Here is a 56,725-nt window from a genome sequence, read left to right as displayed (position 1 = left end):
ACGGATGTGGCGCAGCGGCTCAAAGTCGCCCGCGCGGTCGGAGTCGTACTCGAGGAAGAACCCGTCGTAGTTGGCGTGCGAGAAGAGCGTCTCAGCGATCGGCTCGTAGCCACCCGAGGAGAACCAGGTCGATCGGAAGTTGCCACGGCAGATGTGCGTCGTGATGGTCATGTCCGCCGGCTTTGCCTCGAGCGCGCGGTTGATGGTCTCCACATAGCGCCTGGCCACGGCGTCGATGTCGATGCCCTGCGCCTCATAGGCGGCGCGCTTGTCCGCGTCGCAGAACTCTCCCCAGCTTGTGTCGTCAAACTGCAGGTAGCGGCAGCCTTCGTCGTAGAAGGCCTTGATGGCGTGCTGGTACGCCACGGCGATGTCCTCAAAGAGGCGCTCGTCGCCGTCCGACCCCGCGTAGCGGTCGATGGGCCGGTACGTGGCCTTGCCGCGCACGCAGGGAATGAGGTGCAGCATGGAGGGCGCGGGGATGGTCAGCTTTGTGGGGTAGCCGTCCGCTATTTTCTGGAGGCGACGGAAATGCTCAATGAACGGGTGATCCGGCCCAAAGTCGACCTTGCCCGTGAAGCGCAGCTGCGCGCCCTTGGGCTTGGAGCCCTTGAACTCCACGGACCAGGTGTCGGCAGAGATCTCCTCCACGCCGTCGAGCGCGGCGAGAAAGTCCAGGTGCCACATGGCGCGACGGAACTCGCCGTCGGTAACGGCGCGCAGGCCGGCGGCCTTCTCCTTTTGCACGAGCTCGGCGATGCACTCGTCCTCGACAGCCGTGAGCTGGGCCTGGTCGATCTTTCCGGCCGCATACTCGGCGCGGGCCTTCTTCAGGCGCTCCGGCCTGAGGAAGCTTCCAACAATGTCGTAGGCGTAGGGCGGCTGCTTAAGCGTGGAGGCGGACATGGTTGCTCCTTGTCACGAGGGATGGTTGCAAATTTGTTCTCCATCCATGATGGCAGAGGGGCGGGGCATGAGAGCGTATCTATCTTCTATCGCGTTCCATAGCCTGTGGCTATAGTGTTGGGCGATATAGCAGGCCAGCCAATCGAAACCTGCGGCTTAATAGAAGCCTGGCGACAAGGGTCAAGCCATCTACCTGCGGTTCTTCTCGACACACCTTGTCCGAGACTGCTATTAAGCCGCAGGTTTTCCTGAGCCACCCCAACCGCCAGCCACCCGCAGCCGTCCACCAGCCAGAAGCTGCGCAGCCGCCGCCTCGCGACCGACTAGGATTGCCTCAACCCACGCGAGGAGGCAGACATGGCAGCGTTCGATCGTGTACCCAGCGGCATCGACGGCCTGGACGAGGTGCTCGACTCCATCCGCCTGGGCGACAACGTGGTCTGGCAGGTCAGCTCGCTCGACGAGTTCCGCCCCATTGCAGACGCCTTTGTCGGCCGCTCGGTGGCAGACGGCAGAAACGTTATCTACCTGCGCTTTGCTTCTCACAGACGAATCATCGCCCGCGGCACGCCGGGCGTAGTCGAGGTCGACCTCGACCCCAGGAAGGGCTTCGAGACCTTCACCATGCAGGTGCACGACGTGATCACGCGCGAGGGGCCCGAGGCGTTCTACGTGTTTGACAGCCTGTCCGACCTGCAGGTTGCGTGGTCCGCCGACCTCACCATGGGGAACTTCTTCCGCCTCACCTGCCCGTACCTGTTCTCGCTCGACACGGTGGCGTACTTCCCCATCATCAAGGGCGACCACTCCTTTGCCGCCATCGCAAAGATCCACGACACGACGCAGGTCCTCATCGACGTCTCGCCGGACGAGGGCGGCCTCTTCATCCACCCCCTCAAGGTCTGGCGCCGCTACTCCCCCACCATGTTTCTCGCGCATCGCCTCGACCTTGCCACGGGAGAGGTGCGCGCCCTCACCTCGGGCGTCGACACCAGCCGCTTCTACGCGCGCATGAGCGATGAGATGAGCGGCGCCGCCGATCGCGACATAGACTCCTGGGACCGGTTCTTCTTGCAGGCGCGCGCCAGCTACCAGCACGGCGAGGACATGCGGCGCGCCTGTCGCAAGATGTGCAACATGATGATGACGAGAGACCCGCGCATGCGCGCGCTTGTGCAAAAGTACTTCTCGCCCACCGACTACTTTGACGTGCGGCGGCGCATGGTGGGGACCGGCATGGTTGGCGGCAAGTCCTGCGGCATGCTTTTGTCGCGCAAGATTGTCGAGAAGAACCTGCCCGAGGTCGTTGGCCTGCTGGAGCCGCACGACTCGTTCTACGTGGGCACGGACGTCTTCTATACGTTCATTGTAGAAAACGACCTGTGGCCGCTGCGCATCGCGCAACGCGGCGACGGCTACCTGCGCGTGGCGGATTCTTTGGCGCAGGGCATCGAGAATGGAACCTTCCCGCCCGAGATTGAGCAGGGCTTCCGTCGCGTCCTGGACTACTTTGGCCAGGTTCCCATCATTGTGCGATCGTCCAGCTGCCTTGAGGATGCGTTTGGGAACGCCTTCGCCGGCAAGTACGACTCGGTGTTCTTGCCCAACGTGGGTGACCCCGAGCAGCGGCTTCGCGAGTTCGAGCGCGCCGTCAAGCGCGTGTACGCGTCGACCATGAACCCCTCGGCGTTGGAATACCGCCGACGCAACGGGCTGGACACGGCCGAGGAGGAGATGGCACTTCTCGTGCAGCGCGTGAGCGGCTCTCGCTATGGCGACGCGTACTTCATGCCCACGGCCGCGGGCATTGGCTATTCTCGCAGCGCATACCGATGGCTTCCGGACATGGACCCCTCCGCCGGCATGCTTAGGCTGGTGATGGGCCTTGGCACAAAGGCGGTGGACCGCACCGAGCGTGACTACCCGCGGCTTGTGAGCCTGGACAGGCCAACCGCCACCACGATGGTCGCGGACGCGGACCGGCACCGCTTCTGCCAGCGCGGATGCGACCTTATCGACCTCGCGGGCAGCGCATTTGCCGAGAAGCCCTGCACAGACATTGCGCCCCTCATGCCGGCGTCGGTGCGACCCATGGTGATGGAGCACGACCGCGAGGCCGAGCGCATGCTGCGCGAGCGCGGTCAGCGGCGAGAGGTGACGTTTGCCTCGTGCGCGGGGCTTGCGGGCGACCGGCGCTTCACCACGGCCATGCGCAAGATCCTTCGCGCGCTGCAGGAGGCGTACGACTACGCCGTCGACATCGAGTTCACCGTGAACGTAGACAGGGCAAGCGGCGAGGGGGCCGAGCCGCGCTTTGTGATCAACCTGCTGCAATGCCGGCCGCTGCAGTCCTTCAAGGGCACGGGTTCGGTCGAGGTGCCAGCCGCGTCTGGGCCGGTGCTGCTCCGCGCTGCCGAGGACACCATGGGCGCCTCGATGCAGGCAAGCGTCGACTTTGTCTGTGTGGTCGATGCCGCAGGTTATCGGGCATGTCCGCACGGCAAGCGGCCGGGCGTTGCACGCGCTGTTGGCGAGGCCGCGCGCAAGGTGCGTGAGGTGACGGGCGCAACCGCAGTGCTTCTTGTGCCCGGCCGGATTGGTACCTCGTCCCCTGACCTGGGCGTACCCGTCACCTTTGCCGAGATAGCCGCCTTCCGGGCGATTGTCGAATACGCCGATGCCGCCCACGGGTTCTCCCCCGAGCTGTCGTATGGCAGCCACATGTTCCAGGACCTCGTCGAGCAGGACATCCTCTATTGCGCGGCGCTCGAGCGCGGAGCGACCGTCTTCGACCGCAGCGTGCTTTGCGACCTGCCACAGGTGGGGCTCGATGCCGCTGCGGCAGACCCCGACATCGCGGCATGCATTCGCCTGTACGACGCGCGCGGGCGTGGCCTGGGGCTGTGGCACGACCTCATGAGCGGAAAGACGCTCATGGCGTTTGCGTGAGAGGGGCGGGCAGTGCAACGCACACTTCTTGGCTATTGAGAAGCGCCCGAACTACGCACGGTCGCAGGTGCGACTAACAAAAGCCCAGCACTACACAAACCCTAGCCACGAGTTTCGAGCCGTTCGATACTTGGGGTACCCCCGAAAAAACATAGCCCAACCGTCGATCTGCGCCATCCGGCACCCGGCGGATGCCCGGGCAGCCCCCAGGCCTGCCCACCATGCAGCCCCCTGCGCGCTGTCGGGCAGTTTTCGGACATAATCCGTGCTAGCACGGCCCCAAAACGTCCGAAGACAGCCCGACGGCGCCGGGGGGGGCGAAGCGGGCTGCCGCGCGCGGCAGACCCAGGCAGCCGGCAGAACTCAACCTACCTACCCCCACACACCGGTCCAAGCTCCCCAATAATCCGCAACAGCTCGTCGATGGACTCCACCCGTCCGTGCTCAGCCCACGTCGTGAGCACGCTCAGCGTGAGTCCGGTCCTCACGGCCAGAAAGTAATCGCTATGCTCCATCCAATACGAGAATGACTGCACAGGAGCTCTCGGTGGAAGGGGCATGAGGATGCGAATGCCGTCCACGTCATGTTTGTACGTGCCTTGCCGCACGTGGCTAGCAACGCTGCCGCTAACGCACTGCCCGCTGGTTCACAATGCCAAGAACGTCGACGACCTCTTCGCCATCGTTACCCTTCTCGCCACGCTCATAGAGCACGTCATAACCTTCAGCTACCACTTTGAGGCAGGCAGAGCCATATGCATGTCTAAGCGAGGGTTCCACCAGGGACGAACCCACTCCCGGAAAGCCCTGTACGAGCGCGAGCTTCTTCCATACGGACTCCTCGACCCGTTTATCAAGCCCGGCGAGAGACTCGAGGAACTCCTCGGAGAACCTAAGCCGCGCCACGGGAGGCCCGCTTATCCGCAACGGCAGCCTTCGCCGCCTCGATACCTTCCACATACAGGCCGGTGGCAATATCCGCGCGACCACGGTCTATTGCATCGGAGACACGCTGCGCATAGAGCGCTCGTTCAACGGCATCGTCCACTTCCCGTTGGAAAACCTCCTCAGAGCAAAACACGTAGGCACCGTTGCCATTCTCCGTAATCCTCACGAGTCGTTCGCGGGCAGCCTGCTTCACTTCGCGCGGATGATCACGCAACGCAGTCGCAGAATAGATGGCATCCATGTGATTCCTCCCATGATGTGTCCAGTTATGTACATGATAATGCACATGATTAGAAGGTACAGGCGAAGTACGATACGTTACTCCGCAGAATCTGTCATAGGCATGCCACAGCGCCTAAGCTGTGCGATGAGGTTCGTAAGAATGATTTCCCATGCGGTAAGCGCATGCCGGAAGCAGGCTAGCCTTGTAATGTTGGCAATAATGCCCACGCTTGCCGCCTTTACTCAACCGCAACTGACTCAGTTATGACTGAGTAAACCGAACCTACTGATATGAGTCCCAGCACGAAAACGGCGTGACCCACACCACGGTGTGAGTTGGGAGACTAGAGGCAGCGCACCCTCGCGCACTACTCCTGCGAGCTGCGCAGCCGGCGCACTTTACGCGAGAGCTCGGCCAGCTCCCCCTGCGTCAGCTGGTCCAGGTGCTCCAGCTTGTCCAGGTACAGGGCCAAGCTCTCGTTGCGCCGTGCCAGCATGAGCTCGTTGCAGTAGCTGACCACCGCCGCCGTGAGCACCGCCACGAACAGAATCCCCACCACGCTAAGCGCCACCACAATCGCGCGGCCAACGGCGCTTGTGACGGTGATGTCCCCGTAACCGATGGTCGTGACTGCCTGGAAGCAGCACCACAGCGCGTCGCCAATCCAGACCTGCTCCTTGCCCTTTGTGTAACGGTTCGAGTTCACCTGGTCAGAGGTGAGGCTGATGCTGCCGAGAGTGTCGAGGCTCACCCCAGCGGAGAGACTGAACGAGTAGATGTCCCCACCCATGAGGACGTCGTCGTTCTCGGCGGTACCCTGGTTGAGGCCGTCCAGGCGTGCGGCACCCAGGGCGAAGGGTGCCAGGGTCGGACGGTATCGGCCATCCTGGTCCGAGTCCTTGAAGGCGGTCTCGGTGATGTGGGAGGCATCCTTGCCAAGAGCCTTGCGGTAGTAGTCGGAGACGACGAAATCGTCCTGGGACGTGTCATAGTACACGTAGCAGTAGCCAAAGTTGGCGTACTCCGCGTTGGAGCTGCCACCGCAGTCCCAGCCGGCAATGATGAGGGCCGTAGCCGCGGCGGTCGAGGTCGCCGCCGGCCAGGGTGACCACCGGGGCCATCATGAGCTGCATTCGGTCGGTGGGGTCATCTTTGCTGTTGCGGATCTCGGCAAGTTCATGTTCTGTGACATAGTAGGACGCCTGGCCGCAGTCCACCCACTCCTGGGTGTGGCTCCGAGAGCTGTCGGGCTGCAGGTCCCACATGTCGATGCAGGCGAGGCGCTCGCCGTTCTCGTCCTTGTAGCAGCCCGTGTAGCAGAAGACCTCACCCACGCCGTCGCCATCCACATCCGCAGCGGCCACTTCGAAGTAGGCATCGTACTCCTGCAGGTAGCTGGCCCGGAGGTATGCCAGCTCATCAGAGTAATTGCTCGCCTGGATCTGGCTTTCGTTGACCGTGGGGCGAGGCTCGCGACCTCCGTACGGTTCCCCTCGGGGTCAAGCGAGAATACCTTTACCGCAAAAGCGCCGCTCGGCTGCTGGTTGCCGACCATGGTGTAGTACTGGCTTCCATAGGCGCGCAGCTCGACGACGTGGTCCTTGTAGCCGCTGCCGAGGTCTGCCGAGACGCTGGTGGCATACTTGCCACTGAATCCGTTGTTGGTAGACCCCTTGATGACGTCATTCTCGTTGTCGCTGAGCGGCGAGTAGTAGCTAACGCCCTTCTCAATCATATCCACGGCCGTCCCAGGATTGCTGCTCGTACCGTAGAGCTCGTTGATAGGCCAGAATAAATAAGCTCCGCCCATCCCTCAATAGTCGTCAGAGATCGTGGTGTAGCCAACCAGACCTTCCGCGCTCGTATTGGCATCGCAGAGCTGATTGAGCTTCCTCCTGAGCGTATATACATTTTTTCTGGCGCCGTTGGCGGCCATGTAGACCTCATCGTCGCTCAGCAGGGTGGTGCTCACGTTCTTGTCGCTGCCATAGGGTGCATAGGTGCCGGCATCACCAGTGTCGTCCGAGACGGTGAGGCCAAGGGCCGAGTATGCATCGGTGCTCAGCTGATTACTCTCCGAGTAGGGACCGGGGTTCAGCTCGTCGTTTGCCAACGCCGTCATGGGCAGGGCGGCAAATGCGAGCACCGCCGCGACCGCACCGGATACGACGGGCAGCCACCGCGTGCGTGTGAGACGCGTTGTCATGGTCGCTCCAATCCTAGGAGGTCTACCTGCTTGGTTGATTCTTTCTGCAGACTAGAGACGTCAAGCTTTTAGGTGATTTTCAACGGCATACAGGCAACGCGCGTCGTCCCAAAGTATGAGGCGTCCGGGACTTGAGGCGATTGCGGCGAGCAGGTGGACGGACCGGGCACGACGTCTAGAGCGGTGCGGCTTTATCACACGATCAGTGTTCAATTTGGCTTGTATAAAAAATCGGAGGTCCTAAAAAGGGCCTCCGATCTGCGTGTATGGTGGGCGTTAGAAGATTTGAACTTCTGACCTCTTCCCCATCAAGCTCGAGGCGACTCGCCGCGCCCATGCTCACACCCGAAAGTTTTTCGTGCTCAGACCCGAAATCTTTAGGCGCCCAACCCGCAAATCCGAGGCTATCAAACACACTTCTGGACATGCTCTGCCAGTCGTGGGTCGAAACCCCGAGTGGTGGTGGGATGCGCTCATTGGTGAGGCGACCCACTGTATAGGGAGCTTGAGGTCATCTAGCTACAGTGACGAGTGCTAAGGAAAGCCCTTTTGACCGAAACGGCCGGGAGGGCTTCCATTCGATGGGACATGATGGGACAATGTCCTATCATTATTAGGACATGTCCTAACAATGGTCTATAATGCGTCCAAGATGACCATCGCATCGAAAGGCGAAGAATGCCGAAGCGGCGAGAGATTCCGTCCAGGGAGACCATAGAGGTCGAGTTCAAAAGCGAGTTCAAGAGAAGCCCGAATGGAGCTCTAAAGCCCAGTAGGTTGCCTGACGGAGAGCTCGTGGACACGGTGGTCGCGCTCAGCAACACCAACGGCGGGGAGATATACCTCGGCGTTGAGGATGACGGCGAGCCCACGGGGGTTTACAAAGACCATCGCGACGTCACGCAGCTCGCAGCGCTCATCGCCAACAAGACGGTGCCGCCCGTTCCGGCGCGCGTCTCGACCCTCTTCCTCGCATCCGATGGATCCGTCGATGACGCCGGCAAGCAGGTGACGCTCGTGGAAGTCCCGAGGTCGATGGCAATCGTCTCGTCCTCCGAGGGCAAGATCATGCGCCGAAGGCTCAAAGCCGACGGCACGCCTGAGAGCGTCCCCCTCTATCCCTACGAGATCATCACCAGGCTCTCCACGCTGGGCCAACTCGACTACTCTGCATTCCCGGTGCCCGACACCACCATCGACGACTTCAGCCCGGAGGAGCTGAAGCGCCTGCGCGATATTCTGGCTCGAAACCGTAACAGTGACCAGGCGCTTTTGGAGTTACCCGACGAGGAGATCCTGAGCGCCCTCCGCATGACGACGCTCACCGACGGCAAGGTCACACCGACGGTTACGGGCATCCTGCTCGCGGGCAGGGCAGAGGTCATAGCCCGCACCATACCGACCTCGGCCGCCACCTTCCAGGTGCTTGCGGGCACGGAGGTGCGCGTCAACCAGGATTTCGAGCAGCCGCTCCTCTACACCATCGAGAAGATGCGCGAGATGCTCGACCCCTGGAACCCAGAGCGGGAGTTTGAGGACGGCCTCTTCAGGCAGTCGGTGCCCGAGTTCGACAGGAGAGCTTTCCGCGAGGCGCTCGTCAACGCCTTTGGACACCGCGACTATGCCGCCTTGGGGCGCGTGCGTGTGCTCATAGACGACGAGGGGCTCACCATCGCAAACCCCGGCGGGTTCATCGAAGGGGTCACCATCGAGAACCTGCTCACCGTCGAGCCCCACGGGCGAAACGAGTGCCTGATGAACGCTCTCAAGCGCATTGGCCTCGCCGAGAAGACCGGACGCGGTGTCGACCGCATCTTCGAGGGATCCCTGTACTACGGAAGACCCCTGCCCGATTACACCGGAAGCACGTCGGCTAACGTAAGCGTCTTCATTGCGCGGAGCGCGCCAGACGAGCTGTTCATGCGGATGATCAACGAAGAGCAGCAGAAGACCGGCGAGCAGCTGTCGCTCAGGTCACTGCTCGTGCTCGACGCGCTCAAGCAGCAGAGGCGGCTTACGGTCGCAGACCTGTCCGCGCAACTCCACGTCACTGATGCGGCGGCGCGTGCGACGGTGGAAGCGCTGCTCGAGGCCGGGCTCGTCGAGGCTCGCGGGAGCTCGACCGCACGCTCGTACATGCTCAGCGGAAAGGTTTACTCGCAATCGGGCAAGGAGGCCGGATACGTTCGGCAGTCCGACATAGACAAAATCCGCTATCCGGAGCTCATCATGAAGCTGGCCGAGAGGCAAGGCGGGTCTGTCGCGACGCGCGACGTGGAGAATCTACTGCACCTGCACCGGAAGCAAGCGTACAGGACCCTGGTCAAGCTCGTCGAGGATGGCAGTCTCGTGCTTGTTGGTCGAGGCGGAGGTGCCCACTACGAGATTACGGAAAAGGGCTGGGAGAGAATAGGACACTGATAGACATGATGGGACAATAGTCCATCAGGTTAGGACATGTCCTATTCGCGTCCAATCGTCGTCCTATGCTATCGTGATGTACCCTGGCGTGCTGGCCGTGTCGATGCGGAAGTACGTGTACGCCGTCTTGTTGGTGGCCCACACGGTGCCGTTTCCGCTCACAAGTGACGTGGAGCACGAGTAGAAGCACTGAGATCCCGTGAGGCCGCTCGAAGGAAGCGTCCAGGTCGAGTCGGCATAAATCGTCTCCAGAGAAAAGCAGATGGAGAACATCTGGTCGGCACTCGCCATGCCGGACAGGTTCTCGAAACCCCGCACCTCGGTGCAGTTTGCGAACGCGTTGAACCAGTAGCTGCAGTTCTAGATTACCAATCCGGCGATGGTCGAGTCGATGTAGACCTTCTTCACCAGCAGCTTGATGGAGTCGTAGGATCTCGCGCTCGCGGAGGAGTAGCCCGCCGGGTCGATCTCGAAGACCTGCACGATACGCCCGTCGGTTACGGAGGTCCGCCACTCGTAGTAGTTGATCTCCAGCGTGCCGTCGTCTAGCAGCAGCGCCCGAATCTTGTAGCCCACGTCCCACTCGGGCGCCAGTATCGCGGCTGCCGTGTCGCCGGGCTGGTAGAGGCCCGTTCTGCCCGCGTATGGCATCGGCTATATCCGAGTAAAGTGGCAGAGATTTTGAGACAGGCGGACCCTCGCTCTTCCGAATCTCTGTCCTTTGTTACCCTTGCATCCTAGCCTACGCGACCTCCGCTATGCCGCCGGAGTACCACGTTGACGGGGTCGCGTAGCCCAGCGACTGGTGGGGCCTCGTCGTGTTGTATTCGCCTACGAACCCCCGGATCATGCCCTCGAGCTGCGCCGGCGTCTCGTACTCCGCGTTCCTGAGGCGCTCGCTCTTGAGCGTCCCGGACCACCTCTCCATCAGCACGTTGTCGGCCCAGCGCGCCACGCATCGCAAGATTCGGAGGGGAGGTCAACGCGGTATCTCAAAGACGCCAACCACATCATTCGTTGCTTCCCAGGCATCTTTTTTCTTCAAGCCGATCCTTTCAAAACAGACATCGAAATGTCTTCACGATGATTGCGCAGTACTCTTACGCTGCACGCGAGTAGAAATACTCGTAAATCTCCGACCTGTACGTCTGTATTGAATCATCCGGATAGCTGGCAGGTAGCTGCTTGTACAGCTCGTTGCGGATCAGTGTGTCCACCTCGGCGCGCGTCTCGGGCTTCTCGGTCCAGTGGGTCATGCTGGCGAGGCTTTCCTGAATCTTGTCCACGAGATCCCGCGCAAGCTCCTTCACCTGGACTATCTCGGCCTTGGTGAGCGAGTCCTTGTAGAGCATGTCGAACACGGCAAGCTGCCGCTCGTCGGAGAAGCCCTCCCGCACGTACCGCCTCTGCTCATCGTCCAGGTCCTCCGAGAGCTTCATAAGCTTCTCGAAAGTCGCCTCGATAGATGCGCGGTCTTGCTCTCTGTTGTATTCCTCGATAATCGTCTGGTAGCGATTGTAGAAATCAGACCTCATAGGGTTCACCTTGAGCGCCTTGATAAGCCTCTCCTCGATAACGCCTCTAAGATCACCCACGAGCAGGTTTTTCTGCTTGACCTTGGAGAACTCATTGTGCAGCAGGTCGAAGTCAATCTTGGAGATGTCGAAGCGCCTGTCCCTGTCGTCGTCGGACTTTTTCACTGAGATATGCTCGTCGATGATCTGCTGCAGGCTGACCATGATATCCGTCGTGTCGGCAGTGTCGCGACGCTTGGTAAGCTGCCTGTAGATGGCATCGATTGCATCCCGGCGCGCCCAGTCATCCCGACCCACGTCGCCGCGCTCGACGAACTTGAACATCCTGAATAGCTCGCGGGCCATGATGCCAAAACGCTTGCGCGCCTCATCATTCCCAGCCACGGCGTCGGCACCGTCCTTCACCTTGGCGAGCCTGTCGAAGTCGTCTGCGGAGAGCAGGCCAGACAGGTTGAAGCCCCTCTCGGCAAGGAACGCCTCGATCTCCGAAAGGAGGGCCATTATCCTCTCCACGAGCTCGTCCTTGTCCATCACGGGGTCGCTGCCCGCGCCCTGCGCCGGGTCGCGCGTGTAGTCTGCGAGTGCCTTCCTCAGGGCCTTCACGACGCCTATGTAGTCGACGATGAGGCCATTGCTCTTGCCCTCGGACACGCGGTTGGCGCGGGCGATGGCCTGCATGAGCGTGTGGGCCTTCATGGGTTTGTCGAAGTACATGACCCCCAGCGGCTTCACATCGAAGCCCGTGAGCCACATTGCGCACACGAAGACGACCCTGAACGGGTTGTCGGGGTCGCGGAACTCCTTGTCGAGCTCGCGGTCCTTCATCTTCTTGCGGTGTGGTCTAATGTCAATCCCCCACTTCGCGAAGGTGGAAACCTCGTTCTGTTCCTCGCTTATCACGAGACACATCTCGGTATCGCGCATCCACTCAATCTTGCGTCGTCGTTCCTGAGCCTCTTGCTGGCTGTCCCTCCTCAGGGCACGCTCCTGCTCCTCTATTTCCTCAGCCCAGTACTTCTGCACCAGGACGTGCATGCGTGCAGCGGTGACCTTGTCCACACTAATGAACATGGCCTTGCCGCACTCCCAGATTCCCGAGTAATGCTTCACGAAGTCGCGGGCGATTCTGTCGAGGCGCTTCTCGGAGGTGATCACGTGATACTCGCGCGAGAGGTCGTGCTCCAGCTTCTCCCGCTGGTCTTCGTCGACGTCCGCGGCCTCCACAGCCTCGGCGAGCTCGTCGTTCATCTCAGGGTTCTCGATGTCGAGCAGGTCGCTGCGGTTCTCGTAGAAAAGCGGCACAGTCGCACCGTCCTCGACCGCCGTTGCGAAGTCGTACACGGAAACGTACCCGCCGAACGTGCGCTCTGTGATGTTGTCGTAGGAGAAGAGCGGGGTTCCCGTGAAGCCTAGGCGCGACGCAGTCGGCAGCATGCGGACCATGTTTGCAGCAAACTTGCCGTTGTTGGTCCGGTGCGCCTCGTCCGAGAGGATGACGATGTCGTAGTCGGGCTCGATGGGCTCCGCGGCCGGGTCGTTGAACTTCTGGATGAGCGTGAACACGAAGCTCGGGTTGCCCTTGAGCCGGCGGCGTAGGTCCTCGCCGCTCGTGGCGATGTAAGCCGAGGCGTCCGTGCCCGAAAGGAGCCCACATCCGGCGAAGGTACCCGCTATCTGCTTGTCGAGTTCGTCTCTGTCGGTAACAACGACAAAGGTTGGCGAGCCCTCGAACTTGCGCCTCACCTTCTGCGCGAAGAACACCATCGAGTAGCTCTTGCCAGAGCCCTGCGTGTGCCAGAACACGCCGAGTTTCCCGTCGCGCAGCTCGCGCTGGCGGTACGACTCTATGGCCTGGTTGACCCCCAGGTACTGGTGGTTGCGCGCCAGAATCTTGGCGGTCTTGGGCCCCGAGTGGTCGAAGAGGATGAAGTTCTCGAAGAGGTCCATGAACGCGGCCTTGTTGCACATGCCCAGGAGCATCGTGTCGAGGTCGACGGCGCCGGGCTCGCCCTCCGCCAGGCGCTTCCACTCGCCGAAGAACTCGTACTTGGACCCCAGCGTGCCCACCCTCGCCTCGAGCCCGTTGGAGAGCATGGCGAAGGCGTTAAAGTAGAAGAGCTGCGGGATGGTGTCCTGGTAGTCGGAGTAGTTGTCCTCGTAGGCGCGCCGCACATCCCTGTCGTGCCGCTTGAACTCCACGAACAGGAGGGGGATGCCATTGACGAAGCCCATGAGGTCGGGGCGCCTGTGGTACACGCCGTCGGCGCTGTAGACCCACATCTCCTCGACGGCCATGAAGCGGTTTGCCTCGGGATGGTCGAAGTCGAAGACCTGCGCGTACTCGATGTAAGTGGTGCCGTCCTCGCGTGGCATCTCCACGGGGATGCCGTCGCGCAGCATCCGGTACTTCTTCTCGTTGGTCTGAAGGAGCGAGTCGGTGCTGAGGGTACCCATGAGCGTGTCTATGGCCTCCGCGCACCGGTTCTCGTCCAGCCACTCGTTGAGCTCTATCAGCGCGTACTCGAGCTGCGGGCGCAGCACCACCTCGCTGTAGGAGCTGCGACCCATCGTGCTCTGCTCGCCGACGCGCTCGTCGTCGTAGGCGTAGATAAGCTCCCAGCCGAGCCTCTTAAGCCTCTCACCCGCGGGCTTCTGTACCGCCTCTTCTTCTGAGTACCTGCCGGCCATGCGTCACCACACCCCTAAGAAACTTCCCGGTATTCCGGGCTGTATGGAATAGCCCTGTTCACTTCGCAATCATGTCGGAGCGCGATCTCATACAGCGCTATGCGGGAAAGCATGTACAACTCCTCGTCGCTGTCATTGTCCAGGTCCATCGAGACGTACCTGCGGAACACGGGCTCGAGCTCGCGAAGCTTCAGACGACCCCACGCTGCATCGCTCGGTCCGCTGTGCCCCGCGAGATAGCCAAGCTTCTCGAGTTGATAGTCATATCCGTCGAGCTCGTCGCATGTGCAGTCGGCGTATATGAGGTGCTCGAACAGAATCCAGTCCGTATCGTTGTCCGCAACTCCCGCATGCCCCACGCCGTTCCGATCCATGTCGCGCAGAACGTTCAGCTGAAGCCCCAGGGCAAATCTCCACGCGTTCTTGTATCGCTCAGACGCAGCCCTGTTGCCGGCATTCGTCGGCTCGAATGCCATGACCCTCTCGGCAAAGTCGTAAACAAAGTCGTTGTTCGACCCAAAGCGCTCGATTTCAACGTTCTTGAGGCGTTCTATGTAGTCGATTTCCGACTCGTCCGCACCGCAACCCGGAACCGGCGTATTGCGATATTCTTCAATCCTTCTCTCCTGGTATCGCTCTAGAGCCGCCCCAATCTTTCTGAGCAGGCTGTAGCGGTACTTGATGTGGGCGAACACCTGGTCCATGTGCACGCAGACGTCCTCACCCCAGCTGTTCGACTCGTTTACGAAGGCATGCCCGTGCAAATCGCAATGCCAATGGTCTTCGAGGAACGTTCCGCCCACCCATGTGAGATAGGGGCATGTGACGATATCCGTCTCGTGATACATCCCCTTATAACGGTTTGTCTCCATGGGATGCACCGCGCAGAGTGAGCGCAGGAACTCAAAGTACTTCTTGTCGGTGCCTTTGCCGTTATCTCCCAGCTGGTGGAACGCTTCCGTCCTGGCATCCTCTACAGTTAAATCGACGCCGAAGATACGAGCCAGCATGTCGACGCTGTCGAGCACCACAGACGTGTTGTTGATGAAGTTGATGAAGTCGAAGGCGCTGCGATAATTTTGCTCACCAAGAGTCTGATCGTTCAAATACTCAACGGTGTCGCGGATGCGATGCACACATGCGCAGATGCAGTCCCATGCGGGCACGCCCCGGTATTTCTTCTTAGCAAATGCCTTCTCGACGAATGAGACCTGCTCGGTAATGTGCTCCTGGGCGTCGATGGCCTCGCTGAAGTCCTCGATGAGCTGAGGATCCAGATGAATCTTGTACCTCTTCCTCTCGCTCATCACAATGCCTCGATCTCGCCCGACATGAGTTTGGGGAGAAGGCGGTTTCGAGCCTCGTCGGCATAGAAAACCTTTTGTTTAAGTAGTCTCATATTGTGATAGATTTGCTGAGCAATACTCTCAAAGGTATTTAGACATTCATCAGTTGGAACTATCACTTCAAGCTCATTTATTTGTGATGGGTATACATGCGGCTGAGCAGAGCCACGTTGCAGATGCTTAAAACCTCGGCCAAGTACTTTCACAGACAGATAGATGAAATAGATTGATGACGTCATCGATGAGTCAACATAAGAACAATCAGATGCCCAGATATCACTCTCGTGTAATGCAGTATATCCCGCATTAGCACCTGAACCACTGACTGTGATTACTGGAGCCTTCGTGTTAGCGGTATCATGGCGGTAAGCAGCCGCCAGCCCTCCCGCTATCACAGGGATGTCACCATCTCGCGTTTGTTTGGCAGTAATGACCTTCCCACGCCTAAACTCAACAAGTTCAATCAGCTTTGTTCTCTGCCATCCCTTCGGTAACCCACTGATATATTCAGCGTTCTCATACCCAGGGAACCGCAGGTCGACGAACCACTCCTTGTAGAGCCGCTGCGCCGCTTCCTCGAGCAAGGCAATCTGCTTGCGGTTGTTCTCGATAAGATTGTCGTATGCCATCAGGATGGATGCGATGCGTCGTTGGGCTTCCATACTCGGCATGTCGACTGGCAAGTTCCTGATGGTGGGCATGTTCACGTGGGAGACAGTTGCCCCGTTCGCGTTGCTCAGAAGGCGATGGCGCTGCCTTGGCGCGTTCAGGTAGTAGTTGAGGAACCAGGGGTCTACCTTCTTCTGGTCGGGCCGAATGAGCACGGTTCTCTGACCAAGGCACACCCATTGTCCCTCCCGAATGATTCCGACGTTTCCAGCAGGCGCTTCACGGGCGAGTATCAGGTCCATGGGCTGCGGAACTGCACGTGCGTTTCGTATGTCGTATGTCTCCTTCGACACACGGTGTACATCGGTTAAATCGAGATAGCCTGGCCCGATGTTGGGCGTGCGGATGAGGGGGTAACCTTCGCCTTCATCCGGCGCCGTGGAATGCGGGCAGTCAACAATCAGCTCGCACAGCTTGTTTAACGGTGTGCTCATAGCCCAAGCTCCTCGAAGTTGCGAGTTATAGTAGCCATGAGCTCGTCGCTCTCGGCTTGGAGCCTCAACAGCTCGGAGTGGATCTCGCCCATGCGCTCGTGGAAGTCGACCCCGTCATCCTCTACTGGCGGCACACCCACGTGTGCCCCCGGCGTGAGGCTCCAGTTCTTCTCCTCGATTTCCGAGCGCGTCGCAACCTTGCACAGCCCAGCAACGTCCTCATACTCACCAGCGTCGAACTTCTCGGTGAGCCAGAGGGCTTCGTCGACAATTGTCAGCTGCTCTTCCAGCCCTGCAATGCGCTCGTCGAATGCGGCACGGACTTTCTTGCGCTCGTTACGTTTCGCAGCTTCAACAGCATCCTTCGCCTCGTCTTTCACTTCGGAGATAAACGTGGCTAGAGTCTCCTTTGCGCCTGCAAGGTCATCGATTCCAGAGACCTTCGCCAGCGCTGACCCCGCCTCACCGCCAATTAAATCCCCGGCTTCGCGTATCGCACTGCAATAATCGTCTATCAGCTCCTGGTACTTCGCGGTCTCTCCACGGTAGAGCCAGACGATCGCGGTAAGGTTCTTCAGCTGCCACGGACTCCACTCGTTGTGGGTCGTGTCTATGGCGGTATGGTAGTTCTGAGCATCGATGAAGAGCACCTTGTCCTTCAGCTCTTCCGGTTTTCCCTTGTCGAGGAACCACAGCGTGCAGGGAAGGCTCTTAGTGTAGAAGAAGTTGTTGCCCACGTAGAGCATCACGTCGACGTGGCCGCTCTTCACCAGCTTCTCGCGGAGCGCCCGGTCGGGTTGAGGTAGCTGTAGAAGTAGTTGATCCACAGGTAGTTTCCGTTGGAGAACTCGCCCTTCTTGTTGATGCTCGAGAGCCCCAGCGGCATGCGGCCTGCGCTCTGCGCGTCATCGGCTTTCACCTTATCCACGTTGAAGGGCGGGTTTGCGGCGACGTAGTCGCACTTGCCGTCGAGCGAGTGGGCGTCGTGGTAGAAGGTGTTCGCAGCGTCGCCCGAGACGATCTTGCCGTTCATGCCGTGCACCGCCATGTTCATGAGGCAGAGCTTGGCGTTGTACTCCACCTTCTCCTGACCGTAGTAGGTCATGGACTCGGCGGGATTCCCGCCGTGATCGCGCACGTAGTCGCTCGCGGAGACGAACATGCCACCCGAGCCGCAGGCGGGATCGAGCATCACGCCGCGTTCGGGCTCTATGACGTTCATGATCATGCGGACCAGCGACTTCGGCGTGAAGAATACCCCATCGTCCGAGGCCACCGCAGGGGCGAACTTCCCCAGGAAGTACTCGTAGATGCGACCGATAATGTCGTCGCCGTCCTCGTCGAGAGCAGGGTTGTTGAAGATTCGCAGGGTCTCGGCGAGGAGATCGTCTCCGAGTTCGGTGTAGTTGTTCGGGAGGACACCGGCAAGCTGCTTGTTTTCCGCCTCTATAGACGCCATAGCCTCGTCGACCCTCTTGCCAAGATTCTTCTCGCCCTTGGGCAGGTTCAGGAGGTAGTCGTAGCGCGCCTTCTCGGGGAGATACATCGCACCGCGTTTGGTGTAGTCGGCAGGCTCGATGGGAATCGGCCTGCCTGTTGCTTTCGCCCGCTCTTCATGAATGGCCTTGTCGGCTGCCTTGAAGCGGCCCCACGCGTATCGCAGAAAGATGAGACCGAGGACCGGCATGCAGTACTGCTGGCTCGTGAGCTTGGAGTTAGCGCGGAGGTTGTCCGCTGCCTCCCAGAGCTCCTTCTCTAGTTTCCGGATGTCGGCCATTACTTGTTTCCCTTCGTCAGCTCGTCGATCATGCACATGCGCGAGAAGGCGCTGAAGCTTATCCTGCGCAGCGCCGCCTCTTCAGCAGCCGCCTCTTTGAAGTTCACGGGGATACGTATTGCGATGGTCGTCATCCCACCGCCAGCGAGACACTCTAGCAGCTCCATCTCGGTGGCGCCCAAGCTAACGAATTCTGAGCACTTCACAAAATGCCCCCGCTCAGTCAGGCTGAATACATAATGAATACATTCTAGCAACAGCCGTATCGCAGCCTATCAGCTATCCGACCATCTGCGTTTCTAATCAGCCCTAAGCAAGCAGCCTGTCTCGTGCGTACACGCCCGAGACAGCGCTTGTCGGCGCCTGGCTAGCCCCGGATTCCGGCGAAGCGAATCCGGGGCCGCGCCGCACCTATCCGGAGCGAGGGTCACATATCCACGTGCGCACCGGCTACGCTCCTCCAAGCGGGGGATGCCCCGCGCCCCTGGGATTCGCGGGCTTTCTCGCTCGCAGGGAAGATCGGAGCAGCATGGAACGATGCACGCGAAGGATATACGTGCGGGGTCACCGACGCCGACCTCGCCCGCGCCAAGGCGCTGGCAGGGGGACGGGGCTCTCGGTGTCCGACCTCGTCCGGCTGCTCCTGCAGCTGCAGGCGGACGACGTCTCCGCACAGCGCGCCGACGTGCTCGACGCGCTGACGCAGGCAAGGGGCCCCTCGACTCGGTACGCCGGGCCGCCGGGCCGCTTGCCTCCAGCGTGCGCTCCGTCGCAGAGTCGCGGATCCTCTTCCTCTAGGGGCCGCGATGCAGACCTTGAAGCCCATATCCGGCCACACCTCCTGCGCCGGGATATACAGGTACCTCACCAAGAACGGCAGAGCGCTTGCGCGCGACTTCCTCAACATCGACGCGCCGCAGGAGGAAGGCTTCGACTGGGCAGCCGTCATGGACGAGACCCGCCATGCCTACCGCAACGACACGCCCTGGGGCGGCAGGCCCGCTCGGACCTACAAGCACTACGTGATCTCGCCCGATCCCGGCGACGCCGCCCCCCTCGAGAGACTGCACTGCCTTGCCGTCGCCTGGGTACGGGAGGACTTCCCCGACTACAAGGTGGCCATCGTCTACCACGACGACAACGCGGGCCGCATCCCGCACGCGGTCGAGTTCAGAAGCGTGCTCTCCGCCATCAGCGTCGAGGTCGCAGACAACTCCGTGAAGGCGACACGCCGAGACTGGGTCTACTCGATGGAAGGCCACCCGATGTGGCGCATTGCCAGTGGATTCCGATAATAACAAAGCCTCCCGAAGGAGGCTGTAACGTTTGGTCGCGGGGGCTGGATTTGAACCAACGACCTTTTGGGTTATGAACGAGTCAAGCTGGAGGCTCCACAAGTTCTCCCTCGTCTACCTCGTCTGGATACACTGCGTTGAGCAGGCGTTTTGTGTTTTTTCGCGTCTCCAACGGTCTGTAGGAGTCTGCTTCTTCTGCATCTCCAACCTCGTTTTGGTGGTCATTTGGTGGTCACTTTAGCGGTCACAATGCCGGTCAGAAACGGCTGTTGAAAACCGAGTGGAAGGAAGTGGAGATGCAGAACCTTACCTACGCCAGCCGTAGTCTGAGGAGACGGAGAAACAGTGACCGATGGGAGGCGGTCCTCTCGCACACAGACCCGTAACGGGCGAGGTCGTGAGGACGTTCCACACGGTCGAGGGCAAGACGCGCCGGCAGGCGGAGCGCAGGCGAGACGCGCTTACCAGGCGCACCCTCGACATGCTGCGCCTCGCGCGGGCGGGCGCCGTGCGCATCGCCAACGAGCTCGCATTCCCCTTCGGCGACCCCTGCATACCGGGAACGCAAGAGGAGAAGAGCGGGCCCTACAACCCCACGCAACTCGGTAAGGACTTCGCCGACCTCTGCTAGACGAACGGCTTCAAGGGCACCTCCCGCGACCTCGGGCACGCCTTCGCCACCATGGTGATCGCGGGCGGCTGCGACGCGAGGGCCGCGGCGAGCTGTATGGGGCACGCGAGCGTGAGCACGATGTTGGATATCCACGCCGGCGTAGACCCCGACGCGAAGTCGGCAGCGCCGGAGGTGGAGGGGAGCTTCGACGCCGACGTGACCTCGTCGGCACTCTAGGAGCCGCAGACGGCGACGACAGCTGCTGAGCCAAAGGATCTCACGTTCACCGGCCATGCTCGCCGAGGTCAAGCGAAGGGAGGCCGACCATGAGGGTGCTTAGGGTACTGCTGCGGTTGCTGAAGGCCATCGCATGCATCACGCTGCGCTGGATGTAGCCGCGCCGCCAGAGCCTACTCGAACCCGAGGTTCGACCTCCGTGGGCCTCTTTACCTGCGAGGACCTCGGACGGGCCAGCTTTACTCGAACCTACTTGGACCTACTTGGACCTACTTCCGTCCTCCCAGTCGATGCCGATGCGTCCGTCGACTACACCGCGCAGCCGAGACGGGACTTCGGACCAGACGTCTTGCGAAGCGAGTTTCTCACACGATTAGTATCCAATTCACCTTGAACAAAAAATCGGAGGTCCAAAAAAGGGCCTCCGATCTGCGTGTATGGTGGGCGTTAGAAGATTTGAACTTCTGACCTCTTCCGTGTCAGAACGCTTATATGGGGTATCCGCATCGTGCTCATTCATGCCAAATCGTGCCAAAAGGGCTGGTAGACAGGCCAGATGACCGTCCACCCAGTATCATTTCGTGTCGAGCTTAACCGGGTTGCGTGCACTCCGCGTGCACTCTTCGCGTGCACCCGCGTGCACTCGGGGCGGAGGGTAGCTTTTCGCATACATGGCCCCTCCACTTGCAGGTTCCGAACGCCGGGGAGCCGACGGGGGCGCCCGCAGCAGCGTGGCATGGAGGCAGGGGATGTACCAGGTAAAAGAAGACATCTGGTCCGAAGGGTCGCTGATAGACCTCGGCAACGGCCGCTGGAAGTGCCGATACTCCCGCACGGAAGACGGCAAGAGGCACCAGACCACCCGCAGCTTCCGAGCGTCGGGGAAGCGCGCCGCGAGGAGGAGGGCAGACGAGATACGAAAGGAGCTCGACGACGAGGTGCGCCGGCAGGAGCTCCCCCTAGGCATCACGAGGGAGGATATGTTCGTGCCCACCTTTCTCGAGCGTTACATTCGCTCGCTCGAGAGCGGGGCAGGAATCGCCCAGACCACCGCCGCGAACTACCGCCACTGCGCGAAGCACGTCTCGCGCTATCTGAGCGCCATGCGGATAGACGAGATCACCGGGGACACCATCCTCCAGATGCAGGCGGCGCTCCTCGAGGACGGGCTCTGCAACAACACGGTCGCCAAGGCACATCGCTTCCTCAAGCAGGCGCTCCAGTACGCGGCAGACAGCGGGATCATCGAGCGGAACCCCTTTACGAGGCGGATCAAGCCGCCGAAGCGCGAGGCGAGGGAGCCGAACGCCCTCGACGCCAATGGGCGTGAGAGGCTGCTGCTCGCACTCGACTCCATGCAGGACACCGAGGTGACGCTCGCGATAAGGCTGGGGCTCGCCTGCGGGCTGCGCAGGGAGGAGATGTGCGGCCTCAGGTGGAGGGACGTCGACCTCGACCACGGAGTCCTACGGGTGAGGGTCGCAGTCTGCCAGTGCGAGGGCAAGGCTGTGGTGAAGGAGCCCAAGACGCCAACGAGCCGGCGCGAGGTCCCGCTCGAGCCGGACCTGGCGTCGAGGCTCGCGAGGCGCAGGCGCCGCCTCGTCACGCTGAGTGGCGGAAGGCCAGAGGCAATAGAGGACCTCTACGTCCTGGGCGACTCCAGCGGCGCATTCTACTACCCAGACCGCCTCACGAAGGAGTTTGCCTCCATCGCGAAGATGCTCGACCTGGTGGGCACCACGGGGAGGAGGGTGACGCTGCACGACCTCAGGCACACCTATGCCACCTACCTCGTCGCCGCGGGCACCGACATCAAGACGGTGAGCTCGCTCATGGGTCACGCGAACGCGGCGATGACGCTCAACACCTACGCGAGCGCCGACCCGCACGCGAGGAGGTCCGCCGCCAGGACGATCGCCGAGCAGATGGCGGCAAGACCCGGCAGCGGACAGGACGAAGGGAGCGAGACGATGCTGCGCGTCGTGTAGCCGGGCGGTTGTGTCCCCTTTCTGGTGGGGAACGCACGGGAAGCCCGGGAAACGCAGCGCCCCGAGGCGACGGCCGCACACTTCGGCATGCGACGTAACGTCTCGGCATGGCACGGAATCTCGAAGGAGGAGGTACGCGAGATGGACAGGAAGCCGACGGGCCCCACGGAGAGGTCGCTTTCGGACACGTCGCCGCTCTGCGACAGGCCCGAATGGCTCGGGCCAAGGGACATCCAAGAGGTGTTCGGCGTCGGGAGGACGAAGAGCTACCAGCTGATCAATGCCCTCCCGCACATCCGTGTTGGCGGGCTCCTCAGGGTCAACAGGAGGACCGTGCAGAAGGAGCTCCTCGACAAGGGTAGGCTTCCGTAGATGTGAACGACAACTCGTACGTGTGACTAATCCATCGCGCAGAGTCATATTTCAATCGGAGAATCGCCGCGGGGACGCGTGACGCATCGGTCACGCGTCCCCGCTTCTCTTCAGAGAGCAGCGTTTCCGACACGCCGCTGCGCCGGGGACTGTGAGGGGTCCCCTGTCCTCGCGCCCCGTCGAAAACGCAAAGGGCAAGGGCATGACCTCCGGGCCCCCGTTGGGACCAAGGTAGCACAGGGGGCAAGCACCTCTTCCCGCCCCCTGGCGCCACGTCACCGCGGAGCCCGCAGCGCCACGCCCGCAAGGGCGCGGGCTCCGCGGTGACGTGGCTTGCTCCCTGGGCCCCAACGGGGGCAAAGGGAGCCCCCACGTCCTAGAGAGGGGTCAGCCATGACCACCACAAACGAGAGCCAGGCCGCAACGACCATGTCCGAGGAGGAGCTCAGCCAGACGGCGCTCGGGCTCTGCACGGACTACCTGCAGGGCAGGTGCTGGAGCGACGTCCACGCCGACGGCGGCCGCATCGTGGGCACGGACGGCGGTGAGGTCGTCCTCGTCACCGTCAGGGCGACGATGGAGCCGGGCTCCGAGGCCCTGCCGACGCTCGACCTCGCGGACGACGACGTGGCCGCCATGCGCCGCGCGTGCCTACTCTACCTCGCGGACCACGGCGACGTGGACGCAATCCGCCACGACGCCATATCCATCGCCATCACGGGAGAGCGCCGCGCGAAGCTGCGCCACCTCGTGGGGGTCTGGCAGTGGGCGGAGCGTATGTGACCTAGGACGTCAGGACGATAAAAACCGCTCACGGTCGGATAGGGGCCGCTCGGGGAATCCCGAGTGGCCCCAATCTCCTCCCGCCACGGCCGCAGCCAAGCCCTCCCGCGGCCGCCCTCCCCGCCGTCAGGAACACCTAACGACGGCGGGGAGGGAAATGCGAGCTCCCGCCAGCGAGTAGGGGTATTTGCTTCACTACCCACTATGGGTTTGCGCCATTCTCGCCATCAAACTGCCGTTACCTTGTGACCCGTATCGATTTGTCACCATCGGTTATGACTACCCGATACCCAAGCGGTCCGAGAAGCTCCGAGAGGGTCTCGACCCGCATGCTCGAGGAGCGGAGGCGGGTGTCGAGCGCCTGGGGCGAGATGCCGAGCTCGTCCGCGAGTGACTTGAGGGTGCGGCCCTGGCGGCTGCAGATCGCCCTCACTACCTCCGACGCGCTCGGCTCGCAGCTCACTTCTCCCCCCTGTACAGCATGCGGCCGACGGCCTCCATGATCGCCCGGTACTTCTCCTCGTCCGTGAAGATGGAGTCGTATGCGCCGTTCTGGGCGGTGTAGGCGTCCATCATGATCTGGCGGAAGAACTCGCGCCAGCGGTCCATGAACATCGGCTCGTCGTCGTGGCGCGCGAGCGCGTCGGCGACCTCCTTGTTGTCGCGCGAGCGCCTGTAGACGCTCCTGGCGACCTCCTGCTCCTCCTCGGAGAGGTTCCCCGCGTACTCCTCGTTGATCCGCTCTATCAGGACGTCCAGCGGGTCCTTCCTCCTGTCGGGCTTGCCCTTGCTGCCCGGGGCGGGCGGCTCGATGGTGGCGGGCCTGTCCGCGAGCTCGATCGCGTACTCCTTATATACCTTGAGCTTGTAGTACTCCATCCTCACCTTGTCGTCGATGTCGGTGACGTCGACCCTGTCCGCGATGAGGAACTTGGAGAGGTAGCGCAGGAACGTGTACTCGCGGTGCATGTCCAGGTCGAACATGCGGACGAGCTGCGTGACGAACCCGTACCACTTGACGAACGAGCGAACCTTGCGGCGGAACTCGTAGCGCTCGTCCGCCGAGCCGAGGGCGTCGTAGCGCCTGATCGCGGGCGTGAGGGCAGACTTCAGCCTGCCCTGCGCGTTCCTCCTGTCCTTGCCGAACTCTATTGCGCAGGCCTCCCTGACCTCGGCGTCCGTGTAGACGCCGTAGCCCCTGATCTCCTCCAGGAGGGCGTAGATACGGTCGACGTCAAGCGGCTCCGCGAGGTCCGTCTCGGCGTAGTAGGGCTGGAACGCCTTCTGGATGTCCTCGCGGCTGTTCACAAAGTCGAGGACGAGGGTGTCCTCCTTGCCGGGGCATATGCGGTCGATGCGGCATATGGTCTGGACGGCCTTCACGTCACGGAGGCGCTTGTCGATGACCATGGTGTGCAGCAGCGGCTCGTCGTAGCCGGTCTGGTACTTCTCGGCGACGATGAGGACGGAGCCCCAGTAGCGGAACTCCCTGGTGGTCTGCGACTCCTTCACGTGCTCGCCGTCGTGGCCGACGTTCATCTCGGGCTCCGTGTACGTGGGCGCCCCCGAGACGTTGGGCGGGTCCTGGACCTCGCCCGAGAACGCGACGAGGACCTCCATGTCGTCGTAGCCCCTCTCCCTGCAGTACCCGCGAACGGCCTTGCAGTAGCGCACGGCGGCGAGCCGCGAGGCCGTCACGACCATCATCCTGCCCTTGCCGCCTATGGCCTTGGAGGTAACGCTACGATACGTCTCGACGATGACCTTGGCCTTCTGCGCGATGGCGTAGGGGTGGAGCTCGGTGTACTGGCGGAGCAGCTTGAGCGTGGGCGACGTCGGCAGCTCGGGGTTGTCGGGCACGGTGCGGGCGAGCCTCACCGCCTCGTCGTAGGTCTGGTAGTGCGCGAGCGGGTTCAGGATGAAGTGCTCCTCTATCGCCTGGCGCATGGAGTAAACGTGGAACGGCCTGAATCCGCCGCCCGGCTGGGGCGTACCGAAGAGCTCGAGCGTCTTGTCCTTCGGGGTTGCCGTGAAGGCCACGAAGGTGAGGTTCGAGAACCTGCCGTGGCTGAACACCTCGTCGAGCAGGGCCGCCTCCGCCTCTTCCGCCTCCTCCTCGGCGTCGCCCTCGAGCTCCTCGTACTCCCTGAGCGCCTCGTCGGTGTCGGCGAGGGCTCGCTTGAGGTTGCGGGCGTGGCTCCCCGCCTGCGAGCTGTGCGCCTCGTCCACGATGATGCAGTAGCGCTTGCCGACGCCGCTGACCTGGTCGTAGATCTGCGAGTACTTCTGCAGGGTGGAGACGATGAGGCGGTCGCCGTCCCTGAGGGCCCGGAGCAGGTCTGCGGACGTCATCCTGCTGCTGATTACCGTGACGGCCCCCCTGGCGTGGTCCATGCCGGAGACGGTGTCCTGTAGCTGCCGGTCGAGCACCACGCGGTCGGTGACGATGACCACCGAGTCGAACACCGGCCTGTCGTCTACGTCGTGGAGGCTCATGGCCTGGTACGCCGTCCATGCGATGGAGTTCGACTTCCCCGATCCCGCCGAGTGCTGGATCAGGTAGCTCCTGCCCGTGCCGTTGGCGCTGATGTCGGCGACGATCCTCCGCACGCAGTCGAGCTGGTGGTAGCGCGGGAAGATCAGCACCCGCTTCTCCCTCGTCCTCTCCTCGCCGGTCTTGACGTCGATGTAGCTCTCGGTCTTCCTCTCCACGTGGACGTAGTGCTCGATCACGTCGAGGAGACGGTCCCTCTGGAGAACGTCCTCCCAGAGGTAGCTCGTCTCGTAGCCGTCCGGGTTCGCTGGGTTCCCCGCCCCGCCGTCCACGCCCGGCCCGTTGGATCCCTGGTTGAACGGCATGAAGTACGTCTTGCTCCCGTCGAGGTGGGTCGCGAGCCACGCCTGGCTCATGTCCACGGCGAAGAAGGCGACGATGCGGTGGTCGAACCTGAAGAGGAGCTCGCGCGGGTCTCGGTCGGTCCGCCACTGGTCGATAGCGTTCTCGTAGGTCTGTCCCGTGAGTTGGTCCTTGAGCTCCAGGGCGACGACGGGGATGCCGTTGAGGTCCAGGACCATGTCGACGGTGTTGCGGCTCTCCTTCCCCTCCGAGTAGTGGAACTGCCTGATGCAGCGCAGGCGGTTCGCCCCGTAGAGCTCGGTAGACTTGGCGTTGAGCGAGGAGCGGGGCCTGAAGTAGCAGACGCGGAACTGGACGCCCCGGGTCTTGAACCCGTGGTGGAGCACGCTGACGATGCCACCCTGGCTCTCGACGGCGTTGCCGAAGGCCTGGGCGAGCCGCAGACGGGGGTCCTGGACGCCGCATATCTTCACGAAGCGCTGCCACTGCTTGGGCTGGGTCTCCTCGAGGAAGCCCGCCAGCTGGTCGGCGTCGACGCCGTAGCGGAGCCAGCCGTGATCCGTGTACACCTTGTCGGTCGCCTTGTCGTAGCCGCCCTCGGGGGACGTGAGGTAGGCCTCGATGTCAGCCTCGAGGTTCCTCTCCTTGGCATCCGTCGCCATCAGCGAACCTCCCTCTTCCCGGTCACGACCTCATACACGAGTGACTGCTTGTACGTCTTGAGGTCGGCAATGATGGACTGCTTGGTGGATAGGAGCTGCTCCAATGCCCGTAGCCGATAATCCAAGTACTTTACAATTTGCATCTGCTCATCCATTGGGGGCAGAATTATTGGTGACTTTCGTACGTCACCAAGATTGTACTTGGCAGCAGAGTTTTTCCCATCTACCTTGACATGCTGGATGTACTCCATGTAGTAGCTCGACTGCATTACATAGGAAAGATATTCGGGGACAATAATTTCCTTTTTCGGCTTTACGATTCCTAGACTAACGAAGATGTCGAACGGTGGACAATTGCGCACTACAACGCTCTTTCCCAGAGTGCCAATCCGCGTGAAGAGAACGTCTCCATCACCCACTGGTGTTGACTTAGAGAGAGCCTCATGGGCATCCCAAGATATGTATTTGCAGTCATCGAATCGAATCTTTCCGCTCGAGACATCCTTAATCGATATGAATGGCACTCCCTCAAGAACGTACTCTGGTGTTTGATGCACTCCATCACTGACATACGTAGACAGGCTTTTCAACTGCCGGATTGACCATCCATCAGGAATCGATTTAATCCACCGAGAGCTTGTGCTTACCATTCGGTTGCCATCGTCAACTCCCCTTGTAACAGCACTGGAAATTATTGCTGTACGCAATTGCTGGTAATCAGTCAAATTGCTACTAGCCGCGTCGACGGCCACGTCGATGTCGGCGCACCTCTCGTCCAGGGAGTCGGCGATGCGGCGCTGTTCGTCGAGGGGCGGGTGCGGAATACAAGTGTTCAGAAAGTCTTCGACGTGAAGGTCCCATTGGCCAACTCGAAGACCCGTTGAAAGTCGACGCCACTCGTCAGCAAATGAACGACAGCGAAGAAGATAATGCGCATACTTTGGATAGAGCTCACTGCTACGGAACTTGAACACGTGATAGGCGGGGCTAACAATGCCCTCGTATGGCGATAGGGCCATCGAGCCCTGCCACCCCTTCATCTTGTTGATGACAAAGTCGCCCACATCAACATGCTTGTACTTCGAGGTATCAAGCGAAGTCACATTGTGGTTGTCGTCTCGGCTGTCTTTTGGGATAACACCGTAGTCTCGGTACAACGAGAGAACCGTGTCGTCAGGGTGGTTCGTAACGTTCGACTTTTCAAAGAATTGCTTGAGCTTGCCGATTGACCAAGCTTGCGGAATCTGGCCAATATAGCCAAACCCGCTGTCCCTCATCTCCCTCATCTACGACCTCACCCCACCAAAGAGCTTCCCGAGGCTCTCCTCGAGCGCCCTCTCGTGGCCGAGGATGCGCTTGGCAATCTCATCGGCAGGCTCGAGCTCCCTGTACTTGTAGAACGCCCTGGTGAACGGGATGGTGTAGCCGACGACGGTCTTCTTGGGGTCTATGAACGCGCCGGGGTTGTACGGCTCGACCTCGCGCGCCATGTACTCGTCCACGTCCTCCCTGAGGGGGATGTCCTCCGTATCGGAGACGACGGTCTCCCTCTTGCCGTTGGACTCGGTCTTCCTGACGGGGCGGCCCTTCCTGTCGCGGACGACGTTGCCGTCCTCGTCTCGCTCGGGCGTGTAGACGGTCACGCGCCGGAAGCCGAAGTCCTCCCCGTCGAACAGCTTGCTCTCCACGGTGATGGCACTGCCGTCCTCCGCCTTTCCCGTAAGCGTCTGCGTCCGGTACTCGCCGTACGCCTTGACGATGAGGTCCCGGCACGCGTCGGTGATGTCGTTCTTCTTGTTGTTGATGCCCTTGCGCCGCTTCATGAAGGCGTTCGAGGCGTCGACGAGGAGCACCTTGCCCCCGTGGCGCTCGGGCTTATCCTTGTCGAACAGCCACACGTAGGTCGCGATGCCGGTGTTGACGAAGGAGTCCGTAGGCATCTGGACGATGGCGTCCAGCCAGTCGTTCTCGATGACGTAGCGGCGGTAGTCATCCTCGCCCTTGCCGGGGTTGCCCTTGTAGAGAGGGCTCGCGTCCTGGACGATCGCCATGATACCCTCGTCCTTGAGCTTGGCGAGCCCGTTCAGGGCGAAGAGCGTCTGCCCGTCGCCCACGGCGGGCAGCTCGCATGGGAAGCGGCCGGCCGCGCCCTCTGCGTGCTCTGCCTGTATCGCCTTCTGCTGGGCCTTGTACGAGATGCCGAAGGGCGGGTTCTGGATGACGTAGTCGAAGTGGAAGCCCGCGAACTGGTCGTTGTCGTAGGTGTTGCCACGGCGCATGTTGTTCGCGTCCTCCCCGCGGATGAGCGCTGACGCCTTCGCGATTGCGAAGGTGAACGGGTTCAGCTCCTGCCCGTAGGTGGCGACGGTGGCGTCCGCGTCGAGCGCGTGCAGCCTCTCGGACATGCAGGAGAGCATCTGGGAGGTGCCCATCGAGCCGTCGTACACCGACCGATCTATGTGGTCGCCCTCGAAGATGCGCGGGTCCGCCGCGATGATGAGGTCTGTCATCAGGTAGACGATGTCGCGGCTTGTGAAGTGCTCTCCCGCGTCGTCGGTCTCGGAGAACCTGGCGACGAGCTGCTCGAACACGTAGCCCATATCCACCGCGGAGACGCGCTCCGGGGAGAAGTCGCCGCTCTCCTTACCGAAGTCGTCGATGACCTGGAAGAGGACGTTGTTGTCCGCGAGCCTTTCGATCTCCGCCTCGAAGTTCATGCCGTCCTTAAAGAGGATGTCGCGCACGTTCTCCGAGAAGCCGTTGAGGTAGTCGACGAAGTTCGCCCTCACGTTGTCGGGGTCGGCGCGCAGCGTCTTCCAGGTGAACTTTGACGTGTTGTAGAAGGGGTAGCCCGAGGCCCTCGTGAGGAATCCGTCGCGGACGTCCTCGGCCTTGATCCTGGCGTACCTCTCGCTCGCCTCGATGACCTCGTCGTGGGTCGGCAGCAGGCAGTCGTGGAAGCGCTTGATGACCGCCATGGGCAGGATGACCTTGCCGTACTCCACGGGCTTGTAGAGCCCGCGCAGGGCGTTGTCCGCGATGTTCCAGATTAGCGACGCCTTGCGGCCCGCCTCCGTCGAGGTCTGCTCGTTAAGCTCGTTGCCAGACATAGGCCAAGTTCTCCCCAGTCTTTGGATTTCCTTCAATCAACCTATTCGTTGATTCTCTCACACTCGTATGCAAGTTGGTAGGTATCTGATCGAAGCGTATCCGGCCATCGGGCACCACTTCGTGCGAAGCTCTTGGCCACATGACAGGTAGTTCAGCAAGTAGCCTAACTTGTACGTACCGTCCAAGTTAGTGGGGTCCACGGCGCCCTCGCGCGGCACCTCGCCCGCACGGGCCGGCGCACTGCCTCGCAACCGTCGCCCCATGACGTCCCGTCATGGGGTCTCCTCGCGGGGGATCCCCCGCGCCCCTATACTTGTACGTACCGCGCCAGGCACGTCACAGCCCCCACCCCTTCCCCCGGGAGGGCCATGGGCAGGTACACCTCCAGGTTCGAGCTCAGGCTCGGCGAAGGCGACGAGCGGGCACTGCGCGACGCCGCCGCGCGCTTCGGCATGGGCAGGGCGGAGCTCGTGCGCACCCTCGTGCGCGCTGCCGCCCAGTCGGACGCCGGCGACGCGGGCCAGGTGCTCGTGGACCCGCGGACCGCCGTGCGCATCGAGCGCGACGTGCGCTCGCTCGGCTACCTCCTGAACCAGTGCGCGCACGCCCTGAACGGCATCGCCAAGTCCTGCCGGGAGCAGGAGGTGGACCCCGCCGCGCTCGCGGAGGCCCTCGAGGGCGTGAGGTGGGACCTCGCCGCCGTCTCGGAGGGGGCGCGGGCCGTCCAGGAGGGCCTGGGGCGGCTCGCCGGCAGGCAGGCCCTGCGGATGCGGCCGTGACGTACCTCAAGGCCATATCCGGACACACCGGCGCCGGCGGGATCAGGCGCTACCTCGAGAGGGGCGGGCGCGCGCTCGCCGTGGACCTCCTGAACCTGGGAGACCCCGCGCTCTGCGAGGACTGGGCAGCGGAGATGGACCGCACGAGGAGGCTCGCCGGCAACGACCGCGCATGGGGCGACAGGCGCGCTCGGACGTTCAAGCACTACGTCGTGTCCCCCTCACCGGAGGACGGCATCGGCCTGGACGCCCTGAGGGAGCTCGCCACCGAGTGGGCGCGGCGGAGCTTCCCCGACCACGAGATCGCGATCGTCTACCACGACGACAACCAGAACCACGTCCCCCACGCCCACGTCGTCGTCAACAACACCAACCTCGAGACGGGCCGCAGGCTGCAGGACCCCGACCCCGGCGCCCTGAACGGGTCGCTCCAGGAGATCTCCTGCGGGCTCGGCCTCTCGCACTTCCGCGGTCGCGTGGACGGCGGGCCCAGGACGGATGACCACACGCAGAGGCGCGCCGAGGGCAGGCAGGAGCGGGCGATCTCGGGACGCGACGCCTACTCGTGGGTCGCGGACATCCGCTCGCGCGTCGCCGTCGCCAGGGACACCTCCACGAGCGAGCGGGAGTTCCTGCAGGCCCTCGAGGGGCTCGGCGTGGAGGCGAGGCCCGCCAGCGCTAGGACGGGCGGCGGCTGGGTCTACCAGCTCGCTGGCATGACGTCTCGTCAGGTGTCGGGCGCGAGGCTCGGCACCGCCTACACGAGGGAGGGCGTGAGGGCGCGCATGGCGTCTGCCGCCCTCCCGCGTCAGGTGGCGTTCGACGCCGTCGCGGCCGCCAGGGACGCCGTCGAGGTGCGCGACCTCTCGGAGCTCGCGAGGGTCGCCTCCGCCGTCGAGGCGGTTCGGTCTAGGGGGCTCAGGAGCCTGCATGGCATCGACGCGGCAATCGCGAAGGCGGAGGCGGAGGGGCGCGCCAAGGACGCCAGGCTCCTCTCTGACGTGCGGGAGTGCTGCGAGGAGCACGGACTCCTACCCGAGGCGGCACCACGCACCAGCGGAAGCGCGAGGGCCTCGAAGCGCCACGCAACCAAGAGGCGCTCCACCGTCGCAGGCGGCACGCCTCACACGGACGGCACGGGACGGAGGCAGCGGGAGGTCCGGAGGGACGGCCGCGGGGAGAGGGGCGACTCAAGGTGAGGATCACGGTCTGGTACGAGGACGGCGGACTCGAGGAGTTCGACACGACGGCTCTCACCACCGCCGGGGCGCTCGGTGCGCCGGACGCGATGACCGACGTTGCCGTCCGGCTCGTGGAGGGCGACGGCATGTGGGCCGAGCTCAGCTGGTACGACTCCGCGTGCAGCGGCGGCGGTGACGAGCAGCTCGCCCCCAGGCGCGCCGGCTGCAGGGCGCACCTGCTCTCGGAGGACGAGCTCGCGCGCGTGAGGTCGTGCGACGTCGACGGCACGCGCTGGCTCACGCGCGTGGGGCCGGACCTCGTCGACGAGCGCAGGCTCTCCGAGCTACTCTCGCTCCTCTACGAGCCCCCGGTCGAGGGGATGTCCCTCGCGAGGAGGGCCGTATGGCTGCTCGGACACCTCGCGGACGCGGACGACGGCCTCGGCATGGATGGTGCACTCTCGCTCATGGGCATGACGCGGGCGAGCTACCAATTCCTGTCCCGCCACGATGCTATCGTCCCAGACGAGGTGGGATAGCCGTCCGGCAGGAGGGGGCAACCATGGCAAGAAGACTGCTCAGGCTCGTGTTCTCGTTCTTCCGCTGGCTCTGCAGGGTCGTGCTCTTCTGGGTGTGAGGAGGGGCTCTAACGAGGAAGCGGCGTGAGCCCGCTCGATCACAGCCTCTCGAACGCCTCCTTGATCAGCCTCGCCATGAGCACGCGCCTCTTACCCAGGAACTCCTCGTAGTCCATGTTCTCGAAGCCGAGCGGGAGCGCGTGCTCGCGGCAGTTGCGCTCGTACTCGTCCTCCCCCAAGTCCTTGCGGTACCTGGCGACGTACTCCGAGGGGGCGTCGTCCGAGATGTAGATGTTGTTCTGGTAGTCGACGAGCGTGAAGTTCGCCCTGTTGCTCCTGTTGCCGAGGTATCCCCTCTCCTCCAGGTAGTGGTCCGGGAAGATGTGGTGCTTGTCGACGGCATTCTTCGACCCCGACGAGCCGATGGTGATCAGCTGGGAGATCGGCATCGTGCTGAAGAGTGCCTTGCACCCGAGGACGACCTGCGCGGCGACGAAGCCGTGCCACGACGGGCCGTTGGCCTCGCGCGCGTCGAGCTCGTTCACGAGGGTCTGCTCGAAGTAGTCGTCCGTGAGGAGGGCGGAGATGCTGCGGTCGAAGTAGCCGACGAACTCCTCGGCGGTCCCCATCCTCGAGATTTCGACCAGCTGGCGCTCGAAGACCGTCTCGAACGACCCGACGTAGTACCCCGTGAGGCTCGAGGCGAAGAACCACCTCCTCGCCAGCCTCTTGAGCGAGAGCGGGTCCATGCCGAACTCGTGCCTGCCGATGAGGTAGAGGGCGTAGTTGTACATGAGCGCGTTGTCGGAGGAGATCTGCGACGACGACACGTACCCCGCCTCGCCCACGGTGTTGATGAAGGCGTGCCAGTTGTTGAGGTCGAGGACCCTGTCGAGCGCCGCCCCGAAGGTCTCGAAGCTCTTCTCCCTCGTCTCGGGCGAGGTCTCCTTGGTCTCGAGGTCTCTCCCCCTCAGGATCTGGTAGGCGTAGCGCAGGCGGCCGCGCTTGAAGCCGACTCCCACGGTGGCCCTGATCACGTGCGTGGGCGTGACCGTGATGAGCGGGTTGTACGAGGTCCCCTTGGCGGGCCTGTGGCTGTCCTCGCAGAACCCCTCGATGCGGTTCCTCATCCCGGGCTCGTAGACGGAGAGCAGGGTCATGATGAAGTCGTCCTGCTTGAGCGTCTGGCCCTGCGAGTTCACCCTCACGAAGATGTCGGCGACCATCTCCTCGTCCGCGCTCTCGCTGATCTGCAGCGTTGGCAGGAGGTAGCGCTCGAGCCCGAGGAGGTCGTTGAGGCCCTGCTCGATGGCGTCCTCCTCGTCGTCGGTGAGCGGAGCGGCGCCCTTCTTCTCGTTCGAGGCGTTGATCGCCTTGACGAACTTGCGGCGGAACTTGCTCAGGCCGTTGAGCCGGTTGCTCTCGAACACGTCCGAGACGGAGGAGATCCAGCGCGGGTCCTTCTCCGTCGAGGCGTCGGCGTTCTTGAATGCCCTGCCGATGGGGTCGTAGGCGATGCGTATGGAGCGTCGCTCGAAGTTCTTGTCCATCACCTCGATGCCGTAGAGCGCCGCGAGGAGGGCCGTCAGGCGCTGCTGGCCGTCTATGACGAGGTCCTTGGGGGCGGAGAACGCCTTCTCGTTCGCCCCGATCTGAGACTTCTTGTCGTCCTCCGCCGGGGAGTCCCAGAGCATGATGTAGCCGATGGGGTACCCCCGGAGCATCGAGTCGAGGAGGTCCCTCACCTTGCTGTTGGTCCAGACGAACGGCCTCTGCAGGTCGGGCAGGCCGATCCTGCCCGACTTGACGTCCTTCAGGATGTTCCCCACCTCGAGGGTGACGGGGTTGTAGATCGAGTTTGCCATGCTCACGCTCCACGGCTCGCGACGGATACACGGGAACCATTCTATTGCGCCGCTGGCACGCGAAGGCGCGTCGAATGGATGGCATGGGCGCTGGCCCCGGCCTAATGCCGCCGCACTGGCCCGTCCGTCCCTCGAGCGTCAGGCTCCCGCCTGAACACGAGCGCGTGCGAGAGGAGCGTCCTGGGCTCGACGCCGAGCTCCTTCGCCAGGGCCCGGAGGCGGTCGTCTATCAGGCCGAGGCTGTTCTCCTCGATGAGGGCGAGGAGGCTCGGGTCGGAGAATATCGGGGCGTCGACTCCCACGGGGGCGAACCCCAGCCCGCTGAACAGGCGCTGGCTCGCGACGTTCCCCGAGTCGATCTTGGCGACGAAGGCCTGCGGTCCGGAAACGCGCTCGACCCCGCGCATGAGCGCCCGCACGGCGTCCGTCCCCACGCCCCTTCCCCGCCATTCGGGAAGGAGGCGGACCCCTATCTCCGGGTCCTCGTCGGCAAGGTCTTCGATGCAGCAGAACCCTGCGCGTTCGTGGCAGGCGTCATCCACGATGGTGCAGAAGAGGGAGCCCTCGGACATGACGTCAGACCAGTAGCCTTCACGTAGCTCCTGGCCCTTCTCGCCCTCCTCGAGGTACGCGTCCCTGAGGCCGGGAGCAAACGTGCCGATGTAAGAGGCCAGGTCCGAGCGAACGGGTGCGCGCAGGACGATTCGGTCCGTATCGGTCAACGTCCCGTCAGCACCGAAGAAGTCTCCTGCTGTTTGCTTCATGATGTGGCATCTCCCATTACATGTCCAAGCCCCTGCATGCCGTATCCCAAGACAAGCGGAAACGACCGCACAACACGCAGCTCGCTCAGGGCAATGCGGACAAGGCGGCATGGCGCATGCATGTCAACACGCTTCCGAAAGGCTGCCTCCGCTTTCTAGACGGAGATGATGTTGTCTCTGCTGCGCTCCGCCCCGTCGGCGTCAATCCACCTCGTGGTGATGTGAAACTTGCTGGGTGAGCCACCGACAAAGGTGACCACCTCGTCGAAGCTCTCGCCGGGTTCCAACCTCTCGTATGGCTCCTTGTCCTGCCGGAAATAGTAGGGACCACCTTCGCAGGAGCAGGTTATGTCAGTCACCGTCGTGCCGCCGGTATTCGACACCCTGATGCGATGAGACTTCGCTCCCATCAGTACGTGCCGGGCCTCCACCTTGGACGACGCCCGCATGCGAGCTTCCTCTTCTTCTCTCTCGAGCTGCAGTTCGCTAAGATGTGCTTGCAGCCTTCGCAGTTCGGCGCCCTGCTCCTCGTCGCGCTTGTGCAGACGATAGTTCAATATGAACTCGACAATTGAGAGCGCGAGACTGATTGCCGAGATTGCGATGGGAACCACTTCGGAAAAGGTCGTCAAGTCCTTCACCTCACATCCCAGCCCTGCTTCTTGAAGGCCCTCCCCAGCTCCTTGGAGAGCGCACTTACCAACTCGTCCCCCATTTCGTCGACGGCCACGCTGATCGACTCTTGGTTCGACTCTATGAGCTCGGCGTACGTGAAGGTCCTTCCGCAGTGGGCACACGTGAATGGCCAATCGTCGGGATAGTCCTGTTCCTGCTCGAGAATCTCAAACTTGAACTCCGTGCATCCGCACGTCGGACAGGAGAGATTCACCTGCATTGACAAATCGTCCATTGCCGCTCCGTTCATGGCTTTTCCGTTATTCCGACCACTTTACAGCCATGCCGGGACATCAAAACTCTCTCGTAGTGTCTGCCTCGCCTCACAGGCAAGATCATGCTTCTCAAACGCTTGTTCTGCATGGCCTGATTCTTGCTCCTGTGGGAAGCTGACAAATGCTCAGCCCTCACGGCGGTGGGGCCGTCTGCTAAAGCAGGAAATTCTTCTTGTAACGTCATTATTGATCCAGACGATATCGAGTGGCCGACTGGCGGAGGCAGACAATGGCGGCATGATATTCCATCGAGCTCTTACTCTTGTTCTTCTTCCTGCTGTTCGGGGTTGTGTAACCGCAAGGGGATGCTTGCCGTCGGCATTGGGCTCCGATTCTCCTAGCGTGAGGGTCGCCACGTTTGCGGTTACATCTGAAGAAAAACTTATGGCAGCACTGTAAACTACTGTTCATGGTTGGTATCGACCGCAGTCGGACCGACGGGACGTTTTCATGCCGATTGAAACGGAGAACTAGGTATGCCTAATCTCGATCCCAATCCTCGCATCGCGACGGAAGAGCTCAAGGAATTCAAAACTGTGACTCCCGACAGTGAGTTCCAGTGCGATGACGGCACGGTGCGCACGTGGTCAGAGATGGTTGACGGCATCGATCCTGATCTTGCTCCTGACGCATCCGACATCCCGGACGACGAGCGCGCTTCGAGGTACCACGAGCTGCTCTGGAGCTTCGGCGCCCAGCGAATCTCCTAGCGACTCCTTGACTTCGTACACCCTTTAGTCTCGCGCGGCACGGGGCATATGCATTTAGAGAACCGTCCAGCAGGAGCGACAGCTAGGCTAGTGCCGTTGTCCTTTCGCGGGCTCCACCAAAGCATCCTTTCTGGGTAAACGGCTTGTAGTGGGCACGGCTGAGTCTGCACATTTCTTGGCGTTGAGGCGTTAGCTTACACAAAACATCGACAGCTAGTGAACGGAGTACCTCATCGAGGAGCAAACGAATGACGTGCAGAGCAATCCAGATGCATCGGAGGTAACGGCTCGTCAGGGGAACGGCGAAGCCATCTCAATCGGTAACCATGAGAAAGATGCCTCTGCTTCCAGAGATCTCCCTCAATGCAACAGAGCTGAGGCGGAAGAGCCCTTCTCTGAGAGCGGCGAAGCAGAACTAGGCAGGCCAGCAAGCACGGTCGTCAGCCCAGCAGTTTCCATACTCGGCGGCATCGACAGAGAGAGGCTCGTCGCGCTCTCGCGAAACGTAAGTGCGACAGCAAACCATATTGCGGCGATGGGCGCGGCTGTCCAACTGCCAGAGGTGAAACCCCCTATAGCGAATATCCAAGGAACCTCAGAGCTGCTTCGAGGGTTTACGAAGGATATCGTCACACAGATGTCGGGCGTTGACCGGCTCTCGAGCGCCATGGTCAGCACTGTTCAATCCGCCATCTCGACGGATTCTGCCATCTCTTCTGCCATGGGCGGGATTGCTGCAATCATGCAGAAATTGACCTCAAGTGGCAGCACCCTCGCGAACGCCATTACCACAGCGTCGAGTGTATCTTCGGAGCTAGGACAGATATCAGAGTTTCAGCTCCCAGGCAGTCTAGAGTTCGGTAAAGACATTGCAGCCAAGATGGCGGCCAACAACGAGGCCATCGAGTCGTCCGTCGGCAGCATGGCGAAAGCGCTCAGAAGCGTCTGGGGCCACTATGGCGGTATTGCTGACGCGGTCGTCGCAAGGCTGAGGTCGACGATTCCGCCAGTCCTCGACCAACTTGCAGTGCTGCCCGGTTTCGATTGGAACTCGATTCAGGATGGACTCGTCAAGTGGGGCGAATATGGCTGGGTCTTTGTCGCCGAGGCACCGATAGACCTCCTACTCCACGTTCCGGGGAGTCGCAAAGATGCCGACAGGATCATGCGCTCATACGCATCGCCGAGGCACCTCGTGAAGGTGCGGGCAAGGCTGGCGGAGAAGGCACGTAAGAGAAGGGACCTTGAAGAGGCCCTTTGGCTGTTCGATAGCAAGCATTACAAACCCTGCGCGATGATGCTGTGCGCGCTCATCGAGGGCGAGCTCCTCGTCAGGGCGCGCAAGGGAGAGGGACGAAGGGGCAAGCGTAGGCCCAAGGAACCCATAGAAAGGATGAAGAGTCAATGTCGCCCGACTGACCCAGAGGCATTTGAGGCTCTCGGAGCCTTTGCCTCGTTTGATCACTTCTTCGCACAAGGAAACGACTTCGACCGTTCCGTCGAGGACGACCTGAACAGGAACTTCCTCCAGCACGGCATGATGTACAAGCCAGTAACCCGTACGGTATGCGTGAAGCTGATCCTCTTGCTCAACGCTCTGATCGTCTCGTTCGACACGTATCTCTAAGATAGCCGGGCCTCTTTACGTCCGGCCGTCTGCCGAATATTTTGCGGCTCGATTCCTCTGGCATTTGTCTTTACGCTTCTCGCAGACTCTGTTGCCTCCCGTGCGGACCGCGCGCGCGATGTGAGCGGCACCCTATCGAGGGCATTTGCCCTTGCGGCATCCTCTCTCGAGGCCACCAGCCTCTCCCTCCTGTCCGTGACGAAGTCCGCGGCCTTGGACGCCTGGGTGGCGGCCTTGGCGAGCGCGGACGGGTCGTCGCGAATCGCGGTGAGCCAGCTCTGCAGGTAGGCGGCGTGGTTCTCGAGGAACGTCCTGTCCATGTCGGCGTTGGCGTAGGCGCCCATGTCCAGGTCCGCGTCCGCCGCGGCGAAGGCGGAGCCCAGCTCCGCCACGAGCTCCTCGCGGGCGTATCCCTCCTCCGACCGCTCGACCTCGCGGCCGACCTCGCGCGCCGTCGAGTGGCACATCTCGTGCAGCAGCGTGCGCGCGAAGGCGTCCATCGAGGTGAACTGCGAACGGAGCGGGAGCGTGATCGTGTCGGTCGAGGGGCGATAGTACGCCTCGTCTACGCGCTCTTCGCGGACCGGGCACCTCGACGACTCGATGAGCTCGTCCGCCACGCGCTCCACCTCGGCGTTCTCCGGGGCGTGCGCGCTCGGGTCGTAGGGCTCGATCCCCTCCACCTGGGAGGCGTTGAACACGTGGTGGAGCCTCCCGCGGAGGAAGGCGTCCTTGAGCGCCTCCTCGGGGAGTCTCCCCGTGCGGACGAGCTGCTCGGCCCTCTGGAGGGTGACGGCGCCGGAGCCCGGGACGCGCACGTACCAGCTCCAGAACTCCACCGTCGCCGGCGAGCGGGCGCCCCTCGCCACGTGCCAGCCGGCATCCCTCGCCTGGTTGAACGTGCACCACCTGGGGTCGTCGAAGCCGCCCCTGCGCATCGCCGCCGCGAGCGAGAGCCTGTTCATTCCTCGGTAGGTCCTTCCCGTGGCGGCGTTCACGGGCGACCAGCACCCCTTCCACTCCGCCGCCCAGGCGAGCCCGCCTCGCTCCATCGCGGCGGAGATCTCCTCGACGACCTGGCGCCTCGCCTCGGCGATCGCCTCCCGGCTGCCCCCTGCGTCCCTTGCCATGCGAATCCCCCTGTCACGGTGGCAGGGCGGCCCCGTGGGACCGCCCTGCGCGCCTCGCCTATGCCCCGTCGGTGCCGTCGCCCGCGGATGCCGCCCTGCACAGCGCGAGCGCCATGAGGGCCGTCCCCGCGGTGGCCATCCCCGCGAAGAACCAGATGAGCGGGACGAACGGGTTACTCATCGCCGTCGCCTCCCCCGAGCGGGTCCGGTCCCGTCGCGGGCCCGCGGCGGATCCGGATCCCGGCGTCCCCGTCCGCGTCGCGGCGTCCGCGGCGCCTGAGCGCGCGTGCGCCCGCGAGGGAGAGCCCCGCGGCGGAGCAGAGGCCGGCGATTGCCGCCAGGGGCGCGCCGGCGTCGCCCGTCTTGGGCAGCTGGCCGCCGCCCTTGGTGGCCTTCTCCTCCCTGGGGGTCTCGGGCGGGGCCTCGGTGATGCTCACCGTCTGCCCCTCGTCCTCGAGGTCGGCGTGGGTGGCCACGGTCCTCCCGTCGTGGGCGATGGTCTCGAAGGCGACCACGTCGTGCCCGGCGAGCGCACTGCCGTCGAACTCGAACGTGACGTCGGTGCTGCCGGACTCGGCGTCCGCGGTGAAGGTGGCGCTGGCGGTGACGGGGCTGCCGTCCCCTCCCGTGACCCTCTCGCCCGTGGACTTGTCCATGAGCGTGCCCGTGACCGTGTACTCGCGGCCCTTGACGAGCCCGGACCACTCGACCCTGTCCGTGATGGCAACCTTGTCCGCGGCCGTGGCCTCGTGGTCGCCGTCCGCCGCGTCGGTCGCCGTGGTGTGGATGCCGGGCAGGCTCACGGTCTGTCCCTCGTCCTTCAGGTCGGCGTGGGTGGCGACGACCTTGCCCGCGCGGGAGAGCTCCTCCGTGCAGACGAGCTTCCTCCCTTCGAGTCCGGTGCCGTCCACGTCGAAGGCGACCTCGGCGGTGCCCTCGGCGGACTCGGGGGTGACGGTCGTCTCCGCCGTGGCGAGCTCCTTGCCCGTCTCGGCGTCGAGCAGGTGCCCCCTGACCCTGTACTCAATCCCGGGGGTGACGTTGGAGTAGGAGACGGTGTCGGCGACGCGCTGGCCAGGCGCCGCGTCTACCACCTTGTCGCCGTCCGTCGCGTCACTTGCCGTCGTCCTGACCTGGGGGAACGCCACGCTCTGCCCCTCGTCCTCGAGGTCGGCGTGCGTGGCGTACCCGTGGCCGTCGCGCGAGAGCTCCTCGAAGGCGACTACCGTGCGGCCCGCGAGGTCGGAGCCGTCGAACCTGAACGTGACGGTCGCCTTGCCGCTCGGCTCCTCGGGCGTGAGCTTCGTGGTCGCGGTGACCCTCTCGCCCTTCGCGTCCTTGACGGCCTCGCCGGTTTCGCGGTCCATGAGGGTGCCCGTGAGCTCGTACTCCTTCCCGGGCACGAGGTTCTGGTACTCGACCGTGTCCGTGATGGTCACGTCGTCGTCGGCAGCCGCGTCGTGGGAGCCGTCCTCCGCGTCCGCCGCGGTGGTGCCGATCTTCGGGAACAGGACCGTCTGTCCCTCGTCGTCGATGTCGGCGTGCGTGGCCACCGCCTTCCCGCCCTGGCTGAGCTCCTCGAACGCCACGACGGAGTGGCCGGCGAGCCCGGTCGCGTCGAACTCGAAGGTGACCTTTGCCTTGCCCGTGGAGAGCTTGGGGGTGAGCCTTGCGGTGGCAGTGACGGCCTTGCCGTCCGCGCCGGTCACGGCCTTGCCGGTCTCGCGGTCCATGAGGGTGCCCGTGAGCTCGTACTCCTTCCCCGGCACGAGGTTCTCGTACTCGACCTCGTCGGTGAGCTCGACGTGCTCGGCGGCCTCGGCCAGGTGCTCTCCGCCCTCGCCGGTGAGGGTGGTGGCTATGCGCGGGCCCTGGTCGTCGTCGACGGTGCCGAGGTCCACGGTGGTGGCGTCGCGCGTGACCCGCGCGGTCATGCTCACGAGGCGGAGCCCCTGGTTCGCGGCGCACGGGAGCTCCTCGACGTGGTACGTGTCGTAGGGCAGCGCGCCCTTGGAGTCGTCCGGGGCGGTCTGGGAGTCCGCGGCGCCGCTGAACCACACACCCGCGGAGGCGTCCCAGGACCCCTCGCCCGCCGAGTCGTTGGCGTTCGTGCGCGTGGTGTGGGCGGTCCAGGACGACGCGGTGCTCGCCTGGCCGTTCTCGTCGGTCACGATGACGTGGGACTCTCCCGTGGTGGCGGAGGTGATCCGGAACGGGACGCCCGCGAGGCGCGCCATGCTGCCGGACTCGGCCTTCACGAGCTCGAGGTCGCCGCGCCTGACCTGCTCGGCGACCGTGGGGGTGGCGTAGGTGGAGACGGTCTCAGCGGTGCCCTCGCCGGTCACGTGGACGACGTGGGTGGCGTCGTCCCCCAGGTATCCGTTGGGGGCGGAGGTCTCGGTGATGGCGACCGTTCCCACCGGCACGCAGGCCTCGCCCCTGGAGTCTCGGTAGAGCGCGTCGCCCGTGGCGGACCCGAGGTCGGCGGTGCCGTCCTCGCCCGTGGTGACTGTCCAGATGCGGGTGGCCTTCGCGGGGAGGCTCCCCTCGTCGTACTGCCCGTCGTAGTAGCGGACCTCGAAGGTGGCGCCCTTGAGCGTCGCGGCGCCCAGCGGGGACGCCTTGCCCGTCTCCGCGTCGGCCTTCGCGAGCACGATCCCCAGCGGGTTCACCTGGGGGGCGTCGGTCGCCGTGGCCTTGGTGGTCCTCCCCGCCTCTACCGTGAGGGGGATCACGTCGGTCGAGAGCGCGTAGTTCCTCGCGGGCTTGGTCTCCCTCGCCCAGTAGCTCCCGGCGCTCAGCCCCTGGGCGGAGCCGTGCCCGCTCGCGTCGGTGACGATCGTCGCGACCGCCTGGGTGCAGGCCTCGTCGGAGTAGACGGTGTAGGTCGCGCCCTCGAGCGAGTAGCTGCCGTTGGCGTCGGACACCTCGTGGTTCGCGGACGACTTGGTGAGCTCGACGCCGCCCGTGGGGAGCACCTCTACGACGCTCTGGACCGTGCCGTTCGGCGAGTACCAGACCTTGCTCGCGCGGTCCCAGGCGCCCGCCTTGCCCGCGTGGGCGCGTGCGTCGGCGACCGCCGCCTGGATCTTGCCCGCGTCGGCGCGGCTCGCCCTGCCGCCGGCGCCGCTGTAGACGTTGCCCGACATCCTCCCGACGCTGTAGGCGCCGCTGGAGAGGTCCACGTCCATGCCGCAGAGCATCCACACGGCCACGTTGATCGCCTGGTCGGGCCTCTCGAGGCCGAGCGGGTTGCCCGGCGCCATGATGTGGACGAGGTACGCCAGCGCGTGCGGGTCGGGCAGGATGCCCGTGGCCTCGCCCGTGTAGTCCCACCTGGTGAACGTGGTCCCCGTGGGGTTGTGCGCCTCGGGGCTGATGCAGAAGAGCTGGCTGCCGGAGTCGCTCCCGAACGAGAGGAAGCCCTCGCCGCCGTTGGTCTCCGTCGTCACCCTCATGGTCCCGGTCGAGGCGTACGCCACCGCGGGCGCCAGCGCGCCCAGGGCCTGGCTGAGCACGAGCGCGGCCGATGCGATGGCCGCGACCACCCTCCGCGCGATCGTTCCCCTCGCCCTCTTTCTCACTCGTCCCATTGCCCGCGTCCTCCCTGCTCGCGTGCCTGTCTTGCGTCCCCCGCGATGCCGCGCGAGCCCTCCCGCGCCTCGCTCGCGCGCGTCCCCAGGGCCCGCCCCTGCGAGTGCTCGCGCGCCCAGCGGCGACGGCCCTCCACGATCGCGTCCCTGAGCTCGGCGGGGTCGACCCGCGCGCTCTCGCGCACGCGCCTCCCGTCCTCGCCGAGGACGGGGTTGCCCTCGGCGTCGAGGACCGAGCGGCGCAGGAGCACCTGCCGGTCCGCGGGGAGCGGCAGGTCTCGCCACCTCTCACCGCGCAGGGCCGACGGCCCCGCCGACAGCGGCGTGAACTCCCAGCCGCCGTAGTCCGTCCCCCCGACGACCGTCCCGGAGGGGACGCGGGCCTGGTTGAACTCGCGCTCCTCCCCGGTCCTGCGGTCCGTGTAGCGGATGTGCTCCCGCACGAAGTTCTCGTGCAGGGTGACCACCACCCGGCCGTCCCTCTCTCCTTCCATTCCTTCCTCCTATCCTTCGGGCCCTCCCGGGCCGCCCTTTGGGAGCCTGTTCGCTACCCGCCGAGGGCGTCCCTGGCCCATGCCCCGCTCTTCGCGAGCGAGAGCACGAGCAGGACGCACATGGCGAGGTACTGGAGCGCGTAGCTGAGCCCGCCCACGACCGAGTCGACGGGCGTACCGGTGCCGGCGCTCGCCGCGTTGAGCCCGCCGAGCACGACGGGGAACGCTATGAGGAGCAGCGTGATCACGAGGCCCGCGAGGCACACGGACGCGAACTGCCTGAGGTAGCCGACCCCCATCTGCCTGGTCTCGTCCAGGCCCAGGAGCGCCAGCGGGATGGGGCTGAGCGCCGCCATCACGTAGAGCTGGATCGCCCTGGCCCAGGTGACGACGAGGGCCACCACGTAGGCGACCACCACGACGAGCCAGCTGACGAGCGCGACGACGACCATCGCGAGGAGCGCCGCCACGTCGTCGTCCTCGGTCACGATCGAGACGGCCGAGAGGTCCATGGCCCCGCCCGTGCCGAACAGCGCCGTCACGCGGGTTATCGCGAGGCGCGCGACCTCGTAGAGGGCCCTCATGAGCTCGAACGAGTTCTGCACGAGGAAGAGGTTCACGGCGAAGAACACGAGCAGGAACACGACCTCCCTGATGGCCGGGACGGAGGCGTTGCCGTCCATGCGCTGGGAGATGTGCACGAGCTGGGCCGTGAAGACCATGGAGAGGACCCCGCAGCCGATGGGCAGGACGGCCGCCTGCCAGGCGCCGCGCGCCATCTCGGCGAGCGTCGTTCCGCCCGCCGTGCCGAGCATCGACGAGAAGGGCTTGGAGAGCACGCCCTCCACCCCTATCGACGCGAGCACCCTCGCCTGGGCGGCGAAGATCCAGTTGCAGGTGTCGCGCAGGACCCCGCACATCCACGAGTTGATGTCGTCGGCTATCGAGGCGAAGGCCGGGTGCGGGACGAGGAGCGCGACGGCGAGCGCGAGCCCCGCGGCGGCGGCGAGCCGGAGGGCCCCCGCCCTCTTTGCTCCGCGCATGGCTAGCCCGTCACCGAGAACGCGCCGCCGGACCACTCCACCGAGACGACGGTCCTGCCGGGGTCGTCGCAGGTGAAGGTCGCGGTCACGCGGTCCTCGTTCGTGTCGAGGAAGACCTCGCCGTCGAATGCGGCCTCCGACGCGCCGGGCACGTGCATCGAGACCCAGAGCCTGACCGCGGCGTCGAGCGCGGTCTCGTCCCCGCCCACGAGCGACAGGTACTCGTCGTCCACGCCCGTGACGCGGACCTCCCCGTCGGTCGGCGCCGGGACCCAGTCGAAGGCGACCTGCAGCTGCTCGCAGCGCAGCCTCGCGTCGTCCCCGTCGCCCGTGATGGTGGCGGTCGCCTGCACCACGGTGCCGTCCGCGCGCGTGATCGAGAGCTCGCAGCTCCCCGCGGAGTCCTCCGTCACGCGGTAGCTCGAGGTGTAGGTGTTCGTCCCGTCTGTCTCGACGATCCGGCCGCCGGACGCCGTGAGGCGCTCGGACGCGTCGTCGGCGCCCATCCACTCGCGGGACTCGAGCGCCGACGCGCACGACCCCGCCTCGCCCGTCTCGCCGGCGCTCCCGCCCGCGTCCGACCCCGCTGTGTCGGTCGTCGTCTGCGCCGCGGTCGCCCCGGAGGTCCCGGCGTCCGTCGCCGACGCACTCCTGGCCGCCGAGCAGCGCGCGAGCGTGGCCGCCACGAGGACGGCGACGGCCCCCGCCGCCGCTATCGCCACGGCCCTCTTCCGTCTCTCCATGTCCCCTCTCCCTCCTAGTACCTGATCGCGCAGGTGAAGTAGCCGATGCCCGTGCCCACGAGCACGTGGTCGCCGGGCTTCGGCGCGTGTATGTACGAGTCGCCGCCTATGTAGATGCCGACGTGGCCCGGCTTCCAGAGGATGTCGCCGGGCTGGGCCTGCGAGAGCGGCACGCGCGTGCCGGCGGCCGCCTGGTCCTCCGAGTTGCGCGGGATCCGGATCCCCGCCTGCGCGTAGCACCACTGCGTGAGGCCGGAGCAGTCGAGCGCCCTGTAGGGCGTCGTCCCTCCCCAGACGTAGGGCGTGCCGATCTGCGTCTGGGCCGCGGCGACGATGGCGCCACCCCCGGTGCCCGCGGTCCCAGCCGCCTTGAGGTCCGCCGCCGTCATGGAGTCGAACCTCCTGAGCCCGTAGGCGTCCATCGCGGACTTGAGCGAGTCCACGTAGGAGGACGACGTGGCGTAGCCCGCCTCCTTGAGGCCCTCCGCCATGAGGTCGGAGTCGCGGGCCGCCACGGCCTGCCGGATCTTGGCGTTGTCGCGGTAGTTGGCCGCCTGGAGCAGCACGCGCGAGCGGAACCTGATGCAGTCCTCCGCGGACCTGAACCTCGTGAACGCGGCGGCGACGGTGACGCTCGCGCCGCCGTACTCCTCGCTCGTCTGCCACGACTCTTTCCCGGTGACCTCCGGGCAGGAGGCGAAGCTCGAAGCCCACTTGATGCCGAAGAGGTTGTTGTCGCGGGTGGCGAGCCCGGATAGGTGGTCCCCCACGCCGGACTCGACGATGACCTGCGCGAGCGTGCACCCCGCGGGGTGCCCGTACTCGTCCTGGCACTCGAGCGCGGCGAGCACCATCGAGTAGGTTACGTAGGGCGGCAGCCCCTCCACCGAGCGGCGCGCCTCGTCCTCGTGCTCCCAGAACCCGAACACGGACCCCAGGGACTGCGAGACGAGGGTCGCGGCCAGCACCGCCGCGAGGATCCCGGCCACGGCTCCGGCGAGCGGCAGCGCCGCCCCGGACGCGGCGGCGGCCTTGCCGGCGGCGCCCCTGCGCGCGGGCGGTGCGGCTGCCGCCCCCTGGGCCGCCGCGCCCGCGGGGGCGGAGGTCCCCCGGGCGCGGCGGATCGCGCGCCGCACGCGGGACTCGCGGAGGCCCCCACGGCGCCTGCCGCGCCCGCGCCTCGAGAGCGAGTCGCTCGTGCGCGGCTCGCGCGCGACCCTCGCGGCCCCCGTGGCGGCGCCGCGCCGCGTGGCGGCGGGTGCGGGCGGCCTCCCCTCCGTGGCGGCAGCGGGCGGCGCGGCGCCGTTCCGGGCAGTGGTTTGGCCTTGCGCCGCCGGGTCGGGCGGCGCCTCGCTCTCCGTCGCCTCCGCCTGCGCGCCTCCCGTGCCTGCGGCGTCGTGGCCGGTGCCGCCCTCGCGGGCCCTGCGGACTGCGCGGTCGCGCGCCGAGCGTGCGGCGCGGCGGAGCGAGTCGTCCCCGAGGTCGTCGTCGCCGTCCGCGTCGGCCCCGAAGGCGTCCCGGCGTGCGGCGGCAATCGGTCCCGCGGTCCGCCCCGCCCGCCTGCGGGCGGTCGCGCCGCGCCCGCGCCGGGGCCCGCGCCTGCCCCCGAGGGCCCGCGCGGGCTCCGCTTCCGCGTCGCGCACGATCCCCGCGCGCACGGCGTCGGTCCTGCCCTCGAAGGCGACGGACGCCGGGTCCGGGGCCTGGGACGCCAGGTTCCTCTCGGCGTCCCTCGCGCCGGCGCTCATCTGGCGCCCCTCCCGCCAGAGGCGCGCTTGAGCTCGGCGACCTCGTCGGGCTTCGTGTTGAAGAGGTCGTAGAGCTGGCCCCTCGGGAAGTCGTCCTTTATGGGCACGCGGGCGGCGCCGGCGATGAGGAGCCCCTCGCCGGGCTTGGCGGACTCGTCGATGTATCCCTCCTCGCGCTCCGAGAGCCCCAGCAGGTCAGCCCAGGCCCTGCGGTCGAGCGGCGACTGCTTGTGGAGCAGCACGAAGTCGGAGTTGAGGACCATGTTGCGGGCCTCCTCGTGCTCCAGCATGTAGACGGAGTTCTGCGTGATGCCCGTGCAGATCAGGTTGAACTTGCGGCCCTCGGCCCAGAACTTCGAGAAGTAGCTCACGATCGAGGGGTGCTCGAAGAGCGACTGCACCTCGTCGATGTAGAGCCAGGTCGTGACGCCTCGCTCGAAGTTGGCGTACATGCGGTTGCGCACGCTCTCCAGCGCCGTGAGCATGCCGAAGGTGCGCATGTTCTGCGAGAGGTCGCGCAGGTCGACGCAGGTGATGCGCGCGTCGAACCCCACGTTGCTCTCGTGGCTGAAGAACGAGGTGGCCCCGCGCACGTAGCGCTCGTAGCGCAGCGCTATCCCCCTGGCCTCGGGCTCGGGCTGCGCGAGCAGGCCCTCGTAGAGGTCCGCGAGGACGGGGACGCGCCCCTCGGCGGCGCAGCGCTCGTAGGCGTCCTCGACGCAGCGGCTGATGATGGACTTGTCCGCCTCGGGCAGGCCCTGCCGGCCCTCCGCCATGGTCGCGCCGGACAGCGCGAGGAACGCGTCTATCTTGAAGGCGCGCTGCGAGGCCGTGGCGTGGCCCTCCACGTCCGCGAGGTCGAACGGGTTGAGGTGGGCGTCCGAGTCCGGGCCGAGCCTGATGCACGTGCCGCCGTTGGGCACGACGACCGAGGAGTACTCGCCGGCCGGGTCGAAGACGATGACCTGGTCGTCGGGGTACGCCAGTATCGTGTTCTCGATCTCGCGCTTGACCGAGAAGGACTTTCCGCTGCCGGGCTTTCCCGCCACGTAGCCCATGGGGCTCGCGAGGCGCTTGCGGTTGCAGATCACGAGGTTCGAGCTCTCCTTGTTCTGCCCGTAGTAGCCGCCGCCCTCCTGGTTGAGCTCCTGGGTGGCGAAGGGCATCTGCACGGCGATCTCCGCCGTGGTCATGAAGCGCCCCACGTCCACGTGGTTGTTGCCCAGGGGCAGGATCGAGTTCATGCCCTCGCGCTGGCGGTAGTCGAGCGCCTCGAGCTCGATGGAGTTCGACCTCGCGGCGCGCGTGATCTGGAGCACGCGCTCGTCGAGCTCGGCCTCCGTGTCGGCGTAGGCCCATGCGAGCCCCGTGTAGCGGAAGAGCCGCTGGTTCTTGTTCTGCAGGTCGTCGAGGAGGTCCTCCGCCTCCTCCTTGGAGTAGCGCAGCTCCGAGGGCAGGATCGTGTAGTCGTAGCCGCGCTTCACGGCGGCTCGCTGCTCGTCGATGATCTCCTTGTCCATCCAGGCGAGGCGCTGCTTCACGAAGGAGACCGCCCGCGCCTTGTCCATGCCCTGCACGTGGATGGAGACGGAGAGCGGGATCGGCAGGTCCACGATCTCGGCGATGCAGCGGTCCATGAGCTCGCTGCCGAACGAGCGGAACACGAGCGCCTGGCACCAGGTGCCGTCGATGCGGAGCTTGGAGGCCGAGCCCCCGGGCTTGGTCTCGATGCAGCCCGGGCACACCAGGTCCTTCGCCCTGAGCCCCGTGTGCGCCGCGAGGAGCGACCAGTCCGTCGGGATGCGGCGGCCCGGCCGTATGAGGGCGCCCATCGCCTCGAGGCGCGCCGGCCCGTCCAGGGGCTCGACCTCGCACCTCACGCGCTGGAGCGCCTGGGTGACCTCGCCGCGGATCCTCGCGAGGCGGGGCACGGCCGACTCCACGTCGCGCGCCCCGACCGCGTAGGTGAGGTGGCGCGTGCGCACGAGGTTCGAGATGCCCTCGCGCATCTTGTCGTTGAGGATGCGGTTGTACTCGGCGGCGAAGCGCCCCGTCACCGGGTCGGACTCGTCGAAGAACGATCGGCTGCCGATCTCCTCCGCGGGGATCGGCGTGTTGGTGATGGATAGCTGCACCGACGAGTCGGCGCCGAACCCGTCCAGGAGCTGGCACCAGGCGGAGAAGACCGCCTCCTGCGCCTCCTTGCGGGCGCTCTGGTAGCTGATGTCCGAGAAGGCCACGGTCTGCGAGAAGAGCCCGCGCTCCACCTCGCAGATCCCGTCCGCCCACATGGACTCGAACCCGATGGCGTCGTAGACGCCGCGCGCCGCGTGGCGGCGGCGCCTCTGCTCGGCGGTGGCGTCGGCGAGCTCGCGGTCCTGCTCGCGCATGCGCTGCCCGACGGACTTGCCCCTGCCGGCGAGCCTCAGCCTCGGCCCGCGCCCCCTTCCCTCGCCGCTAGCTTCCTTCCTTGCTCGGCTCACGGAGCTCCGCCCCCCTCCTCCTGGCGCGGCGCCTGTGGCGGCGCGTCGTCCTAACTGCGATCGGCACGTCCGGGAGCCGGTGGGGCTCCGGGCCCCTGTAGAGCAGCACGCCGTCGCCCGTCGCGTGCTCCCACAGGAGCGGCAGGAACCGCTCCGCCCGCATGCCGTGCGGCCGCCAGAACCCGGCGAGCCAGAACGGCAGCGACGCGCACATGACGGGCAGGCTCGCGTCCGCGGCCTCGATGCCCAGCAGGAGCTGGCACGCGGCCGCCGCGGCGACCGACGTGGCGAGCCCGCCCGCGACGCACAGCAGCGTGCGCAGGCTGAGCTTGCCGACGACCTTCTCCTGGTACTCGCCTATGTCCTTGTGGACGGCGACCGAGAGCGGCATGGCCGGCCCCCTAGGCCGGGAGCCAGGACGTGTCGATCATCCCGAAGTAGACCGCCGCGGCGACGACGATGGCGCCGCCCGCGATGGTCGAGATGGCGCTCGCTATCTGCGAGCCGCCCGCCTCGGGCCCCCTGATCGCGATTCCCAGGGCTACCGCGCCCCAGACGATGAGGAAGCTCCCGAGGAACGTGACGCACCCCGAGACGAGCCTGATGATGTTGGAGAGCATCGCACCCCTCCCGTGTCGGATCCCTGCATTGCGGCGGCCTTTCCCGGCCGCGGCGCGGGTCGGCCGCCGGGTCCCCGCGCGGCCGTGGCTCATTTCATCCGTCCCGCCCCCTCCCCGCCGCCCGAGAGGGCGCCGCGCGAGAGCTCGCCCGCCCTGGGGTGGGACTCCGGGCTCAGCTTGCGGTCCATCACGGGGTCGCATCCCGAGACGAGGAGGATCGCCATGCGGCGGTCCATCCTGCCGACCTCGGACGCCTGTATGAGGTCTCGGGCCTCGTGCTGGTAGCTCCTGGAGGAGCCTCCCGATGGCCCGCGGCTCTCGGTGCTGGAGAGGGTGGAGACGGTCTGCTGCCCCACCTGCTCGGATATGGCCTTGTTCGTCTTGGTGGACTTGCCGCCGAGGAAGAGCGTCGTGTCGCAGCAGTCCGCTATGGTCTCTGCGTCCTCGCCGTAGCGCGCGGTGAGCTGCGAGAGCGACTGCACGACGAGCGTCATCCCGATGTTCCTGGACCGGACGGTGGCTATGGTGGTCTGGATGTCGGGGAGCTTGCCGATGGTGCAGAACTCGTCGAGCACGAGGTGCACCGGCGTCGGGAGCGAGCCCCCGTAGCGCACGAGCGCCCGGTCGCAGAGCCTGCCCACGCACTGCCACGCGAGGATCGCGTAGAGGAAGTTGTACGTGCTCTTGGTCTCGGAGGGCGTCGCGAAGATCGCCACGCGCGCTCCGGGGTCGCCCATCCCCTCGAGCCCGAGGTCGTCGTCCGAGAGGACCTCGCGGAGCTCGGCGGAGTCGAGCTTGCCCAGGCGGGCGTTGCAGCTGATGATGATCGACTTGAGGGTCTTCCCCGCGGCCGTCTTGAACGCGTGGTAGCGCGAGAGCGAGAAGTCGCCCTGGGCGGGCTCGGTCACGGGCACCCAGCGCACGCCCGGGCCGCGCCCGCGCGTGACAGACCGGCCGTCGCCCGCCGCGGCCTCGCGCACGGGCACGCACGCGCAGCCGGTTCGCAGCTCCTCGAAGAGCACGTCGAGGGGGCTCATGAACGACTCGTCCTCGTCCCTCGCCTCCGCGAGCGACAGCAGCGTCATGAGCCCCGGGAGGTTGCGGTCCGCCTCGGGGCAGTGCTCGACGAGGTACCCCACGAGCGCGGTGTACAGGAGCCGCTCGGCGTTCTCCCAGAAGGGGTCAGCCGAGCTCGTCCTCTCGCCGTTCGTGTTCTCTATGAGGCAGTCGACGAACTCGAGCACGTCCTGCTGGGTGCGCACGTAGGCGAGCGGGTTGTAGTGGCTCGAGCGCGAGAAGTCCACGGTGTTGAGCCACGCCACGCGGTAGCCGTGGGCGCGCAGCATCGCCCCGCAGGTGGGCTCGAGCGTGCCCTTGGGGTCGGTGACCAGGTAGGACGCGTTCATCTGCATGATGTTGGGGAGCACGTAGCCGCGCGTCTTGCCCGAGCCGGAGCCGCCCACCACGAGCACGTTGCGGTTGCGCTCGTAGCGCGCGTCGTGGTCGTCCCGGGACATCGCGAGGGACACGCCCTCCGTGAGCAGGATGTTGTGGTCGGGGTGCGCGCGGTCCGCGAAGGGGCGCATCTCGCGGGCGTCCGCCCAGCGGGCGCTGCCGCCCTCCTCGCCGCGCCGCCAGTTGCCGGAGTGCGCGAGGGCGCGCGCCCACGCGACCCACACGGCGCACGCCGCCACAGTGCCGCAGGCGAGCTGCGCGGGTCCCGCCGCCGGCAGCAGGTGCCGGGCGAGAGCGTGCGCGGGAAGGCCGGCGAGGGCGGACTCGACGGCGCCGACGGGGTCCGCGCCGGACGCGGCGGCGAGGTCCGCGAGGAGGTCGGCTGCGTCGAACGCGGCCGCGGAGCCGATGGCCGCGGCCAGTGTCCCCTTTGGTTTGCCGGCGCTCACTTTGACCGCTCCTCGCGCCTGGGCGCTAGGTCGCGCCCGCGCTCGCGGTCGCGCGCGCCGGACCCGTCGCGCATGGCCTCCGACGCCTCGCGTGCGCGCCTGCCGCGGTCCTCCAGGGGCTCCGCGTCTCGGTCCTTCCGGGCAACGGCCTTCCCGTCGCCGCGGGTCTCGCCGGTGTGGTCGTCGTCGCGCGCCTCGTCGGCGTGGCCCCTCTCGTCGCGGTCCCCGTCGTCGCGGGCGCGGGCGTCGCGCTCAGCGCGCTCGGCGGCCCTGCGGGTCTCCTCGATGAGGCGGTCCAGGCACTCGGCCACCCTCGGCGCGTCGTCCAGCCTGAAGACGAGCTCGGTCCTGCCGTCCCGTCCCTCCATGAAGCCGTTGCCGACGCCGTGCGCCTCGAGGTCCGAGTGGATGATCCCCTTGAGTTCCTCGAACCCGTCGATGGCCTTGAGCTCGCGGACGTCGAGGCGGGCGTACTCGGGCGTCGCGCCATCGCGCGGCTCCTCCCTCGCGGGCCCCGGCGTCGCCTGGTCGCCGAGCTGCCGCCTGAGCGCGGAGAGCGCCTCCTCGATCCTCGCGGCCGTCTCGCCCATGGCGCCGTCGCGCGCGGAGAGCCCGGAGCGCTCTGCGGCGACCGTGCCGGCGCGGACGATCATGTCGTAGAGCCTCTGTCCCGAGTCGTCGCCGTAGTCGTCCGCCATGCCCGCCCCCCGTTCATCGCGTGAGGGGCGGGCCGCCGGGACGGCCGCGCCCGGCCGAGTCCCCGCCATGTCCTGTGTGGCGCCGCGGCGACGCCGCCCCACACCCTTCTACAGGGGATGGGGCGGCGCGTGTCGGCCCGACGGGGCGCCTGGCTTCCCCGGGCTTCCCTAGGGTATCCCGTCATAAACTCTCCGCATCTGCGTGGGCGTGGCGGCGGCGCGCCGCTTGTCCGGACCGCCGAGCCTCACGTCGTCGCACGTCTGCCTGATCCGCGAGACTATCGCCCTCGCGGTCTCCGCCTCGCCCCGCCTCGCGAGCCGCGCCTCGAGCTCGTCCATGGTGTACTGGGTGGTGATGACCGTGGATCGCATCCCCTCGTAGCGCGCGTTCAGCAGCTCGAAGAGCGTCATGACCGTCCAGGGCGACTGCGTCTCCTTCCCCAGGTCGTCGAGCACGAGCACCTCGCACGAGAGGTAGCGCTCCTTGACCGAGGCGGCGCGGGCCGGTGAGGCGTCATCGAAGGTGTCCCTGATCCTCGCGAGGAGCTCGACCGAGGTCGTGAAGGCGACGGTCTCCCCCCGGTCGAGGAGCACGGACGCGATGCCGGCGGCGTTGTACGTCTTGCCCACGCCGATCCCGCCGTGGATGTAGAGGCCGTTGCCTGTGCCGTGGCGGTACCCCATCGCGAACGACGCGCACGCCTCGTCCGTGGGGAGCGCCGATCGGAAGCGGCGGCCTATCCCGCACCGTGCGAGGCGGGCCTCGCGGTCTTGCGCCTGGCGCTCGCCCTCCGCGCGGCGCGACTCCTCCTCGGCGGCGGCGGCGCCGCTGCACGAGCAGCGTTCCCTGGAGACCCACACGACCCTCTCGCCGACGACGACGCCCCTCGCCTCGAGCGCCCTCCCGCAGAACGGGCAGCGTGCGGCGGGCGGCTCGGGGCCGAGCCCCAGCTCCCTCGCCTGGGCCGGCCCGATGAGCGAGCGCCTGGGGTCTGGCGCCTTTGCTGTCTCTCCTTTCATGTCCCTCCTCTTTTATCGGGTGACGCCGCGTCACCCCTGCCGCTGACGCGATGTCATGGGAGGCCTGGTTGGCGGCGTGACGTCCCGTCATGGGTGCGGGGCCTCCCGCCATGCCATGCCGTCATGGGGGAATCAGCCTCCCACGGACCTGTTCCTCCGTTCCGTGACCCTGACCGCCCGTTCCACCGCGCTGTCCACGAGCCCGTACCTCTTCGTGATCCGCTTGTTGGGCAGCACGTGCTCGCCGAGCTCGACGATGAGGCCCCTGGCCTCCAGCGCTGAGACTGCCCGGTGGACCTGTCGCTCGCTGACGCCGAGCATGCGTGCCGTGCCCCTCTTGCTCTCGTAGAACTCGACGCCCTCATGCCTGCAGAAGCCGAAGATCCTCGCGTAGACGAGCAGCTCGCAGCCTCGGAGGCCCATCCCCTCGGTCATGAACCGGTAGACCCGCACGTACTCGACGGCGCGCTCGTGCGCCCTCCCGTCAGTGCCCCGTGCCATGTGAGGACCTCTTGTAGACCGTCGCGTTCCTCCCCGCGGGGGAGTCCTTGTAGGGGACCGTGTTCCTGTCCCACCAGAGCTTGAACTCGTCCGCGTGGACGAGGGGGTTCCTGCGCTGGTCCTCGAAGATCCTGAAGGGTATCGGATCGACGTCCCTCAAGGCGAGCTCACGGACCGTGGTTACCTTCACGTGCATCAGCTTCCCCACGTCCGCTATGGTCAGGTAGTCCTGCACCATCTGCAGGACGTAGATTACCCTCTCCTCTTCGCCGCCTCTTCCACTCATCGGAATCGCCCCCGTTCGCCTCGTTGGGTTCCGACCGGCGTCCGAAGCCGGTGGTGGGGGCCTGCTGGCAGGCCGTTGGAGACGCGGGCCCGGCCTGCCGGCCGCTGCTCATAAAACGTTATACGAGCGACGTTGCCTTGTTCTTTCGGGGGCACGGCGGGTCACCAGACCAGACCTGCCGCTACGGCGGCGTCGAGGGCGCGCTTGCTCACGCGAATCCTCCTGCCGACCCTGCTCACGGGTATGGCGCCGTTCTTCACGAGCCGGTACAGGGTGCGCCTGGAGATCCCCAGGTAGAGCTCGACCGAACGCGTGTCCATCCAGAGGTCGCCATCGGCACCCGCCGCGCAGATACGGGCGATCCTCTCGAGGTCCTCCTCGTTCCTCGGAACGGCGGGGGATTCTCCCCGATGCCCGTTGTCCGTGCGGCTCCCGGCCTGATCCGCAGCCATGCGAATCCCTCCCAAATGTTCCCGTCTCGGGTGACATCGTGTGCCACCATGTGCCAGTCGTGCGCGTCGCCATGAGTGGCGACGACACATGTATATGACTGGCACTTTCGACCATGCGTGCCTCGCGTGGACGCCTGGCTTCCACGGGCTTCCCGTGGCTTCCCGACCAGAAAATCGGCACAGCTACGGTCAGCTGGAAGAAGGATCATGGACGACCGTCATGCACGCGGGGCGGCACTGCGGACTCGAAAAATGTGTCTGCATAATGGAGAGTTCAAAATGTATAAGGTAAATTTTGACACGCAGATGAAACGGCATTCCGCGGAAGCGTCCTGGATGGGTTGTGTGCACTCCGCGTGCACTCTTGCGTGCACCAAACGAAAACAGGCCAGAGGACATAGCCTCTGACCTGCGAGTTTATGGTGGGCGTTAGAAGATTTGAACTTCTGACCTCTTCCGTGTCAGGGAAGCGCTCTCCCCCTGAGCTAAACGCCCGAATCTCTGCTGCTGGGGTTGCAGCGAGGAGTATCTTACGCGAAAACGCTCATGTAACGCAACCGTCAATCGCAAGTTTTTCTCACATCACAAATACTGCTCAGCGAGAAGGGCAACGAGGACTGGCTGACGGCGGGGCAAGCGGCCCTTCTCGCCCCACAAGCTCCGTCACCGGCAAGCGGCCCTCGATGCAGAGAATAGCTCCTTTTCTTAATACCGCTGCGCGACAACTGGGCAAATGCGGTGCCCGATTAAGAAAAGGAGCTATTCTCTGCGAGAGGGGACAGGGGCGGGTCCTAGAGGCGGCAAGCGGGGCTCCAGCGGCAACGGAAAACGTCCAGGCGGCGACAAACAAGGCCCTCCCAGCGCCCCCCAAACCAAACCTGCGGGTTAATAGCAGTGCGCCGAGAAGGGCCAGCCCATCTACCTGCGGTTCTTCTCGGCAACGTCGTCGCACGGGTGCTATTAACCCGCAGGTTTCCTGGGGGAGGGCTGGCGGCAAGGCGAGCACAGGACGAAAGTCTCCCTCGGGCGTCAAAGCGGCGACCGAAGGGTCACTTTGGACGTAATCCCTGCTAAGACGAACTCCCCGGCGCCAGAACGACGCCGGGGAGTGGCTTTCAAACGCGATAGCTGGAAAACGCGCCTTCGGGCGTCACCGGCCGCGGGGTGGCCACGCACCGGCCGTCCGCCGTCCTCCGGTCGACCTCGCCGTCACCCCGTGTTCTGCAGGCCGGCGGCAACACCGGACACGGTGCACAGGATGAGGTAGATGAACCGCTCGCGCTCCTCCGGCGTGAGGTGCTCGCCGCGGGTGCGCATCTCGCGCAGCGCACGCACCTGCGTCACGGAGAGCACGTTCACGAACGGCAGTCTTGCGCGAATCACCGGCCCCAGCACGCGACGGTGCTCCAGCGGCCACGCGTCACCCACAATGGCCAGCACCCACTTGCGCGTGAGGCGCATCTCCTTCAGAACCTTCTCGGACAGGTCGTCGCGCGAGCCCAGCGCCAGGTACATGCGGCCAATGCGCTCGTCGGT

General features: G+C 64.8%; 52 protein-coding genes, 2 tRNA genes and 1 pseudogene (2 of these 55 cut by a window edge). 14 read left to right on the top strand and 41 right to left on the bottom strand.

Translation table 11 applies throughout. From position 1 onward, the window contains the following. Positions 1-906, bottom strand: the 5' portion of a protein-coding gene (locus AUL39_RS03320) for a 5-methyltetrahydropteroyltriglutamate--homocysteine S-methyltransferase (protein ID WP_059053579.1). It extends 249 nt beyond the left edge of the window; the window shows 906 of its 1,155 coding nt (coding positions 1-906); it begins with the start codon at positions 904-906; its stop codon lies beyond the left edge, outside the window. A 357-nt stretch (positions 907-1,263) separates the two neighbouring features. On the opposite strand from AUL39_RS03320, the gene AUL39_RS03315 reads away from it, so the two are divergent. Continuing rightward, positions 1,264-3,855, top strand: a complete 2,592-nt coding sequence (locus AUL39_RS03315; RefSeq protein ID WP_059053578.1) for a PEP/pyruvate-binding domain-containing protein — start codon at positions 1,264-1,266, stop codon at positions 3,853-3,855. 627 nt (positions 3,856-4,482) lie between these two features. On the opposite strand, the gene AUL39_RS03305 is transcribed toward AUL39_RS03315, so the two are convergent. The 4 genes from AUL39_RS03305 to AUL39_RS11040 form a co-directional block, all read right to left on the bottom strand. Then, the gene (locus AUL39_RS03305; protein ID WP_059053574.1) at positions 4,483-4,761 is read right to left on the bottom strand and encodes a hypothetical protein; all 279 of its coding nucleotides are present in this window, start codon (positions 4,759-4,761) and stop codon (positions 4,483-4,485) included. Beyond that, positions 4,748-5,044: a hypothetical protein gene (locus tag AUL39_RS03300; protein ID WP_059053572.1), complete on the bottom strand. Its 297-nt coding sequence runs from the start codon at positions 5,042-5,044 to the stop codon at positions 4,748-4,750. Before AUL39_RS03300 ends, AUL39_RS03305 begins: the two co-directional genes overlap by 14 nt. A gap of 349 nt (positions 5,045-5,393) precedes the next feature. Then, positions 5,394-6,023 carry a potassium channel family protein gene (locus tag AUL39_RS03295; RefSeq protein ID WP_059053570.1) on the bottom strand — a complete coding sequence of 210 codons (630 nt, stop codon included), beginning with the start codon at positions 6,021-6,023 and terminating at the stop codon, positions 5,394-5,396. Further along, complete coding sequence (locus tag AUL39_RS11040; RefSeq protein ID WP_160327014.1) at positions 6,013-6,390, bottom strand: hypothetical protein; 378 nt, start codon at positions 6,388-6,390, stop codon at positions 6,013-6,015. Before AUL39_RS11040 ends, AUL39_RS03295 begins: the two co-directional genes overlap by 11 nt. Before the next feature lie 230 nt (positions 6,391-6,620). Between AUL39_RS11040 and AUL39_RS11195 the strand changes: the two genes are divergently transcribed. Then, positions 6,621-6,821, top strand: coding sequence for a hypothetical protein (locus AUL39_RS11195; RefSeq protein WP_160327013.1), 201 nt, complete (start codon positions 6,621-6,623; stop codon positions 6,819-6,821). Positions 6,822-6,839: 18 nt separating this feature from the next. Here AUL39_RS11195 and AUL39_RS03285 read toward each other — a convergent pair whose 3' ends face one another. Both AUL39_RS03285 and AUL39_RS11035 read right to left on the bottom strand, forming a co-directional pair. Beyond that, positions 6,840-7,232 carry a hypothetical protein gene (locus tag AUL39_RS03285; protein ID WP_059053566.1) on the bottom strand — a complete coding sequence of 131 codons (393 nt, stop codon included), beginning with the start codon at positions 7,230-7,232 and terminating at the stop codon, positions 6,840-6,842. A gap of 267 nt (positions 7,233-7,499) precedes the next feature. Then, a tRNA-OTHER gene (locus AUL39_RS11035) sits at positions 7,500-7,579 on the bottom strand. A 331-nt stretch (positions 7,580-7,910) separates the two neighbouring features. Here AUL39_RS11035 and AUL39_RS03280 point away from each other — a divergent pair. Continuing rightward, positions 7,911-9,653 carry an RNA-binding domain-containing protein gene (locus AUL39_RS03280; protein WP_070807537.1) on the top strand — a complete coding sequence of 581 codons (1,743 nt, stop codon included), beginning with the start codon at positions 7,911-7,913 and terminating at the stop codon, positions 9,651-9,653. A gap of 63 nt (positions 9,654-9,716) precedes the next feature. Here the strand turns inward: AUL39_RS03280 and AUL39_RS11290 are convergent, their stop codons facing one another. The 8 genes and pseudogenes from AUL39_RS11290 to AUL39_RS03240 form a co-directional block, all read right to left on the bottom strand. Beyond that, positions 9,717-9,944 carry a hypothetical protein gene (locus tag AUL39_RS11290; RefSeq protein WP_059053564.1) on the bottom strand — a complete coding sequence of 76 codons (228 nt, stop codon included), beginning with the start codon at positions 9,942-9,944 and terminating at the stop codon, positions 9,717-9,719. A 69-nt stretch (positions 9,945-10,013) separates the two neighbouring features. Beyond that, a complete protein-coding gene (locus AUL39_RS11285) occupies positions 10,014-10,304 on the bottom strand; it encodes a hypothetical protein (protein ID WP_059053562.1) in 291 nt (96 codons plus the stop codon). Between the two features lie 91 nt (positions 10,305-10,395). Continuing rightward, the gene (locus tag AUL39_RS03265) at positions 10,396-10,608 is read right to left on the bottom strand and encodes an integrase core domain-containing protein (protein ID WP_059053560.1); all 213 of its coding nucleotides are present in this window, start codon (positions 10,606-10,608) and stop codon (positions 10,396-10,398) included. Between the two features lie 145 nt (positions 10,609-10,753). Next, positions 10,754-13,876 carry a type I restriction endonuclease subunit R gene (locus AUL39_RS03260; protein WP_059053558.1) on the bottom strand — a complete coding sequence of 1,041 codons (3,123 nt, stop codon included), beginning with the start codon at positions 13,874-13,876 and terminating at the stop codon, positions 10,754-10,756. Between the two features lie 14 nt (positions 13,877-13,890). Continuing rightward, positions 13,891-15,183, bottom strand: a complete 1,293-nt coding sequence (locus AUL39_RS03255) for a hypothetical protein (RefSeq protein WP_059053555.1) — start codon at positions 15,181-15,183, stop codon at positions 13,891-13,893. After that, positions 15,183-16,325, bottom strand: a complete 1,143-nt coding sequence (locus AUL39_RS03250; RefSeq protein WP_059053552.1) for a restriction endonuclease subunit S — start codon at positions 16,323-16,325, stop codon at positions 15,183-15,185. The genes AUL39_RS03255 and AUL39_RS03250 overlap by 1 nt, the downstream gene beginning before the upstream one ends. After that, positions 16,322-18,102, bottom strand: a pseudogene (locus tag AUL39_RS11420) (type I restriction-modification system subunit M). Before AUL39_RS11420 ends, AUL39_RS03250 begins: the two are co-directional and overlap by 4 nt. After that, entirely contained in the window at positions 18,102-18,284 is a 183-nt protein-coding gene (locus AUL39_RS03240) for a hypothetical protein (RefSeq protein WP_201783904.1), read from the bottom strand. The pseudogene AUL39_RS11420 and the gene AUL39_RS03240 overlap by 1 nt, the downstream one beginning before the upstream one ends. A gap of 624 nt (positions 18,285-18,908) precedes the next feature. Here AUL39_RS03240 and AUL39_RS03235 point away from each other — a divergent pair. The 6 genes from AUL39_RS03235 to AUL39_RS03210 all read left to right on the top strand — a co-directional run bounded on the left by AUL39_RS03235 (position 18,909) and on the right by AUL39_RS03210 (position 23,390). Continuing rightward, a complete protein-coding gene (locus tag AUL39_RS03235; RefSeq protein ID WP_059053547.1) occupies positions 18,909-19,397 on the top strand; it encodes a hypothetical protein in 489 nt (162 codons plus the stop codon). A gap of 397 nt (positions 19,398-19,794) precedes the next feature. Continuing rightward, a complete protein-coding gene (locus AUL39_RS03225) occupies positions 19,795-20,028 on the top strand; it encodes a hypothetical protein (RefSeq protein WP_153001546.1) in 234 nt (77 codons plus the stop codon). A gap of 51 nt (positions 20,029-20,079) precedes the next feature. Continuing rightward, on the top strand, positions 20,080-20,247 hold the full coding sequence (locus tag AUL39_RS11190; RefSeq protein WP_160327012.1) for a hypothetical protein: 168 nt from the start codon (positions 20,080-20,082) through the stop codon (positions 20,245-20,247). 749 nt (positions 20,248-20,996) lie between these two features. Continuing rightward, entirely contained in the window at positions 20,997-22,235 is a 1,239-nt protein-coding gene (locus AUL39_RS03220; RefSeq protein WP_059053540.1) for a tyrosine-type recombinase/integrase, read from the top strand. A 141-nt stretch (positions 22,236-22,376) separates the two neighbouring features. After that, complete coding sequence (locus AUL39_RS03215; RefSeq protein WP_059053538.1) at positions 22,377-22,607, top strand: helix-turn-helix domain-containing protein; 231 nt, start codon at positions 22,377-22,379, stop codon at positions 22,605-22,607. Positions 22,608-23,000: 393 nt separating this feature from the next. Continuing rightward, positions 23,001-23,390: a hypothetical protein gene (locus AUL39_RS03210; RefSeq protein WP_059053536.1), complete on the top strand. Its 390-nt coding sequence runs from the start codon at positions 23,001-23,003 to the stop codon at positions 23,388-23,390. A 238-nt stretch (positions 23,391-23,628) separates the two neighbouring features. Here the strand turns inward: AUL39_RS03210 and AUL39_RS03205 are convergent, their stop codons facing one another. The 4 genes from AUL39_RS03205 to AUL39_RS03190 are packed head-to-tail and all read right to left on the bottom strand — an operon-like array spanning position 23,629 to position 30,019. Next, positions 23,629-23,853 carry a hypothetical protein gene (locus AUL39_RS03205; protein WP_059053534.1) on the bottom strand — a complete coding sequence of 75 codons (225 nt, stop codon included), beginning with the start codon at positions 23,851-23,853 and terminating at the stop codon, positions 23,629-23,631. Next, positions 23,850-26,909, bottom strand: coding sequence for a type I restriction endonuclease subunit R (locus tag AUL39_RS03200; protein WP_059053531.1), 3,060 nt, complete (start codon positions 26,907-26,909; stop codon positions 23,850-23,852). Before AUL39_RS03200 ends, AUL39_RS03205 begins: the two co-directional genes overlap by 4 nt. Beyond that, a complete protein-coding gene (locus AUL39_RS03195) occupies positions 26,909-28,195 on the bottom strand; it encodes a restriction endonuclease subunit S (protein ID WP_059053529.1) in 1,287 nt (428 codons plus the stop codon). The genes AUL39_RS03200 and AUL39_RS03195 overlap by 1 nt, the downstream gene beginning before the upstream one ends. Continuing rightward, a complete protein-coding gene (locus tag AUL39_RS03190; RefSeq protein ID WP_059053527.1) occupies positions 28,196-30,019 on the bottom strand; it encodes a type I restriction-modification system subunit M in 1,824 nt (607 codons plus the stop codon). 369 nt (positions 30,020-30,388) lie between these two features. Here AUL39_RS03190 and AUL39_RS03185 point away from each other — a divergent pair, with 369 nt between their 5' ends. The 3 genes from AUL39_RS03185 to AUL39_RS03175 are packed head-to-tail and all read left to right on the top strand — an operon-like array spanning position 30,389 to position 32,519. Then, positions 30,389-30,799, top strand: a complete 411-nt coding sequence (locus AUL39_RS03185; RefSeq protein WP_059053524.1) for a hypothetical protein — start codon at positions 30,389-30,391, stop codon at positions 30,797-30,799. Further along, positions 30,796-31,998, top strand: coding sequence for a relaxase/mobilization nuclease domain-containing protein (locus tag AUL39_RS03180; protein ID WP_059053522.1), 1,203 nt, complete (start codon positions 30,796-30,798; stop codon positions 31,996-31,998). The genes AUL39_RS03185 and AUL39_RS03180 overlap by 4 nt, the downstream gene beginning before the upstream one ends. Continuing rightward, on the top strand, positions 31,995-32,519 hold the full coding sequence (locus AUL39_RS03175) for a hypothetical protein (protein WP_059053520.1): 525 nt from the start codon (positions 31,995-31,997) through the stop codon (positions 32,517-32,519). Before AUL39_RS03180 ends, AUL39_RS03175 begins: the two co-directional genes overlap by 4 nt. Before the next feature lie 137 nt (positions 32,520-32,656). Here the strand turns inward: AUL39_RS03175 and AUL39_RS03170 are convergent, their stop codons facing one another. From AUL39_RS03170 to AUL39_RS03155, 4 genes are all read right to left on the bottom strand, one after another. Next, positions 32,657-34,423 (bottom strand): GmrSD restriction endonuclease domain-containing protein, encoded by a 1,767-nt coding sequence (locus tag AUL39_RS03170; protein WP_059053517.1) that lies wholly within the window; start codon positions 34,421-34,423, stop codon positions 32,657-32,659. A gap of 101 nt (positions 34,424-34,524) precedes the next feature. Continuing rightward, entirely contained in the window at positions 34,525-35,187 is a 663-nt protein-coding gene (locus AUL39_RS03165; RefSeq protein ID WP_059053515.1) for a GNAT family N-acetyltransferase, read from the bottom strand. A gap of 155 nt (positions 35,188-35,342) precedes the next feature. Then, positions 35,343-35,828 (bottom strand): hypothetical protein, encoded by a 486-nt coding sequence (locus tag AUL39_RS03160; RefSeq protein WP_059053513.1) that lies wholly within the window; start codon positions 35,826-35,828, stop codon positions 35,343-35,345. Beyond that, positions 35,825-36,097, bottom strand: a complete 273-nt coding sequence (locus AUL39_RS03155) for an ECs_2282 family putative zinc-binding protein (RefSeq protein WP_059053511.1) — start codon at positions 36,095-36,097, stop codon at positions 35,825-35,827. The genes AUL39_RS03160 and AUL39_RS03155 overlap by 4 nt, the downstream gene beginning before the upstream one ends. A 516-nt stretch (positions 36,098-36,613) precedes the next feature. Here AUL39_RS03155 and AUL39_RS11030 point away from each other — a divergent pair. After that, positions 36,614-36,847: a hypothetical protein gene (locus AUL39_RS11030; RefSeq protein WP_153001545.1), complete on the top strand. Its 234-nt coding sequence runs from the start codon at positions 36,614-36,616 to the stop codon at positions 36,845-36,847. Positions 36,848-37,100: 253 nt separating this feature from the next. Next, complete coding sequence (locus AUL39_RS03150) at positions 37,101-38,474, top strand: hypothetical protein (protein ID WP_059053510.1); 1,374 nt, start codon at positions 37,101-37,103, stop codon at positions 38,472-38,474. On the opposite strand, the gene AUL39_RS03145 is transcribed toward AUL39_RS03150, so the two are convergent. The 18 genes from AUL39_RS03145 to AUL39_RS03065 form a co-directional block, all read right to left on the bottom strand. Beyond that, the gene (locus AUL39_RS03145) at positions 38,471-39,604 is read right to left on the bottom strand and encodes an ArdC family protein (protein WP_059053508.1); all 1,134 of its coding nucleotides are present in this window, start codon (positions 39,602-39,604) and stop codon (positions 38,471-38,473) included. The genes AUL39_RS03150 and AUL39_RS03145 overlap by 4 nt on opposite strands. 58 nt (positions 39,605-39,662) lie before the next feature. Beyond that, on the bottom strand, positions 39,663-39,785 hold the full coding sequence (locus AUL39_RS11530) for a hypothetical protein (protein ID WP_268873216.1): 123 nt from the start codon (positions 39,783-39,785) through the stop codon (positions 39,663-39,665). Continuing rightward, the gene (locus tag AUL39_RS03140) at positions 39,778-43,197 is read right to left on the bottom strand and encodes a VaFE repeat-containing surface-anchored protein (RefSeq protein ID WP_153001544.1); all 3,420 of its coding nucleotides are present in this window, start codon (positions 43,195-43,197) and stop codon (positions 39,778-39,780) included. The genes AUL39_RS11530 and AUL39_RS03140 overlap by 8 nt, the downstream gene beginning before the upstream one ends. Further along, positions 43,185-43,691 carry a hypothetical protein gene (locus AUL39_RS03135; RefSeq protein WP_059053504.1) on the bottom strand — a complete coding sequence of 169 codons (507 nt, stop codon included), beginning with the start codon at positions 43,689-43,691 and terminating at the stop codon, positions 43,185-43,187. Before AUL39_RS03135 ends, AUL39_RS03140 begins: the two co-directional genes overlap by 13 nt. Before the next feature lie 53 nt (positions 43,692-43,744). Continuing rightward, positions 43,745-44,734: a conjugal transfer protein TrbL gene (locus AUL39_RS03130; protein ID WP_059053502.1), complete on the bottom strand. Its 990-nt coding sequence runs from the start codon at positions 44,732-44,734 to the stop codon at positions 43,745-43,747. Between the two features lie 2 nt (positions 44,735-44,736). Then, entirely contained in the window at positions 44,737-45,477 is a 741-nt protein-coding gene (locus tag AUL39_RS03125) for a hypothetical protein (RefSeq protein ID WP_059053500.1), read from the bottom strand. 14 nt (positions 45,478-45,491) lie between these two features. Further along, positions 45,492-46,466, bottom strand: a complete 975-nt coding sequence (locus AUL39_RS11025) for an NlpC/P60 family protein (protein ID WP_201783903.1) — start codon at positions 46,464-46,466, stop codon at positions 45,492-45,494. Between the two features lie 755 nt (positions 46,467-47,221). Next, positions 47,222-49,708, bottom strand: coding sequence for a VirB4-like conjugal transfer ATPase, CD1110 family (locus tag AUL39_RS03115; RefSeq protein ID WP_201783902.1), 2,487 nt, complete (start codon positions 49,706-49,708; stop codon positions 47,222-47,224). Further along, the gene (locus AUL39_RS03110) at positions 49,683-50,099 is read right to left on the bottom strand and encodes a PrgI family protein (protein ID WP_059053494.1); all 417 of its coding nucleotides are present in this window, start codon (positions 50,097-50,099) and stop codon (positions 49,683-49,685) included. The genes AUL39_RS03115 and AUL39_RS03110 overlap by 26 nt, the downstream gene beginning before the upstream one ends. Positions 50,100-50,109: 10 nt before the next feature. Beyond that, a complete protein-coding gene (locus tag AUL39_RS03105) occupies positions 50,110-50,328 on the bottom strand; it encodes a hypothetical protein (RefSeq protein ID WP_059053491.1) in 219 nt (72 codons plus the stop codon). Positions 50,329-50,417: 89 nt separating this feature from the next. Further along, on the bottom strand, positions 50,418-52,232 hold the full coding sequence (locus tag AUL39_RS03100) for a VirD4-like conjugal transfer protein, CD1115 family (protein WP_174519237.1): 1,815 nt from the start codon (positions 52,230-52,232) through the stop codon (positions 50,418-50,420). Beyond that, complete coding sequence (locus AUL39_RS03095) at positions 52,229-52,930, bottom strand: hypothetical protein (protein WP_059053489.1); 702 nt, start codon at positions 52,928-52,930, stop codon at positions 52,229-52,231. The genes AUL39_RS03100 and AUL39_RS03095 overlap by 4 nt, the downstream gene beginning before the upstream one ends. Positions 52,931-53,098: 168 nt before the next feature. Next, positions 53,099-53,950, bottom strand: coding sequence for an ATP-binding protein (locus AUL39_RS03090; RefSeq protein ID WP_059053487.1), 852 nt, complete (start codon positions 53,948-53,950; stop codon positions 53,099-53,101). 132 nt (positions 53,951-54,082) lie between these two features. Next, positions 54,083-54,451 (bottom strand): helix-turn-helix domain-containing protein, encoded by a 369-nt coding sequence (locus AUL39_RS03085; RefSeq protein ID WP_059053485.1) that lies wholly within the window; start codon positions 54,449-54,451, stop codon positions 54,083-54,085. Beyond that, entirely contained in the window at positions 54,435-54,737 is a 303-nt protein-coding gene (locus AUL39_RS03080) for a hypothetical protein (RefSeq protein WP_059053483.1), read from the bottom strand. Before AUL39_RS03080 ends, AUL39_RS03085 begins: the two co-directional genes overlap by 17 nt. Positions 54,738-54,898: 161 nt before the next feature. After that, the gene (locus AUL39_RS03075; RefSeq protein WP_059053480.1) at positions 54,899-55,189 is read right to left on the bottom strand and encodes a helix-turn-helix domain-containing protein; all 291 of its coding nucleotides are present in this window, start codon (positions 55,187-55,189) and stop codon (positions 54,899-54,901) included. Positions 55,190-55,609: 420 nt separating this feature from the next. Further along, positions 55,610-55,684: transfer RNA gene (locus AUL39_RS03070), tRNA-Val, on the bottom strand. Positions 55,685-56,398: 714 nt separating this feature from the next. Then, positions 56,399-56,725 carry the 3' end of a phosphoenolpyruvate carboxylase gene (locus AUL39_RS03065; protein WP_059053479.1) on the bottom strand. The gene runs 2,436 nt beyond the window's last position, so 327 of the gene's 2,763 nt are visible here — the last part of the coding sequence; the start codon falls outside the window, past its right edge — the gene reads right to left on this strand; it ends in the stop codon at positions 56,399-56,401.

The sequence above is a fragment of the Tractidigestivibacter scatoligenes genome, assembly GCF_001494635.1.
In the GTDB taxonomy this organism is placed as follows: domain Bacteria; phylum Actinomycetota; class Coriobacteriia; order Coriobacteriales; family Atopobiaceae; genus Tractidigestivibacter; species Tractidigestivibacter scatoligenes.
This window is presented reverse-complemented; position numbering and strand designations above follow the sequence as displayed.

Coding starts and splice junctions, on each gene's coding strand:
- AUL39_RS03315 (WP_059053578.1), top strand. CDS start 1,264: ATGGCAGCGTTCGATCGTGTACCCAGCGGCATCGACGGCCTGGACGAG.
- AUL39_RS11290 (WP_059053564.1), bottom strand. CDS start 9,944: ATGGCGAGTGCCGACCAGATGTTCTCCATCTGCTTTTCTCTGGAGACG.
- AUL39_RS11030 (WP_153001545.1), top strand. CDS start 36,614: ATGCCTAATCTCGATCCCAATCCTCGCATCGCGACGGAAGAGCTCAAG.
- AUL39_RS03260 (WP_059053558.1), bottom strand. CDS start 13,876: ATGGCCGGCAGGTACTCAGAAGAAGAGGCGGTACAGAAGCCCGCGGGT.
- AUL39_RS03215 (WP_059053538.1), top strand. CDS start 22,377: ATGGACAGGAAGCCGACGGGCCCCACGGAGAGGTCGCTTTCGGACACG.
- AUL39_RS03130 (WP_059053502.1), bottom strand. CDS start 44,734: ATGCGCGGAGCAAAGAGGGCGGGGGCCCTCCGGCTCGCCGCCGCCGCG.
- AUL39_RS03080 (WP_059053483.1), bottom strand. CDS start 54,737: ATGAGTGGAAGAGGCGGCGAAGAGGAGAGGGTAATCTACGTCCTGCAG.
- AUL39_RS03085 (WP_059053485.1), bottom strand. CDS start 54,451: ATGGCACGGGGCACTGACGGGAGGGCGCACGAGCGCGCCGTCGAGTAC.
- AUL39_RS11190 (WP_160327012.1), top strand. CDS start 20,080: ATGGTGATCGCGGGCGGCTGCGACGCGAGGGCCGCGGCGAGCTGTATG.
- AUL39_RS11530 (WP_268873216.1), bottom strand. CDS start 39,785: ATGAGTAACCCGTTCGTCCCGCTCATCTGGTTCTTCGCGGGGATGGCC.
- AUL39_RS03195 (WP_059053529.1), bottom strand. CDS start 28,195: ATGAGGGAGATGAGGGACAGCGGGTTTGGCTATATTGGCCAGATTCCG.
- AUL39_RS03200 (WP_059053531.1), bottom strand. CDS start 26,909: ATGGCGACGGATGCCAAGGAGAGGAACCTCGAGGCTGACATCGAGGCC.
- AUL39_RS03145 (WP_059053508.1), bottom strand. CDS start 39,604: ATGGCAAGGGACGCAGGGGGCAGCCGGGAGGCGATCGCCGAGGCGAGG.
- AUL39_RS03220 (WP_059053540.1), top strand. CDS start 20,997: ATGTACCAGGTAAAAGAAGACATCTGGTCCGAAGGGTCGCTGATAGAC.
- AUL39_RS03135 (WP_059053504.1), bottom strand. CDS start 43,691: ATGGAAGGAGAGAGGGACGGCCGGGTGGTGGTCACCCTGCACGAGAAC.
- AUL39_RS03090 (WP_059053487.1), bottom strand. CDS start 53,950: ATGAAAGGAGAGACAGCAAAGGCGCCAGACCCCAGGCGCTCGCTCATC.
- AUL39_RS03140 (WP_153001544.1), bottom strand. CDS start 43,197: ATGGGACGAGTGAGAAAGAGGGCGAGGGGAACGATCGCGCGGAGGGTG.
- AUL39_RS03235 (WP_059053547.1), top strand. CDS start 18,909: ATGCAGACCTTGAAGCCCATATCCGGCCACACCTCCTGCGCCGGGATA.
- AUL39_RS03105 (WP_059053491.1), bottom strand. CDS start 50,328: ATGCTCTCCAACATCATCAGGCTCGTCTCGGGGTGCGTCACGTTCCTC.
- AUL39_RS03210 (WP_059053536.1), top strand. CDS start 23,001: ATGACCACCACAAACGAGAGCCAGGCCGCAACGACCATGTCCGAGGAG.
- AUL39_RS03250 (WP_059053552.1), bottom strand. CDS start 16,325: ATGAGCACACCGTTAAACAAGCTGTGCGAGCTGATTGTTGACTGCCCG.
- AUL39_RS03155 (WP_059053511.1), bottom strand. CDS start 36,097: ATGGACGATTTGTCAATGCAGGTGAATCTCTCCTGTCCGACGTGCGGA.
- AUL39_RS03255 (WP_059053555.1), bottom strand. CDS start 15,183: ATGAGCGAGAGGAAGAGGTACAAGATTCATCTGGATCCTCAGCTCATC.
- AUL39_RS03185 (WP_059053524.1), top strand. CDS start 30,389: ATGGGCAGGTACACCTCCAGGTTCGAGCTCAGGCTCGGCGAAGGCGAC.
- AUL39_RS03165 (WP_059053515.1), bottom strand. CDS start 35,187: ATGAAGCAAACAGCAGGAGACTTCTTCGGTGCTGACGGGACGTTGACC.
- AUL39_RS03285 (WP_059053566.1), bottom strand. CDS start 7,232: ATGACAACGCGTCTCACACGCACGCGGTGGCTGCCCGTCGTATCCGGT.
- AUL39_RS03170 (WP_059053517.1), bottom strand. CDS start 34,423: ATGGCAAACTCGATCTACAACCCCGTCACCCTCGAGGTGGGGAACATC.
- AUL39_RS03110 (WP_059053494.1), bottom strand. CDS start 50,099: ATGCCGCTCTCGGTCGCCGTCCACAAGGACATAGGCGAGTACCAGGAG.
- AUL39_RS03095 (WP_059053489.1), bottom strand. CDS start 52,930: ATGGCGGACGACTACGGCGACGACTCGGGACAGAGGCTCTACGACATG.
- AUL39_RS11285 (WP_059053562.1), bottom strand. CDS start 10,304: ATGCCATACGCGGGCAGAACGGGCCTCTACCAGCCCGGCGACACGGCA.
- AUL39_RS03190 (WP_059053527.1), bottom strand. CDS start 30,019: ATGTCTGGCAACGAGCTTAACGAGCAGACCTCGACGGAGGCGGGCCGC.
- AUL39_RS03300 (WP_059053572.1), bottom strand. CDS start 5,044: ATGGATGCCATCTATTCTGCGACTGCGTTGCGTGATCATCCGCGCGAA.
- AUL39_RS03125 (WP_059053500.1), bottom strand. CDS start 45,477: ATGGAGAGACGGAAGAGGGCCGTGGCGATAGCGGCGGCGGGGGCCGTC.
- AUL39_RS03075 (WP_059053480.1), bottom strand. CDS start 55,189: ATGGCTGCGGATCAGGCCGGGAGCCGCACGGACAACGGGCATCGGGGA.
- AUL39_RS03280 (WP_070807537.1), top strand. CDS start 7,911: ATGCCGAAGCGGCGAGAGATTCCGTCCAGGGAGACCATAGAGGTCGAG.